The organism is Streptomyces altiplanensis (assembly GCF_053591575.1).
Genome location: NZ_JBSFUB010000039.1, coordinates 1 through 56,361, shown reverse-complemented (window position 1 = coordinate 56,361; position 56,361 = coordinate 1). Strand labels below are relative to the sequence as shown.

Genomic DNA, 56,361 nt, shown 5'->3' with positions numbered 1-56,361 from the left:
AGCGGCCAGGTCATCCCCTGGTACGCCGAGCACACCGAGTACACCGAACACGTCGACCCCGTCACCGGCGTCAGGCTCCCGCAGCCCCGCTCCACCTCCACCGGCGGCCCCCGCAACGCCGACGACGTGGGCCAGCAGATCAAAGGCTTCGCGTCCCCCGGCGCGGCCGCGCCCGGCGAGGCGATCGACTTCCACATCACCGTGGACCCGCCCCAGCAGTTCTCCGTGGACATCTACCGGATCGGCCACTACAGCGGCCACGGCGCGGCCAAGATCACCACCAGCCCCCGTCTGTCCGGCATCGTCCAGCCGGCCCCGCTCGCCGCCGACCGCACCGTCTCCTGCCACCACTGGTGGCTGTCCTGGCGCCTGCAGATCACCGAGTTCTGGAACGTCGGGGCGTACGTCGCCGTGCTCACCACCGCCGACGGCTACCGCTCGCACATCCCCTTCACGGTCCGCGACAGCCACCCCGCCGACCTCCTCCTGCTCCTGCCCGACATCACCTGGCAGGCGTACAACCTCTACCCGGAGGACGGCCGCACCGGCGCCAGCCTCTACCACGCGTGGGACGGCATGGGCCGCCTCCTCGGCGAGGAGGACGCCGCCACGACCGTCTCCTTCGACCGCCCGTACGCCGGAGCGGGCCTGCCCCTCCACGTGGGCCACGCGTACGACTTCATCCGCTGGGCCGAGCGCTACGGCTACGACCTCGCCTACGCCGACGCCCGCGACCTGCACGCGGGCCGCATCGACCCGACCCGCTACCGCGGCCTGGTCTTCCCCGGCCACGACGAGTACTGGTCCGCGCCCATGCGCCGCGCCACCGAGCTCGCGCGCGAGGCGGGCACCTCCCTCGTCTTCCTCTCCGCCAACACCATGTACTGGCAGGTCGAACTCGCACCCTCCCCCTCCGGCACCGCCGACCGCCTCCTCACCTGCCGCAAGCGCCGCGGCCCCGGCAAGGCCGCTCTCTGGCGCGAGGTCGACCGCCCCGAGCAGCAGCTGATGGGCATCCAGTACGCCGGACGGGTCCCCGAGCCCAGCCCCCTGGTCGTACGCAACGCGGACCACTGGCTCTGGGACTCCACCGGTGCCCACGAGAACGACGAGATCGAGGGCCTGGTGGCCGGCGAGGCCGACCGTTACTTCCCGCGCACCGCCCTCCCGGAGCACCAGCGCCGTATCCTGCTCGCCCACTCCCCCTACCGGGACGGCGACGGGGCCCTCCGCCACCAGGAGACATCGCTCTACCGGGCCCCCAGCGGCGCCCTCGTCTTCGCCTCGGGCACGTTCGCCTGGTCCCCGGCCCTGGACCGTCCGGGTCACGTGGACCCGCGCATCCAGCGGGCCACGGCCAACCTCCTGGACCGCATCTGCAAACGTGACTGAGCTCCCGGGCCGCCCCGCCACGACGTCCGCGCTCCGCATACGGGAGAATCGGAAGCGCTCCTGGATCAACCTACGCGGAGGAACCGTGTCCGGATTCGTAGAAAAGCCCGAGCCTCTCCAGCTCCCGGGCCTGACCCACCTCCACACGGGCAAGGTGCGTGACCTCTACCAGAACGAGGCGGGCGACCTCGTCATGGTCGCCAGCGACCGCATCTCCGCGTACGACTGGGTGCTGCCCACGGAGATCCCCGACAAGGGCCGGGTGCTGACCCAGCTCTCGCTCTGGTGGTTCGAGCAGCTCGTGGACATCATCCCGAACCACGTCGTCTCCACCGAGCTCCCGCCCGGAGCCCCCGCCGACTGGGCCGGCCGTACGCTCGTCTGCACGTCCCTGCGGATGGTCCCGGTCGAGTGCGTGGCCCGCGGCTACCTCACCGGCTCGGGCCTCGCCGAGTACCAGCAGTCCCGCACCGTGTGCGGCCTGGCCCTTCCCGAAGGCCTGACCGACGGCTCCGAACTCCCCGCGCCGATCTTCACGCCCGCCACGAAGGCGGCCGTCGGCGATCACGACGAGAACGTCAGCTACGAGGAAGTCGCCCGCCAGGTCGGCGCCGAGACCGCCGCCAAGCTGCGCCAGACGACCCTCGCCGTGTACAGCCGGGCCCGCGACATCGCCCGTGACCGGGGCATCGTCCTCGCCGACACGAAGTTCGAGTTCGGCTTCGACGGCGACCGGCTGGTCATCGCCGACGAGGTGCTGACCCCGGACTCCTCCCGCTTCTGGCCCGCCGCCACCTGGGAGCCCGGCCACGCCCAGCCGTCGTACGACAAGCAGTACGTCCGCGACTGGCTGACCTCGCCCGCCTCCGGCTGGGACCGCACGGCGGAGCTGCCGCCGCCCGCGCTCCCGCAGGAGATCGTCGACGCGACCCGGGCGAAGTACCTGGAGGCGTACGAGCTCCTCACCGGCACCAACTGGTCCTAGGGCAACGCAGAAGGCCCCGGTCGTGACGACCGGGGCCTTCTGACTCACTCTGAGCGGACGACCAGGTTCGAACTGGCGACCTCAACCTTGGCAAGGTTGCGCTCTACCAACTGAGCTACGTCCGCATGCGCCGTGGCGCGATGCCCACTATACCCAACCCCGCTCGCGTGCGATGCGTACAGCCGTATGACGATTTTCCGCACCCAGTTTCGAAGCGGCCGACGACAGGTAGTTGCGCACCGTCCCCGGCGACAGCGCGGCCCGCTCCGCGATCTCCGCGACGGGCGCCCCGTCCGCCGCCAGCTCCAGCACCTCCGCCTCGCGCGCGGTCAGCGGCGAGTCTCCCGCGGAGATCGCGTCGGCCGCCAACTCCGGGTCCACATAACGGTTTCCGTCCCGTACGCTCCGGATCAGCTCGGCCAGCCGCTGCGCGCTGACGGTCTTCGGCACGAACGCCCGCACCCCCGCCGCGAGCGCCCGCTTCAGGTGCCCGGGCCGCCCGTGGCTGGTCACGATCATGCAGCGGCACCCGGGCAGCTCGGTCCGCAGGGATGTGGCCACACTCACACCGTCGATTCCCGGCATCTGCAGATCGAGGACGGCGACGTCCGGCCGGTGCGCCCGGGCCATCGCCAGCGCCTCGGGCCCCGTGGCCGCCTCGGCGACGACGACCAGATCGTCCTCCAGCGCGAGCAGCGCGGCGAGCGCGCCCCGGATCAGATGCTCGTCGTCGGCCAGCAGCACCCGTACGGGAACCGGGGAAGCGGTCATCGCAGCGCCCCCCGAGCCGGCGCCCCCCGAGCCGGCGCCCCCTGCGCCGGCACCTCCTGCGTCCGCGTCCCCTGCCTCCGTGCGTCCTGCCTCCGTGCCTCCTGTGCCAGCGGCACTTCGGCCGTGAGCCGGAACCTGCCGCCCTCCACCGGCCCCGCCCGCAGCGTCCCGCCGACCGCGGTCAGCCGCTCCCTGAGCCCGGCGAGCCCCGACCCCGGGGTGCCCGGAGCGGACCCGCCCTCCGCGCCGTCGTTCTCCACGACCAGCACCGCCCGCCCGCCGCCGGACGTCAGCCGCACCGTGCAGCTGCGCGCGTCCCCGTGCCGCAGCACATTGGTCGTCGCCTCCCGTACGACCCAGCCGAGCGCCGACTGCACGCCCGACGGAAGCCCGTCGCCGAGCGGTTCCCGGTCCATCAGGCAGTCGATGCCCGCCGCACTCAACACGCCCCGTGCCCCTTCCAGTTCGGCGGACAGATCCGCGTCCCGATAGCCGCGTACGAGCTCACGCACCTCGCGCTGCGACTCCTGCGCGATCCGCTGCACCTCGGCCATCTGGTCGGCGGCCTCCGGCCTGCCGCGCCGCGCCAGCCGCACCGCCAGCTCGCTCTTGAGCGCGATGACGGCCAGATTGCGGCCCATGACGTCGTGCATGTCCCGCCCGAAGCGCAGCCGTTCCTCGGCGACCGCCAGCCGGGCGGACACGTCGCGGGACCGGTCCAGTTCCCAGATCATCGCCATGAACCAGGCCGTCGAGCGCGTGGTGACCAGCGCGAAAAACCCCACGAAGAGCACGACGATCGCAGCCGAGACCGCGAGCGGGGGCTCCGCCCCGGTGGCAGCCGTCGCGCCGGCCACCAGCGCCGCGGTCACCACCGATCCCAGCACCAGCCGCCGCAGCGTCGACAGCATGAACGTCGACATGGCCGGGGACAGCAGGGCGTACGGCAGCATTTGCAGCATCGCCGCCCCGTCGCCGATCCCGCCGATCGCCTGGAGCGCCAGGATCAGGCTCACCGAAACCCCGCCCAGGACCAGCGCGACGGCCGCCGACCGCCACGGCGCCGGAGCCCCGTCGACGTAGTGCGCGAGCCCGTGGTGGATGGTGTGCATCGCGACCGCGCACTGGGCCACGGAGAGCGCCACCAGCCCGCGGGCGAGCGCGACGGCGTCGGGATCGCGGGCGAGCTCCTGGGTGAGGGGGGTGAGGATGCTGACCGGGATCAGCCACGGCAGGACGTACAGCACCGCCCGCATGTACAGATCCAGCTTCGCGGCCTGGCTCCGCTTCCGCCAGAAACCCCTCATCCCCGTCCCCCCGCTCTCTTCTCTCCGGTCGCCTAGCGCCGCGGTTCCCAGCGGAACCACCGCTGCACGGCGAACACCGACAGTACGGTCCAGGCCACCGCCGTGGCGACGGCACCCAGCGCCTCGTACGCCCCCAACTGCCCGGTCCAGCCGCCCCGCACCAGTTCCACGGCCGGAGACAGCGGCAGCAGCTCGCAGACCGAGGCGAGCGCGTCCGGCATCAGCTCCAGCGGTACGACGACCCCCGACCCGGCCATCGAGACCAGCAGCATCGGCATGATCGTGATCTGCGCGCCCTCGGCGGACCTGGTGAAGGCCGTCGTCGCCGCCGCCGTCGTACTCGCGACCGCAAGCCCGAGCACCACTCCGGCCACCACCCACAACGGATCGGCGGGCATCTCCATCCCCAGGACCGCCGCCCCCGCGACCACCAGCAGCACGCACTGCGCGAACCCGGCCGCCAGCGTGGCGGCCGCCGTCCCGGCCAGGATCTCCGCGTCGCCCGGCTCCCCGGTCCGCAACCGCTTGAGCACCAGCTCCTCGCGCCGCACCACATAGACCGTGACCAGCGCCGAGTACACCCCGAAGAGCAGCACGAACGCCACGGACATCGGCATCAGCGCCGCGCCCAGTGATATCCCGGCCTCCTTCAGGGCCGCGCCGTCGAGGAACGGCCGCATCGCGTAGGTCATCGCGACCGGCAGCACCAGCGCCGTGATGAGCACCGCCTTGTGCCGTACGAGCAGCGTCAGTTCGGCCCGCGTCAGCGCCGCCATACGTCCCGCGACAGCCGTGCTCATCGCGCCGCCCCCTTGCCCGCCATGTCCGCGTTACCCGCTTCCTTCTCCTTCGCCTCCCGCGCGATGTTCAGGAAGGCCTCCTCCAGCGAGGCCGACCGCACATCGAGCCCGCGCAGCTCCACCCCCGCCGCGCCGGCCCACGTCAACAGCCCCGTGGCGGCCGCCTGGAGCCGGTCCGTGAACAACCGCACCGACCGGCCCGCCACCTCGTGCCCCGTGACGCCCAGCTGCCCCAGCGGCGGCAGGTCCCCCAGGTGGTAGCCGTCCGGCAGTTCGAAGGAGATCTGCGACGGGTACGCCGCCACGACCTCGTCGACCCGCCCCTCGGCGGCGATCCGCCCCTCGTGCATGATCGCCAGCCGGTCGGCGAGCTCCTCGGCCTCCTCCAGGTAGTGCGTGGTCAGCAGTACGGTCGTTCCCCCGTCGCGCAGCTCGCGCACCAGCTCCCACGTCTCGCGCCGCCCCTCGGCGTCGAGACCCGTCGTCGGCTCGTCGAGGAAGAGGACCTCCGGCCGCCCGAGCAGCGCCATCGCCAGGTCGAGCCGCCGCCGTTCACCGCCGGACAACTGCTTGACCCGTACGCTTTCCCGCCTCTCCAGCCCCACCAGCTCCAGCGCCTCGCCCACCGGCCGCGCCCCGCTGGTGCACCCCGCCCACATCCGGGCGGTCTCGCGCACGGTCAGCTCGGACGGGAAACCGCCCTCCTGGAGCATCACGCCGACCCGGGGACGTACCTTCGCGCGTTCGGTGTACGGGTCGTGGCCGAGCACCCGGACGCTGCCGCCGCTGGGCGGGGCCAGGCCCTCCAGGAGCTCCAGGGTCGAGGTCTTGCCCGCGCCGTTCGTGCCGAGCAGCGCGAAGAGCTCGCCGCGCGCCACGGAGAAGGAGAGTGAGCGGACGGCCTCGAAGCCGCCGCTGTAGACGCGCCGCAGCCCTTCCGCGTCGATCACATAGTCATCGGTGGTCATGTCCCCAGACTCCCGCCGGACCACGGCCGGCGGCAGTGCGTGCTGTCACCACTGCACATGACAAATGTCAGTACGGCCGGGGGCGGACACGACAAAGGCCCCGGTTGCAATGACCGGGGCCTTCGTACTCGCTGAGCGGACGACGAGATTCGAACTCGCGACCCTCACCTTGGCAAGGTGATGCTCTACCAACTGAGCCACGTCCGCATGTGGTGCCACCACTGTACCCGACCACAGAAGTGGCCGGTCTAGCGATGCAGAGCGGGTGACAGGAATTGCACACTGCGCCTTCCCCCTGGAAGGGGGATGTTCTACTACTGAACTACACCCGCACGCTGCTCGGGGACCGGCCCTTCGGCCTTGCCCCTCGGCGTGATCCAGACTCTAGCCGACAGGTGGGGGTGCAATGCAAATCGGCTCCTCCACGTGTCGTCAGGAAGCCTCCGTGAAGGCCTCGTAGACCTTCTTCGGGATGCGGCCGCGGGCCGGCACGTCCATCTGGTGCGAGCGCGCCCACGCGCGCACCGCCGCCGGGTCGGGGGCCACGGAGGTGTGGCGGTAGGTCCTGCCCGACTTCGACTGCTTTCGGCCGGCCTGGATGAAGGGCTCCAGCGCCGTGCGCAGTTTCTTTGCATTGGCGGGATTCAGGTCGATCTCGTACGACTTCCCGTCCAGGCCGAAGCTGACCGTTTCCGCTGCTTCCCCTCCGTCGATGTCGTCGAAGAGCGTGACCACTACGCGCTGAGCCACGGATATCGGTCCTTTCCTGCGGCGTCACCACGCTTGACGTGGGGCGACGCCGGCCTTCCGGCTGTTTTGGAGCAATGCTGATTTCTTCGCTATTCCTTTGTACAGCGACAGGCATTGCATGGTGCAGCCCAGTTAATTCCGTCCGCGTGTCCGTACGCAATCGGAGGCGGCCGTTTTTCCCTGATTTTTTCTCGGGGTTGCCGCCCCCGATACCGGTCCGTGATCCACGTCAACCCTTATCTACCCGCGTAGAATTTCTGGGCGGGTACGCTGATGGAACCGCCTTCGCACCACACCACCACCGGGAGTGCCAGTGGCACGCGTCGTAGTCGACGTCATGCTCAAGCCCGAGATCCTCGACCCGCAGGGACAGGCGGTGCAGCGTGCACTGCCCCGTCTCGGCTTCGAGGGAATCGCGGACGTCCGTCAGGGAAAGCGTTTCGAGCTCGAGGTAGAAGGGCCGGTCGATGACGCCGCCCTCGCCCGCATCAACGAGATGGCCGAAACGTTCCTCGCCAACACCGTCATCGAGGACTTCACCGTGAAGGTGGAGGAGTCGAAGTGACCGCTCGTATCGGAGTCGTCACCTTTCCTGGAACGCTCGACGACCAGGACAGCCTCCGCGCCGTCCGGACCGCGGGCGCCGAGCCGGTCTCGCTGTGGCACCGCGACAAGGACCTCAAGCAGGTCGACGCGGTCGTCCTCGCGGGCGGTTTCTCCTACGGCGACTACCTGCGGGCCGGTGCCATCGCCCGCTTCTCGCCCGTGATGGAGACGATCATCGAGCAGGCGAAGGCCGGCCTGCCGGTCCTCGGTATCTGCAACGGCTTCCAGATCCTCACCGAGGCGCACCTGCTGCCCGGAGGGATGCTCCAGAACAACCACCTGCACTTCATCTGCCGCGAGCAGAAGCTGCGCGTGGAGACGAGCGGGACGGCCTGGACGGCGGACTACACCGCCGGGCAGGAGATCCACATCCCGCTCAAGAACATGGACGGCCGTTACGTCGCCGAGGAGCGCGTGCTCGACGAGCTGGAGGCCGAGGGCCGCGTCGCCTTCCGCTACCTGGACGTCAACCCGAACGGTTCACTCCGCGACATCGCCGGCATCACCAACGCCGCCGGCAACGTCGTCGGCCTGATGCCGCACCCGGAGCACGCCGTGGAGCCGCTGGTCGGCACCGGACGTACCGACGGCCTCGGATTCTTCACCTCGATCCTGAAGAAGCTGGTCAACGCATGACTCTCGACACCGTCAAGCACGCCTCGGAGACCCCCGAGGCCGAGCAGCCCTGGAAGGAACTCGGCCTCAAGGAGGACGAGTACGCGCGCATCCGCGAGATCCTGGGCCGCCGCCCGACCGGCGCCGAGCTCGCCATGTACAGCGTCATGTGGTCCGAGCACTGCTCGTACAAGAGCAGCAAGGTCCACCTGAAGCAGTTCGGCGAGAAGGTGCCGGTCAACGACGCGATGCTCGTCGGCATCGGCGAGAACGCGGGCGTCGTCGACGTCGGCCAGGGCTACGCCGTGACCTTCAAGGTCGAGTCGCACAACCACCCCTCGTACATCGAGCCCTACCAGGGCGCGGCCACCGGCGTCGGCGGCATCGTCCGCGACATCCTGGCCATGGGCGCCCGCCCGGTCGCGGTCGTCGACCCGCTGCGCTTCGGTGCGGCCGACCACCCCGACACCCGGCGCGTACTGCCCGGCGTGGTCGCGGGCATCGGCGGCTACGGCAACTGCCTGGGCCTGCCGAACATCGGCGGCGAGGTCGTCTTCGACGCGTGCTACCAGGGCAACCCGCTGGTCAACGCCGGCTGTATCGGCGTCATGAGGCACGAGGACATCCACCTCGCCAAGGCGAGCGGTCCCGGCAACAAGGTCATCCTGTACGGCGCCCGCACGGGCGGCGACGGCATCGGCGGCGTGTCGGTCCTCGCCTCCGAGACCTTCGAGTCGACCGGTCCCGCGAAGCGTCCGGCCGTCCAGGTCGGCGACCCCTTCCAGGAGAAGCTCCTCATCGAGTGCACCCTGGAGATCTTCCGCGAGCAGCTCGTCGCGGGCATCCAGGACCTCGGCGGCGCGGGCCTGTCCTGCGCCACCTCCGAACTGGCCTCGGCCGGTTCCGGCGGCATGCGCGTGGAGCTGGACACCGTCCCGCTGCGCGACTCCTCCCTCTCGCCCGAGGAAATCCTCATGAGCGAGTCGCAGGAGCGCATGTGCGCGATCGTGGAGCCGGACAAGGTCGACCGCTTCCTGGAGATCTGCGAGAAGTGGGACGTCATCGCCACCGTCATCGGTGAGGTGACCGACGGCTCGCAGCTGGAGATCTTCTGGCACGGCGAGCAGATCGTCGACGTACCGCCGCGGACCGTGGCCCACGAGGGCCCCGTCTACAACCGGCCGTACGCCCGCCCCGCGTGGCAGGACGCGCTCCAGGCCGACGACGCCAACAAACTGGCGCGCCCGGCGAACGCCGCCGAGCTGCGCGAGCAGGTGCTGAAGCTCGTCTCGTCGCCGAACCAGGCGTCGAAGTCGTGGATCACCGACCAGTACGACCGCTTCGTGCAGGGCAACACGGTGCTCGCCATGCCCGAGGACGCCGGCATGGTGCGGATCGACGAGAAGACGAACCTGGGCGTCGCGATGGCGACCGACGGCAACGGCCGGTACGCGAAGCTCGACCCGTACACGGGCGCGCAGCTCGCGCTGGCCGAGTCGTACCGCAACGTCGCCGCCTCCGGCGCCAAGCCGCTCGCGATCTCCGACTGCCTGAACTTCGGCTCCCCCGAGGACCCGGACGTCATGTGGCAGTTCGCGGAGGCCACGCGCGGTCTCGCGGACGGCTGCCTCCAGCTCGGCACCCCGGTGACCGGCGGCAACGTCTCGCTCTACAACCAGACCGGCGAGACGGCCATCCACCCGACGCCCGTCGTCGCGGTGCTCGGCGTGATCGACGACGTGACGCGGCGCACGCCCGTCGCCTTCGCGGAAGAGGGCCAGCTCCTCTACCTGCTCGGCGACACGCACGAGGAACTGGGCGGCTCGGCCTGGTCCCAGGTCATCCACGACCACCTCGGCGGCATGCCGCCGAAGGTCGACCTGGACCGGGAGAAGCTGCTCGGCGAGATCCTGATCTCGGCCTCGCGCGACGGCATGATCGACGCGGCGCACGACCTGAGCGACGGCGGCCTGGTCCAGGCGGTCACCGAGTCCTGCCTGCGCGGCGGGAAGGGTGCGCGGCTGGTCGTGCCGGACGGTCTCGACTCCTTCGTGTTCCTGTTCTCCGAGTCGGCCGGCCGGGCGGTCGTGTCCGTGCCGCGCAGCGAGGAGCTCCGCTTCACCGACATGTGCGGGGCGCGCGGTCTGCCCGTGACCCGGATCGGTGTCGTCGACGGAGACGAGATCGAGGTCCAGGGCGAGTTCAGCATTCCGCTGAGCGAGCTCCGTACGGCGCACGAGAAGACCCTTCCGGGCCTCTTCGCCTGAGTTCCGCACGGGTCATCGAGGATGTAAGTACGGCCCCGCCCTCCAAGAGGGCGGGGCCGTCGGCCGGTCCGGCGCCGTGCCCGCGGGCGGCTCACTCCGCCGTGCCCCAGAAGGCGTCGGTCTCGTCGATGTCCTCGACGCACTCGTCGATGTCCGACAGCTTGCCGCCCACGATCGTGAAGAAGAGAGCGCCCTTCATCTCGATGCCGCGGTCCCCGCGCTCGGCGTACCACTTGTGGGCGGCCACGGCGTGTCCGCGCCCGTCCACGTAGACGCCCTCCAGGTCGGCGCGCATGGAGCCGCCCGACAGCTCGAAGAACCTGCGGAACAGGCCCAGGACGTTGTCCCGGCCCTTGTAATGACCGGAGATCTGACTCGACCCGGGCGTGTGGAACGTGCAGTCCGCCATCATCATGGTCGCGAGGGTCTCCATGTCGCCCTTGTTGAACGCCTCGTAGCCCCGGCGCACCAGGGCACTGTCCGGGTGCTCACCCATGGCTGCTTCCCACCTTCCGTAATCCGTACGACCGCCTTCCTCCATCGTCCGCCGGGTGTGCGCCCACTGCCACGCGGCCACGGCCGGCGCGACCGGGTCGGTTAACCTCGCCCCCATGCCCCCTGCCAGGAAGCGCACCCGCAGGTACGACCCCGCCAGGACCCGCGCCGCCGTGCTGGCGCAGTCCGCCCAGGTGCGGGCAGGAATCCGCACCCTCACCCCCGAGCAGCTCGCCGCTCCCACCCGGCTGGGTGACTGGACGGTCCGCGAGCTGGCGGCGCACGTCTGCATGGCGCTCGGCTCCGTCACCCGCTCACTGGAGGAGCCCGAGCCCGCCGGGCAGGAGATGGCACTGCTCGACTGGCCTTTCGCCACCGTGACCGCCGCGGGCCGCATCGACGAGGACACCAGGGCGCTCGCCGCCGGGGCCGGGCCGGGCGAGCTGGGCGAGCTGTACGCGCGTACCGAGGCGGCCGTCGCCGCCGCGCTGCCGGGCGCTTCGGACGACCGGCTGGTGCCCATGCGGTTCGGGGCCATGCGGTTCGGTGACTTCCTGGTCACCCGTACCGTCGAGCTGATCGTCCACACCGACGACCTGAACGACGCGACCGGGCTGGGCATCCCGTACGACCGCCAGGCCCTCGCCGCCTGCACCCGCGTCCTCGCCGACGCCCTCGCCGTGAAGGCGCCCGGCGGTTCGGTCGAGGTCCGCGTCCCGCCGTACGCCGTGGTGCAGTGTGTGGAGGGCCCCCGGCACACCCGCGGGACCCCGCCCAACGTCGTCGAGACCGACCCGCTCACCTGGATCCGCCTCGCCACGGGGCGTACGGACTGGGACACGGCCGTCGGCGAGGCGAAGGTCGGCGCCAGCGGCGAAAGGGCCCGCCTGGCCGGGTTGTTGCCCCTTCTCGGGTAGCGGCGACAAATGATCATGTACTGTTGCCGACGCCAACGCAGGACGTACGCACCGAGGAGGTGAGACCCATTACCGCTGTACCAGGTCGGGTGCTCTCCTCTCGCGACCGCGCGGTCCCCCTGACATAGGTGACCGAGGGAGCGCCCATCGGCGTCCCGAAAGGTTTCCCGTGTCCCTCTCCCCTTCCGTCGTCGTCACCAGGCTTCGCGCCGCCGGCTGTGTGTTCGCCGAGGACGAGGCGGAGCTGCTTCTCTCCACCGCGCGAAATCCCGCGGAGCTCGCTGCCATGGTGGACCGGCGGACCGCCGGCCTCCCCCTGGAACACGTCCTCGGCTGGGCCGAGTTCTGCGGCCGTCGCGTCACCGTCGACCCCGGGGTCTTCGTCCCGCGCCGCCGCACCGAGTTCCTCGTCCGGCAGGCCGCCGCCCTCGCGCCCTCGCGCGCCGTCGTGGTCGACCTGTGCTGCGGCTCGGGCGCGCTGGGCGCGGCGCTGGCCGCGTCCATGGAGCAGGCCGAGCTGTACGCCGCCGATGTCGACCCGGCCGCCGTGCGGTGTGCCCGGCGCAATGTCGGTCCCATGGGCGGGCAGGTGTACGAAGGCGACCTCTACGCGCCGCTGCCGGCGGCCACGCTGCGGGGCCGGGTCGACGTACTGCTGGCCAACGTGCCGTACGTACCGACCGAGGAGATAGAGCTGCTGCCCCCGGAGGCCCGCATCCACGAGGCGCGGGTCGCGCTCGACGGCGGGGCGGACGGGCTCGACGTACTGCGGCGGGTGACGGCGGAGGCGGCGCGGTGGCTGGCGCCGGGCGGCCACCTGCTGTTCGAGACGAGCGAGCGCCAGGCGCCGCAGGCCGTGGAGACCGTCGCCCGCGACGGGCTGGTCCCGCGGGTCGTCACGTGCGACGAGCTGTACGCCACCGTCGTCATCGGAAGGAAGAAGGACGGACAGGACGGGTGACGGGCAAACGGAACCAGAAACGCCACTGGTTCCGTCCCACCGCCATGGATACGTCGCGCACCCGCATCTGCGGCCCCCTCACCGGCGCCGCCACCGTCCTCGCCCTCCTGACCCTGGCCGCCTGCGGTACGGAACCGGGCCCGGGCGCCGGAGGTGACGCCACCGTGAAGCCGGCCCCCCAGGTCACCGGCATCGACTGGACCGTCGACAGCGTGACCGTCGACGGCAAGAAGGTGCCGGCGCCGGAGAAGGCCACGGTCCGGTTCGACGAGAAGGGCCGGGCCGAGGGCAGCACCGGCTGCAACCACTTCGGCGCCGATGCGACGGTCAAGGGCGACACGGTCACGGTGGGGCCCGCCCGGACCACCGAGATCGGCTGCCCGAAGAACGTCGCGAAGTTCGAGCAGCACCTCCAGCGCACCCTCACCGGTGAGCTCAAGGCCGAGGTCACGAACGACAGGCTCACGCTGACCACGGCCGAGGGCGACACCGTCGCCCTGTCCGAGACGAAGCCCGAGCCCGGCGCGCAGCTGCTCGGCACCGAGTGGCGGGTGGAGTCGCTGCGTGACGGCGACACCGCGACCTCGCTGCCCGGGGACGCGGCGGGCAGGGCGAAGCTGGTCTTCGCCGAGGACGGGTCCGTGGGCGGCCATCTCGGCTGCAACAACGTCTCGGGCCGGGCGAAGGTCTCCGGGGACACCATCACCTTCTCCAAGATCGCCACGACCCGGAAGCTGTGCCCCCCGTCGGTGATGGATGCCGAGCGGGCGCTGCTCGGCATCCTCGACGGCAAGGCGGCCTACGAGATCCGTGACCGCGCCCTGTCCCTCACCGCGGCGGACGGCAAGGGACTGGACGCGGTCGCGATCGCCAGGTGACCTGAGCACCGGCGTTCGCCGTACGGGGGCGGAAGCCGCCGACGGGGCCGGTGCGGCACCGCGTCACCCCGGCTCAGGACACCGCCCCGTACGGCAGCAGCCCCGCGTCCGTCCTCTCCCAGGCGGCCCGCAGCGCGGCCAGCCGCCCCGGCTCGGCCGACGCCTTGTCCGCCTGTTCCCGCGCGTCCTCGGTGAGCCGGAACAACTGGTCCCGGCCGCCGGGGCCCCGGTAGTACTTCCACTCGCCCCGCCGCAGCGCCCGTTCACCCCGTACGCGCCAGAACAGGTCCCTTTCCGGCGCCCGATCGCCGCGCAGCAGGTACCCGGCGAGACTCGCGCCGTCCAGCGGGTACGCCGGATCGGGACGCGCGCCGCCCAGCTCCAGCAGCGTCGCCGTCCAGTCCGGCGTGAACACCGGCACGTCGCTGACCTGGCCGCCGTCGATCCTGGCGGGCCAGCGCACGAGGGTCGGCACCCGTATGCCGCCCTCCTTCAGGGAGGACTTGTTGCCCGAGAGGGGCCAGTTGTACGAGAAGCGCTCGCCGCCGTTGTCGCTCGCGAAAACGACCAGGGTGTCCTTCTCCTGCCCCGACCGCTTCAGCGCGCCCAGCACCGCACCGACCGACCGGTCCAGGTCCTCGACCATCTCCTTGTACTTCTCGACCGAACCGCCGTCCTGGTGCCACAGCGCCCCGCGGTCTCCCGCCTTGATCCGCCGGACGATCTCCGCGCTCCGCTCCTCGTCGCCGTCGGCGATCCACGGCCAGTGCGGGGTGGTGAAGTTCAGGTTCAGCAGCCACGGTCTGTCGTGTTCGCGCTCTATGTAACCGCTCGCCCGCTCGGTCAGGATCCGCGTGTAGTACCGCAGGTCCTTGTACGGGGCGTCGCCCTCGTAGAGGTCGTACTCCCCGCCGAGCCCCAGCTTCGAGTAGTACTCCAGCGCGCCCCCGAAGTTGCCGAAGAACTCGTCCCAGCCCGACCGTGTCGGGCTGTAGTCCGGCAGGTACCCGCAGTGCCACTTGCCGATCAGCGCGGTCGCGTACCCGGCGCCCTTCAGCAGCGAGGCGAGCGTGGGGTGCGTCGGCTCCAGGCCCACCGACCTGTCCGCGATCGGCTCGGCGAGCCCGCCCTCGGTACGCCCCGGGAAGCGCCCCGTGTAGAGGCTGAAGCGGGTCGGGGAGCAGGTCGCGGACCCGGAGTACGCGTCGGTGAAGCGCACCCCCTGCCGGGCGAGCCGGTCGAGGTGCGGCGTACGGATGTGGGGGGAGCCGTACGAGGAGAGGTCGGCCCAGCCCAGGTCGTCGCCCAGGACGAACAGGATGTTGGGCCGCCGGGAGCGCCGGCCGGCGGCCGCCCGGAAGGGCCGCTCCTCCGGGATGCCGGCGGTGGCTCCGGCAGGGGCGGCGGAGGCCGGCCCGGTCGCGAGGCCGACGGCGGCGGCGCTCGCGCCGACGACACCGCCGAAGGCGCGCCGGGACAGCTTCTTGTCGTGCGAGGTCACGGGATCTCCAGTGATGAAGAGCACGCCGGCCGGGCCCGTGGCGGCGCGGTTCAGCGCTCTGCCGGGGCCGGACCGGGGCAGGGGAGGCCGCGGGAGGCGGCACGGAGGAAGGAGAGGTGATCTACGGGGCGCGGGAGGGAAACGCGCCTACGCGCAACGACAGATGGCGCTCGCGACACGGACCAGGTCGACGTGGCGGCGCTCCACCAGTGTGACCGAGCGGTCACCGAGTGGCTGCATGGGGCAGGAGCCTGGCGGAGTCATCGCGCACCTGTCAAGCCCCGACCCGTCTCGGCCGACGGCCGGCCGCGTCCCCAATTCGGACCAGTGGTCGATCTCGCCTACACTCGGTGGTGTGCCTCGTGGTGATGGACGACTCAACCACGACCTGCTCCCCGGTGAGAAAGGCCCCCAGGACGCTTGCGGCGTCTTCGGTGTCTGGGCTCCCGGCGAAGAGGTCGCCAAGCTCACCTATTTCGGACTGTATGCCCTGCAGCACCGTGGACAGGAGTCCGCGGGCATCGCAGTGAGCAACGGGTCCCAGATCCTGGTCTTCAAAGACATGGGACTGGTCTCGCAGGTCTTCGACGAAACCTCTCTCGGCTCCCTCCAGGGCCATATCGCGGTGGGCCATGCCCGCTACTCCACGACCGGAGCGTCGGTGTGGGAGAACGCGCAGCCGACCTTCCGTGCCACCGCGCACGGATCGATCGCCCTGGGACACAACGGCAACCTGGTCAACACGGCGCAGCTCGCCGAGATGGTCGCCGCCCTCCCCAAGGAGAACGGCCGCGCGACGCAGGTCGCCGCGACCAATGACACCGACCTGGTCACAGCGCTGCTGGCCGGCCAGACGGACGACGACGGCAAGCCCCTCACGATCGAGGAAGCCGCCGCCAAGGTCCTTCCCGACGTCATGGGCGCCTTCTCCCTCGTCTTCATGGACGAGGGCACGCTCTACGCAGCCCGCGACCCGCAGGGCATCCGCCCGCTGGTCCTCGGCCGGCTGGAGCGCGGCTGGGTGGTGGCCTCCGAGTCCGCCGCCCTCGACATCTGCGGCGCCGCGTACGTCCGTGAGGTCGAGCCGGGCGAGATGCTCGCGATCGACGAGAACGGTCTGCGCACCTCCCGATTCGCGGAAGCGAAGCCCAAGGGATGTGTCTTCGAGTACGTCTACCTGGCGCGCCCGGACACCGACATCGCCGGCCGCAACGTCTATCTCTCGCGTGTCGAGATGGGCCGGAAACTGGCCAAGGAAGCCCCGGTCGAAGCCGACCTGGTGATAGCGACGCCCGAGTCCGGCACCCCCGCCGCGATCGGTTACGCCGAGGCGAGCGGAATTCCGTACGGCTCGGGCCTCGTCAAGAACGCGTACGTCGGCCGGACCTTCATCCAGCCGTCCCAGACGATCCGCCAGCTTGGCATCCGCCTGAAGCTCAACCCGCTCAAGGAAGTCATCCGCGGCAAGCGCCTGGTGGTCGTCGACGACTCGATCGTCCGCGGCAACACCCAGCGCGCCCTGGTCAAGATGCTCCGCGAGGCCGGCGCCGCCGAGATCCACATCCGGATCTCCTCCCCGCCGGTGAAGTGGCCCTGCTTCTTCGGCATCGACTTCGCGACCCGCGCGGAGCTCATCGCCAACGGCATGACGATCGACGAGATCGGCACCTCGCTGGGCGCCGACTCGCTCTCGTACATCTCCATCGACGGGATGATCGAGTCGACCACCATCCCCAAGGCGAACCTGTGCCGCGCCTGCTTCGACGGCGAGTACCCGATGGAGCTCCCGGACCCCGAGCTGCTCGGCAAGCAGCTTCTGGAGACCGAGCTCGCGGCCGGCCCGGCGAGCGCCGCGGCCGAGGCGCTCCGTCGCCCGTAACGCCCCCCTTTCACGACACGAAAGATCTCAAACTCATGTCTGCTGAATCTGCTGGGCGTGCTCCGCACGCGGGTACCGGTGCCAGCTACGCGTCCGCGGGCGTAGACATCGAAGCCGGCGACCGCGCCGTGGAGCTGATGAAGGAGTGGGTGAAGAAGACGCAGCGCCCCGAGGTCCTCGGCGGCCTGGGCGGCTTCGCCGGCCTCTTCGACGCCTCCGCCCTCAAGCGCTACGAGCGCCCGCTGCTCGCCTCCGCCACCGACGGTGTCGGTACGAAGGTCGACCTCGCCCGCAAGATGGGCGTGTACGACACGATCGGCCACGACCTCGTCGGCATGGTCGTCGACGACCTGGTCGTCTGCGGCGCCGAGCCGCTCTTCATGACCGACTACATCTGTGTCGGCAAGGTGCATCCCGAGCGTGTCGCGGCCATCGTGAAGGGCATCGCCGAGGGCTGTGTCCTCGCGGGCTGCGCCCTGGTCGGCGGCGAGACGGCCGAGCACCCCGGCCTGCTGGGCGAGGACGACTTCGACGTCGCCGGCGCCGGTACGGGCGTGGTGGAGTACGACCGGCTGCTGGGCGCGGACCGTATCCGCAAGGGTGACGCGGTGATCGCCATGGCGTCCTCCGGTCTTCACTCGAACGGGTACTCACTCGTCCGGCACGTGGTCTTCGACCGCGCCGGCTGGACGCTGGACCGCGAGGTCGAGGAGTTCGGCCGCACCCTCGGCGAGGAGCTCCTGGAGCCCACCAAGATCTACTCGCTGGACTGCCTGGCCCTCACCCGCACCGCCGAGGTGCACGCTTTCAGCCACATCACGGGCGGCGGTCTTGCGAACAACCTGGCCCGCGTGATCCCGGACGGCCTGCACGCCACGGTCGACCGCTCCACCTGGACCCCCGGCGCGGTGTTCGACCTCGTCGGCAAGGCCGGACAGGTCGAGCGGCTCGAACTGGAGAAGACCCTCAACATGGGTGTCGGCATGATGGCCGTCGTCCCCGAGGAGTCGGTGAACGTGGCGCTGGAGACCCTCGCCGACCGCGGTGTCGACGCCTGGGTGGCCGGAGAGATCACCGAGCGCGGCGATCACGCCACGGGCGCGACGCTCACGGGCGACTACAGCAAGTAATCATCCGGGCAGCACAGAACCCGGTCCGGGGCCGAAGCCCCGGACCGGGTCAAGTGTGTGATGCCTGTTCGAGGTGTACGGACGTCAAGCGCCGCGACGATGTGCCGAAGGACCGGACTCTTCGTCCTCGTCCCCGTCATCGTTGTACTGAGCCGCGTACTGTGCGTACGGGTCGTCTTCCTCGTCGTCGTCCTCGAACGGCTCGCCATTAGGCGGCTGTTGCGAAGTCGTCGAAGCGCCCAGCTCGTTGGCCAGACGCGACAGGTCAGTCCCGCCGCTGCTGTACTTCAGCTGGCGGGCGACCTTAGTCTGCTTGGCCTTTGCCCGGCCGCGCCCCATGGCTCGACCCCCTCGGTGACGGGGCTCGACGGCCCCAGAGTCTTGACACGCGTTCATGGTTCGGAACGGACTCCCCTGGGAGAGACCGGTCCGTAGGGCATCAACGGTACCTGCTTCCGTGGCCATACGGTACGCCGCCCGCATGCAACGCCTCGGCACAGAACCCACGAGAAGCCCCGTCCTCGCTGGTCAACTGCGATTTTAACCTCTTCTGAGGGCCGACCCGCCGACGGGGGTGAGTCATGTCTCGCCGACGGCGGGCCGGCCCCTCGGGAGAGGGCCGCGAGGTCAGCGCCCGCGTGCCTCGGCCATCCTCTGCTCGGCGATCCTGTCGGCCGCCGCGGCCGGCGGAATGCCGTCCGCCTTCGCACGTGCGAATATTGCGAGCGTGGTGTCGAAGATCTTCGCGGCCTTCGCCCTGCACCGGTCGAAGTCGAAACCGCGCAGCTCGTCGGCGACCTGGATCACACCGCCGGCGTTCACCACGTAGTCGGGCGCGTAGAGGATCCCGCGGTCCGCGAGGTCCTTCTCGACGCCGGGATGGTCGAGCTGGTTGTTGGCCGCGCCGCACACCACCTTCGCCGTCAGCGCCGGAACGCTCTCGTCGTTCAGCGCGCCGCCGAGTGCGCACGGGGCGTAGATGTCCAGGCCCTCGACGCGGATCAGCGCCTCGGTGTCCGCGACGACGGTCACCTCGGGGTGACGGTCGGTGACGCGGCGTACCGACTCCTCCCGCACATCCGTGATCACGACCTCGGCGCCGTCCTCCAGGAGGTGCTCGACGAGGTGGTGGCCGACCTTGCCCACGCCCGCGACGCCGACCTTGCGGTCGCGCAGGGTCGGGTCGCCCCACAGGTGCTGGGCCGAGGCCCGCATGCCCTGGAAGACGCCGAAGGCGGTGAGCACGGAGGAGTCGCCGGCGCCGCCGTTCTCGGGGGAGCGGCCGGTCGCCCAGCGGGTCTCACGGGCGACGACGTCCATGTCGGCGACGTACGTGCCGACGTCGCAGGCGGTCACGTAGCGGCCGCCGAGGGAGTCCACGAACCTGCCGTAGGCGAGGAGCAGTTCCTCGCTCTTGAGCGTCTCGGGGTCACCGATGATCACGGCCTTGCCACCGCCGTGGCCGAGCCCGGCCAGGGCGTTCTTGTACGACATGCCGCGCGCGAGGTTCAGCGCGTCGGCGACGGCCTCCTCCTCGGTCGCGTACGGGTAGAAGCGCGTGCCGCCGAGGGCCGGGCCCAGGGCGGTGGAGTGGATGGCGATGACGGCCTTGAGGCCGCTGGCGCGGTCCTGGCACAGCACGACTTGCTCGTGGCCGCCCTGTTCCGATCGGAACAGGGTGTGCAGGACGCCTTCGGATGCGTCGGTCACGGTGGTGACTCCCAAGTACGAGGCGCTACGCCCTCCTGCGGGTGGGGAGGGCCGGTGGGCAAGAGAGTAAGACCTGGCAGGCCCCGGGTGGACCCCCGTGCCGAGGATCACCCCCCGGCGGAGTACGCGTGGGACGATTTCTCCCCGGTTCCCTTCCGGTTCTTCCAGGTTCTTTCCGGTCGAAGTGAGGAGCAGGCGTGGCCCAGGCGTCATCGGTGACCGTCCCGTACGCCGCCTATCTGCGGGTGTACGAACCACTGGCCGCCTTCCCCGAGCCGGAGCGCGGCCACTGGGCGCGGTACGCGGGCCGCGAGCGGCTGCCCACGGCCCAGGACGAACTCAGGCGGTCGCTGGCCGACTTGCTGCCCACCCCGCCGGTGCCCGTGCCGGTCCACGAGAGCAGCGACGCGTTCGTGACCGAAGTGGACGGAGTGGTGTGCATCTGTCCCTGGCGGACGAGGCTGCGCGGCTGGCTGGCGCTGGAGGAACTGCCCGCACTCTTCCCGGAGCCGATGCTGGACGCGGCGCTGCCGCCGCTGGTGCGCCGGCAGGCGGCCGCGGACTTCGAGCGGTGGCTGGAGCGCCACCCGGACGCGCGGCCGTGGATCAGGAGTTCGGCGTGGCACGTGCCGGTGCGCTGGTTCGCGCTCTTCACGGACGAGGAACGGGAGTACCGGAAGGGCGAGGGGGAGACCGCGCCCGTACTGCGCTACCGGACGCCGATGGCCCAGGCGCGGCGGCGGGTGGCGCGGGCGCTGAAGACGCTGCGGGAGCAGCTCGACGCCGAGGCCGGCGGACCGCTCGTCGAGGGCCTGGTGGATGTGGGCCGCTGGCTGGAGGAGTTCCACCCCAGGTCGCTGGTCGAGCTCGACTACGGCGGCCTGGTGCACGTACTCCCGCAGGAACATCTCGCCGAGGACCACTCCGCGGCGGATGTGGCCGAGGGGATCGCGGCGCTGCGGGCCGGGGACGGCGCGGGGGCCGGCGAGGCGTACGGGAGGCTGACGGAGCGGTGGCGGGTGGTGCGCGAGCTCCAGTTCGCGAACTGACCGCGAGGGGGCGCCGATCCGGCGGCCGGGACGTAGGTCCTGATCCGGGCCTTTGCCTCAAGCGTGATGGACAGCACTTAGCGGTCTCTTGCGCCCATCCCCCTTCCTCATGCCAAAATAGGACAAGGAGTCCGGTGAGGGCTCCTTCCGTCCCACTAGGGGCGGAATAGCTCGGTATTGCGCGCTATGGGGGGTCATGACGGCTCCTGATCGCTCTGTGACTGATCGTCACTGTGACGTGACTGTCCGCTATGGCATGGTCCATCGGCTTCGTCGCTGATGAACACCTGGGAGGGCAATTCCATCGGTTTGGCCGACGTGGCTGGACGGATGGTGTAGTTGTAGTGCCGAGGACAAGCCGTTCGTCCTATAACCGACTCGGCCCGCGTCCGCCATTTCGGGCAACGCGGGTCAAGGTGCAGAATTTAGAGGAAAGAACCGTGATGGTTCGGTTCTCCCGAGGAGGCCGCTCATGACCGCTCGCACCCCTGACGCCGAGCCGCTGCTGACCCCGGCTGAGGTTGCCACGATGTTCCGCGTGGACCCGAAGACGGTCACGCGCTGGGCCAAGGCAGGCAAGCTCACGTCCATCCGCACGCTTGGTGGACACCGGCGTTACCGCGAGGCAGAGGTCCGCGCACTGCTTGCGGGCATTCCGCAGCAGCGCAGCGAGGCCTGAACAACTGAATAACCCGCTTTGCCGGGCATTCCTCCGGGTCCCCCAACCCGGACGCCCACCTGAGCACCACACGACAGGCGCCTGCCCCAACAGGCGCCACATCCGGGCTTGATGGATGCGTCGTTGATCGCGCTGGACTCCGCCGGGTCCAGCGCGATCTTTTTTATGCCCGCGGCGGGGTGCCCGACGACCGCTCTGACCTGCGGCGCGCCGGCCTCCGGGGTCCCTCGGGGGAGGGCTGGGGAAGGACGCCGAACGACCCCCTCGGGGGAGTGCAATTGCACATATTAAATTGGCTGGTTGTAGGGAGGGTGTAAGTCCCCCAGTTCCCAAAACTCATGGGGTGACACCCGTCACACGGGGGAACTCTTGTGTATTTCCACCCCGCCAGCGATAGGGCGGGGACGCGCGGCGCCATCCGTCATGACGGCGGGGGGCTCTCGGCTTCGGGGGCTTCGGGGGCTTCGGGGGCTTCGGGGGCTTCGGCGGCCTCCGCGGGCCAGGTGGCCTTCGCCGGCCTCTCCGTCCCCGTCTCCGGCTCCATGGCGAGCCGCAGGAGCCGGTGGCAGATGGGGCAGTGTCTTGTGACGTGGCGGTAGCCCGTCGAGGCCGCCAGATGGGCACGCAGCAGTGCGCGCGTCTCGTGCCTGGCAGTTGATGCGGCCATGCGTCACCTCCCGGTGCGGGCCCCGGGGGCCCTGATGCCTGGTTACCGGTGGCGGATGACGCAGTCAAGACGCAAGAAGGCCCGGATCCTTGTGGATCCGGGCCTTCCCGTACTTCTTCTTGTGCGGTCCTGACGGGATTTGAACCCGCGGCCTCCACCTTGACAGGGTGGCGAGCACTCCAAACTGCTCCACAGGACCTTGCTTCGCTTTGCCGTGTTGTTCGGCGCTGCGAAGACAGACTGTACAGCAGGTCAGGGGGTGCGGGCGAACTCACTCAAGGCGACGGCGGAGTTACGGGGCCGCCGCGTCGATCGCCTTCACGATCCGCTTGTCGGAGACGGGCTGGGCCGTTCCCAGGGCGTGCGCGAAGTAGCTCACCCGCAGCTCCTCGATCATCCAGCGGATGTCCAGGACTTCCCGCGGTACGGGCCTGCCCTGCGGCAGCTGCTCCAGCAGCCAGGCGTACTCGTCCTGCATCTCGTGGACCTTCTCCATGCGCGTGGTGTCGCGCTGGACGGCCGTCGGCATCTGCTGGAGCCTGCGGTCGGCCGCGACGAGATAGCGCATCAGGTCGGGCAGCCGGCGCAGCCCCGTCTTCGTGACGAACCCGGGCGGCACGAGGGCCGCCAGCTGGTCGCGTACGTCGGCGAGGTTGGCCAGCAGCGCCGGGCTGGAGGCGGCCTTCAGGCGGCGCTCGCAGGCCTGCCAGGCGGCCAGGATCTGCTGGACCTGGTTCACCGCGCGCACGGTCGTGTCCACGAGGTCGGCGCGGACCTTGTCGTACAGCTTCCGGAACGATTCCTCGTCCCAGGCCGGACCGCCGTGGTCCGCGATCAGCTTGTCGGCGGCAGCGGTCGCGCAGTCGTCGAAGAGCGCCTGGACCGAGCCGTGCGGATTGCGCGAAAGGGCCAGTTTCTGCTGGTTGCTGAGCTTGTCCGAGGCGAACTTCGCCGGGTTCACCGGGATGTTGAGCAGGATGAGCCGGCGCGTGCCCCGCCACATCTCCTGCTGCTGCTCGGCCTCCGTGTCGAAGAGCCGTACGGCGACGCTCCCGCCCTGGTCGACGAGGGCCGGGTAGGCCCGGACCGGCTGGCCGGCCCTGCGCGTCTCGAAGACGCGGCTGAGCGTGCCGATGGTCCAGTCCGTGAGGCCCGTGCGTTCGACGGACTCGCCCGAGGGGCCCGCAGTCGCCGCGGCGGCCTTGGAGAGGGCCTGACGGGCCTTGGGGCGCAGCTTGAGCCGCAGCGCCTCCAGGTCCTTGTCCTCGGCGAGGTTCCTGCGGCGCTCGTCGACGATCCGGAACGTGATCTTCAGGTGGTCCGGGACGCGCGACAGGTCGAAGTCGTCCGCCTCGACCGGTACGCCGACCATCCGCTTCAGCTCGCGCGCGAGCGTCACCGGCAGCGGCTCCTGCAAGGGCACGGCCCGCTCCAGGAACTTCTGCGCGTAGTTCGGGGCCGGGACGTAGTGGCGCCGGATCGGCTTGGGGAGGGAGCGGATCAGCTCGGTGACCACTTCCTCGCGCAGGCCCGGGATCTGCCAGTCGAAGCCCTCGGACGTGACCTGGTTGAGGACCTGGAGCGGGATGTGGACGGTCACGCCGTCCGCGTCCGCGCCCGGCTCGAACTGGTACGTCACCCGGAACTTGAGCTTCCCCTGGCGCCAGCTGTCCGGATAGTCGTCCTTGGTGACCGCCCCGGCCTTCTCGTTGATGAGCATCTCGCGCTCGAAGTCGAGAAGTTCGGGCTCGTCGCGCTTCTTGTGCTTCCACCACGAGTCGAAGTGCGCGCCCGAGACGACGTGTTCGGGGATGCGCCGGTCGTAGAAGTCGAAGAGCGTCTCGTCGTCCACGAGGATGTCGCGGCGGCGGGCGCGGTGCTCCAGCTCCTCGACCTCGGTCAGGAGCTTGCGGTTGTCCGCGTAGAACTTGTGGTGCGTACGCCAGTCACCCTCGACCAGAGCGTTGCGAATGAAAAGATCGCGGCTGGTCTCCGGGTCGATCCGGCCGTAGTTGACCTTGCGCTGGGCGATGACCGGGACGCCGTACAGCGTGACCCTCTCGTACGCCATGACGGCCGCTTGGTCCTTCTCCCAGTGCGGCTCGCTGTACGTGCGTTTGATGAGGTGCTGGGCGAGCGGCTCGATCCACTCGGGCTCGATCCTCGCGTTGACCCGCGCCCACAGGCGTGACGTTTCGACCAGCTCGGCAGACATGATGAAGCGGGGCTGCTTCTTGAAGAGCGCCGAGCCCGGGAAGATCGCGAACTTGGCGCTGCGGGCACCGAGGTACTCGTTCTTCTCGGTGTCCTTCAGGCCGATGTGGGAGAGCAGACCGGCCAGCAGGGACTGGTGCACGGACAGCTCCGGCGCGTCGTCCTCGTTGACGTGTATGCCCATCTGCTTCGCGACCGAGCGCAGCTGCGTGTAGATGTCCTGCCATTCGCGAATGCGCAGGAAGTTCAGATACTCCGACTTGCACATCCGGCGGAAGCTGGAGGAGCCGCGCTCCTTCTGCTGCTCGCGGACGTACCGCCAGAGATTGAGGAAGGCGAGGAAGTCGGACGTCTCGTCCTTGAAGCGGGCGTGCTGCTGGTCCGCCTGCTGCTGCTTCTCGGACGGGCGCTCGCGCGGGTCCTGGATGGAGAGCGCGGAGGCGATCACCATCACTTCGCGCACGCAGCCGTTCTTGTCCGCCTCCAGGACCATGCGGGCCAGGCGGGGGTCGACCGGGAGCTGGGCGAGCTTGCGGCCCTGCTCGGTGAGCCGCTTCTTCGGGTCCTTCTCGGCCGGATCCAGCGCGCCGAGCTCCTGGAGGAGCTGGACGCCGTCGCGGATGTTGCGGTGGTCCGGCGGGTCGATGAAGGGGAACTTCTCGATGTCGCCGAGGCCGGCCGCGGTCATCTGGAGGATGACGGAGGCCAGGTTCGTCCGCAGGATCTCGGCGTCCGTGAACTCCGGCCGGGTGACGAAGTCGTCCTCGGAGTAGAGCCGGATGCAGATGCCGTCGGACGTACGGCCGCAACGGCCCTTGCGCTGGTTGGCGCTGGCCTGGCTGATCCGCTCGATCGGCAGGCGCTGGACCTTGGTGCGGTGGCTGTAGCGGGAGATGCGGGCGGTGCCCGGGTCGATCACGTACTTGATGCCGGGAACGGTGAGCGAGGTCTCCGCGACGTTGGTGGCGAGGACGATCCGGCGGCCGGTGGGGCGCTGGAAGACGCGGTGCTGCTCGGCGTGCGAGAGGCGTGCGTAGAGGGGGAGGACCTCGGTGTGGCGGAGGTTCCTCTTGTTGAGCGCGTCGGCGGTGTCGCGGATCTCCCGCTCGCCGGACAGGAAGACCAGGATGTCGCCCGGGCCCTCGGCCTGGAGCTCGTCCACGGCGTCGGCGATCGCGGTGATCTGGTCGCGGTCGGAGTCGTCGCCCTCCTCTTCGAGGAGCGGGCGGTACCGGACCTCGACGGGGTACGTACGGCCGCTGACCTCGACGATCGGGGCGTCACCGAAGTGACGGGAGAAGCGCTCGGGGTCGATGGTCGCGGAGGTGATCACGACCTTGAGGTCGGGCCGCCTGGGCAGCAGCTGGGCGAGGTACCCCAGCAGGAAGTCGATGTTGAGGGACCGCTCGTGGGCCTCGTCGATGATGATCGTGTCGTACGCGCGCAGGTCGCGGTCCGTCTGGATCTCGGCGAGCAGGATGCCGTCCGTCATGAGCTTGACGAAGGTGGCGTCCGGGTTGACCTGGTCGGTGAACCGGACCTTCCAGCCGACCGCCTCGCCGAGCGGGGTCTTCAGCTCGTCCGCGATGCGTTCGGCGACGGTGCGGGCGGCGATGCGGCGCGGCTGCGTGTGGCCGATCATGCCCTTCACACCGCGGCCCAGCTCCATACAGATCTTGGGGATCTGGGTGGTCTTGCCCGAGCCGGTCTCGCCCGCGACGATCACGACCTGGTGGTCGCGTATCGCCTCGGCGATGTCGTCCTTGCGCTGGCTGACCGGCAGCGACTCCGGGTACGTGATCTCGGGCACGCGGGCAGCACGCTGCGCCAGGCGGGCGGCGGACTTCTCCGCCTCGGCGGCGATTTCGTCCAGCACGGCCTGTCGGGCCTCGGGCTTGCGGATGCGACGGGCGCCGTCGAGACGGCGGCCGAGCCGGTGGGCGTCGCGGAGCGGCAGCCCGGCGAGCGCGGTCTGGAGGTCGGCGAAGGAAGTAGACATACCTGATTCAGGATCTCACCCGCCGGTTGCGACTGGCGAACCGATTTCGGCCGGGGCGGGCGGGCGGGAGCCTTTACGCTTGGCGGGACGCCCCCCGGACAGGAGATCCCGAGCCAATGCCCCAGGTCAGCCGTCGGTGCCGCGGCGCGGCGACGACGAGCGCGCTGCTGGGGACGTTGCTGGCGCTGGCCGCGTTGCTCCTGTGTACGGACACGAGGGGCGGGGCCCCGGCCGCGACCGCAGCGGTCACGGCCCCGGGCGGGACTCCCGCCTCTGCCTCTGCCTCTGCCCTTGCCCCTGTTTCCGCTCCCGCCTCCGTCTCTGCGCCCGGCTCCGCCGATGAGCGGGAGCCCGGCTGCCGCGAGCGGCACCCGGACGGCGTGGGGAGCGCGCCGGTCACGCCGCCGCGCAAGGGGGCGGCGTACGAGCTGCTGCCCGCCCTGTACGGCGCCGGGCCCGGGGCCGGTTCGTGGGGCGCCGACGGCCCGGCCCCGCGGCCGGCGCCCGGCCACCGGCCGCCGCCGCTGGACCCACCGTCGCCCATAGGTCTCTCGATCCTGCGGGTCTAGCCGAACGGCCCTGCGGGGCCTTCCCCTGCCCGCCCCTCCCCTGAACCGGGGCAGGCCCCGGGCCCCGCGCTCCGGCCCCCTGGCCCCGGACGCGCTTCGGGCGTGTCCTCAAGCTTCGGGCGTGTCCTCAAGCACCGGACGGGCTCGGTGCGGCCGACCGTCCGGCGGGTGAGGGACGGACCCCGGGGCGGGCGCGGGAAACAGCCCCGCCGGGCCCACCGCGCTCCGGTTCACGCCCCCTGCCTCCTCCGCTTCCGCATTCCGCATTCCGCATTCCGTCAGGAGTACCGAACACCCATGGCTCCCTCCCGTAACCGCAACCGCTCCAAGCCCCTCGCCATCGGCGCGGCCGTCGCCGCCGCGGCCGTCCTGCTCGGCGTCGTCTCGTACACCGCCACCAAGCCCGACGGGCGCGATTCCGCCGCGACGGCGGAGGTCTCCTCCGACCCGCAGGCCGACGTCTACGCCGAGCTCGCCAAGCTCGCCCGCCGCGACGCCGGGGACACGCTCGCGCAGGGCAGGGCGGACGCGCCCGTCGTGCTCATCGAGTACGCCGACTTCAAGTGCGGCTACTGCGGAAAGTTCGCCCGCGACACCGAGCCCGCGCTCGTGAAGAAGTACGTCGGCAACGGCACCCTGCGCATCGAGTGGCGCAACTTCCCGATCTTCGGCAAGGAGTCGGACGCGGCGGCCCGCGCCGCGTGGGCGGCCGGGCAGCAGGGCCGCTTCTGGCAGTTCCACGCGGCCGCGTACGCCGACGGGGCCAAGGAGAAGGGCTTCGGGGACGCCAGGCTCAAGGCGCTGGCCGAGGAGGCCGGGGTGGAGGACATCGCCCGCTTCACCCGGGACGCCGGCAGCGAAGCGGCCGTGAAGGCCGTGAAGAAGGACCAGGAGGAGGCGTACCAGCTGGGCGCCACCTCCACGCCGTCGTTCCTCGTCAACGGCCGGCCGATCGCCGGCGCCCAGCCCGCCGAGACCTTCACCGAGGCGATCGAGGCGGCGGCGGAGACGGTGAAGACACAGAAGGCGCAGAAAACAGGGAAGACGAAGACGGGGACGACGGGGAAGACGGACGAGGCGGCGAAGTGAACGCCGACATCGGATACCTGGCCGCCTTCCTCGGCGGCCTGCTCGCCCTGCTCAGCCCGTGCAGCGCGCTGCTGCTCCCCGCCTTCTTCGCGTACTCGATCGACTCGGCGTCACGGCTGATGGCCAGAACCGGCATCTTCTACGCCGGACTCGCCACCACCCTGGTGCCGCTGGGCGCGGCCGGCTCGTACGCCGGGCGGCTCTTCTACGGGCACCGCGACCAGCTCGTCCTCGCCGGCGGCTGGCTGATCATCGCCCTCGGCCTCGCGCAGATCCTCGGCATGGGCTTCGCCCCACGCCGTATCGCCTCCCTCTCCGGGCGGATCCGGCCCACGACGGCCGTCTCGGTGTACGCGCTGGGAGCCGTCTACGGGCTCGCCGGCTTCTGCGCGGGGCCCATCCTCGGCAGCGTCCTCACGGTCGCGGCCGTCAGCGGCAGCCCGGTGTACGGCGGACTGCTGCTGGCCGTCTACGCGCTGGGCATGGCCGTGCCGCTGTTCCTGCTCGCCCTGGGCTGGGAGCGCTTCGAACTGGGCCGGCGGCGCTGGCTGCGCGGGCGGGCGCTGCGGGCGGGGCGCTTCGAACTGCACACCACGTCACTGCTGTCCGGGCTCTTCTTCGTCGCGCTGGGCACGCTCTTCCTCGTGTTCGACGGGACGACGGCCCTGCCCGGACTGCTGGACGTGGACGACTCGTTCGCCGTCGAGCAGTGGGTGGGCGGTCTCGGCGAGGCGGTGCCCGACGCGGTGCTGCTGGCCGCAGTGGTGGCGGTGGTGGCAGTGGTGCTCGCCCTGCGCGCCCGGCGCCGCAAGGCCCCGGCGGAGGAGGGATAAGACGAAAGGCCCCGTCCGGTGGACGGGGCCTTCGAAGTGGTGGCTGGGGCCGGGATCGAACCGGCGACCTATCGCTTTTCAGGCGATCGCTCGTACCAACTGAGCTACCCAGCCACTCGGATCTTTCGATCCGCAGCGGTCCTGACGGGATTTGAACCCGCGGCCTCCACCTTGACAGGGTGGCGAGCACTCCAAACTGCTCCACAGGACCAAGCGTGGTGCGAGACCAAGTCTCGCACACGGTTGTGCGTGCCCCCAACGGGATTCGAACCCGTGCTACCGCCTTGAAAGGGCGGCGTCCTGGGCCACTAGACGATGAGGGCTAGAGCCCGCCTGGGCGCTTTGCAGCGCGTCGGGGACGTGAGAAGCATATGGGATGGCGGGACCGATCGCCAAAACGGTTTACGGGGAGGGCGAGGGGGAGGCCGGGGAGGGGGTCCGCGCGGGGGACGGGGACGGGGTGGCTCCCGGGCTGTTCTCCTGGGGGAGACGGCGGCTGACCTCGGCCGTCGTCAGGCCCAGGCCGCCCAGCGTGATCTCGTCCCAGGCCTGCAGCCGCTTGGTCGTACGGTCCAGGTAGAGCACCGACGCCCGTACCTTCTCCGGCTTCTCGTTCTGGAGTGCGCGCAGGCCGCCGCCGCCCGTCGAGCCCTCGATCTTCAGGCGGGTGCCCTGGTCGAGGACCTCGTTCTTGCGGTTGTGGATGTGTCCGGCCAGGACGAGCGGGACCGTGCCGTCCGTCTCGCGGGCCGCCACCGGGTTGTGCGCCACCGCGATGTCGACGGGCGTGCCGGCGCGCTTCTGGTCGCGCAGGGCCGAGGCGAGGCGGATGCCCGCCATGCGCTCGGCCGGGTCGCCCTGTGCCTCGACCGAGCGGTCCGGGGTGAACTGCGGGTCGCCCGTGCCCGCGATCCGCAGCCCCGCCACCGTCACCGCCCTGCCCTCGTCGAGGACGTGCACGCCCTTGAGCCGTTCGAGGTAGCGCTGGGTGGCGGCCGAGTCGTGGTTGCCGCGGACCCACACGTACGGGGCGCCGAGGTCGGAGATCGGGTCGAGGAAGCCGTTCTCGGCGGCGGTGCCGTGGTCCATGGTGTCGCCGGAGTCGATGATCACGTCGATGTCGTACTGCTCGACGAGCGAGCCGATGATGTGCCACGACGCCGGATTGAGATGGATGTCCGAGACGTGCAGCACGCGCATCGTGGCCGGGTCCGGCTGGTAGGTCGGGAGGGTCGACGTGGCGTCGTACAGCTTCGTCACATTGGTGACGAGCCGCGCCAGTTCCTTCTGGTAGACGTCGAACTCGCTGACGATGCTGCGCGCGTTGCCGACCACGGAGGGCGCGGAGGAGAGCAGCCCGGAGAACTTCGGCTCCAGGACCGACTTCGGGTTCCAGGTGGCGTACGCGCTGATGCCCGACGCCGTCAGCAGGGCGAGCGCGAGACCGCCGGCCGCCAGGGCGCGGCGCGGGCGCCGGTAGACGGCCAGGCCGAGGGCGGTGGCGCCCGACACGACGGCGACGCAGGAGCGCACGGCCAGTTCGGTGGCGCCGTCGGCGACGTCCTCGGAGATCTCCTCCTGGAGGCCGGAGAGGCGTTCGGGGTGTTCGACGAGGGCCTGGGAGCGGACCGGGTCGAGCTGGTCGATGTCCACGTCGAGACGGACGGGGGCGGTGTGGGTGTCGAGTTCGAGGGCGCCGAGAGGGGAGACGTTGATCTTCGTGCCGCCGGCGGCGGACGCGCGCAGCGTCATGGTCGCGTCCACCGGGCCGACCGGCGTACGGACACTGCCGACGATCAGCAGGCCGAGCCAGGCGCCGCAGAGAACCACCGCGGTGAGGCCGAACATCCGCGCATAGGGGTGCGGGGCGTGTACGAGGGTGCTGGTGGGGGCGGTGTGGTGGGAGCGGTAGTGGCGTTGCAGCCGGGTGAGCACGGCACGAAAAGGAGCGCGGGCCATTGCTGCCGTATGCCCATGCGGGAGGCGGCCCATGCCCACTGGCGCCCACCCCCGCCCGTCGGGCGGAATCTACGTGACAATGGCCAGGTGCTGGAGATGACGCGTGAGGAGTTCGAGGAACTGGTCGCCGAGGCGCTGGACAGGATCCCGCCGGAGCTGACGCGGCTGATGGACAATGTCGCGGTGTTCGTGGAGGACGAGCCGTCGGCGGACCACCCGGACCACGAACCGGATCTGCTCGGACTGTACGAGGGGACCCCGCTGACCGACCGCGGCGAGTGGTACGCCGGGGTGCTGCCGGACCGGATCACGATCTTCCGGGGGCCGACGCTGCGGATGTGCGAATCCCGGGAGGACGTCGTCGCGGAGACGGAGATCACCGTCGTCCACGAGGTGGCGCACCACTTCGGGATCGACGACGAGAGGCTGCACGCGCTGGGGTACGGGTGAACCGCGCGACCGGTCCCGACGGCGCGATCGACCCGGACGTCGACCTGCGTGTGCCCGCGCACCGCGCCGAGACCGCCGGGAGCGGCGGGTGGCGGGTGCTCGCGGCGGTCTCGGCGGGCGGCGTGCTGGGGGCGCTGGCCCGGTACGGGGCGGGGGCGGTGTGGCCCGGGAGCGTGTGGACGACCTTCGGCGTCAATGTGGTGGGAAGCGCGCTGATCGGGGTGCTGATGGTGCTGGTGAGCGAGCAGGGGCGGGGGCACGCGCTGGTCCGGCCGTTCCTGGGGGCCGGTGTGCTGGGCGGCTTCACGACCTTCTCGACGTACGCCCTGGATGTGGCCCGGCTGCTGGACCGGGGCGACGCGCTCACCGCGCTGGGGTACGCCGCCGGGACGTTCGCGGGGGCGCTCGGCGCGGTGTGGGCGGCGGTTGCGGTGACGCGGGCGGCCGTGGGGCGGGTGGCGGACGCGTGACCTGGCTGCTGGTGGCGGCCGGGGCCGCGGTCGGGGCGCCGCTGCGGTACCTGACGGACCGCGCGGTCCAGGGGCGGCACGATTCGGTGTTCCCGTGGGGGACGCTCGTGGTCAACGCGGGGGCGAGCCTGGTGCTGGGGGCGCTGGCGGGAGCGCTGGTGTCCTCGGGGACGTACGCGCTGCTCGGGACCGGGCTGTGCGGGGCCCTTTCGACGTACTCGACCTTCAGCTACGAGACGCTGCGGCTGGCGGAGCGCGGCTGGACGTTCCTGGCGGCGGCGAACGCGGGGGCGTCGCTGCTGGTGGGTCTCGGCGCGGTCTTTCTGGGATTCGATCTTGCGCGGGGGCTGCTGGGGTGACGGCCCGCGGGGCGTCTGTCGCTCGTGGGTGGTGCGCGGGCGGCGGGTGCTTGTCCCGCGCGGTTCCTGCCTGTCCCCTGCCTTTCCCCGGGCCTCCCTTGCGCGTCCCTTGCGTGTCCCTTGTGGGGCAAAGGGAGTTGGGCAGTGAAATCCCGCTTGCCGTGCCCCGGAGGTGCCGCCCGTGCGCCAGTTGCCCCATCCTGTCCGATTGGCCCCGGCCCGATTGGCCGCTGTCGTGCTCGTGGCCGCGGCGTCGGCGGGCTGCATGAGCGTGACCGACGAGGGGAGCGAGCCGGCGCCCACCCGCCCGGCGGCCCGGCAGGGCGCGGCGGCGGAACCCGACGGGGCGAAGGCGAGGATCGGGACGGGGATCGGGACGGGGATCGGCCACACCGGCGGGCAGGCGGCGTCCAGCCGCGACGGCGGCAAGGGGGCCAAGGGCGGCAAGAACGCCAGGGTGGACGACGACGGCAAGGCCGGGGACGACGCGTCGGCGGGCCCCCGCTCGTCGCCGGGCGTCTCCGCCGCGCCGTCGAAGAGCGGCCAGGCCCCGCCCCCGAAGGGCGGCCCCCGGCCGAAGCCGCGCCCCGGCGTGCCGGCGCCGACGGAGAGCACGGCGGCACCGACGCGCCCGCCCGAGCCCACCGAGCCGCCGCCGACCACGGAGCCGCCCCCCGTGACGCCGTCCGAGCCGGAGCCGGGCACGCCGCCGCCCTCGGCGTCGCCGGCGGCCGGCACGCAGACCGCGGCGATGGGGGAGCGGCGTGAAAGGGAGCGCAAGCCGGTGGCATCACCGCAGGTCGGGCCGGTGTAGGGACCCCGGTTTGCCAGAAGGGGGGGAGGGTGCGTATGGTTATAGATCGTTTGATCCCATTGCCCGGCGCCGTTGAGTTCTCGTAAAGAACGAGGACCTGGAGCGCCCCGTGGCGCGTACTCTCCCTTACCGTGACTGACCGCACTGAGGCGGTCGATTTGCGATTGATTTGCGATTTCACGGAGTTTGGGCGCGTGCCGAGACTCCGAGAGGTTTCGCATTTCGCATGTCCATTTCCAGCACTGACCGCACCGCCATGCCCGAGAACGAGACGGCCGTAGAGGCCGCCGACGTCATCGAGGCCACCGAGATCACCGCAGAGATCGACGAGATTGTCGAGATCGACGACGCGATCGAGGCCGACGCCGAGGCCGCCGAGCCCGCCGAGCCCGCCGAGGCCGACGCCGAGCCCGCCGAGCCCGCCGTGACCTTCGCCACCCTGGGCCTGCCCGACGGCGTCGTCCGCAAGCTCGCGCAGAACGGCGTCACCGCCCCCTTCCCGATCCAGGCCGCGACCATTCCGGACGCCCTGGCCGGCAAGGACATCCTGGGCCGCGGTCGCACCGGCTCCGGCAAGACGCTCTCCTTCGGTCTGCCGACCCTGGCCACGCTGGCCGGCGGTCACACCGAGAAGAAGAAGCCCCGCGCGATCATCCTGACCCCGACGCGTGAGCTCGCGATGCAGGTCGCGGACGCGCTGCAGCCGTACGGCGACGTACTCGGCCTGAAGATGAAGGTCGTCTGCGGCGGTACGTCCATGAGCAACCAGATCTACGCCCTGGAGCGCGGTGTCGACGTCCTCGTCGCCACCCCGGGCCGCCTGCGCGACATCATCAACCGCGGCGCCTGCTCGCTCGAGAACGTCCAGATCGCCGTCCTCGACGAGGCCGACCAGATGTCCGACCTGGGCTTCCTGCCCGAGGTCACCGAGCTGCTCGACCAGATCCCCGGCGGCGGCCAGCGGATGCTCTTCTCCGCCACCATGGAGAACGAGATCAGCACGCTGGTCAAGCGCTACCTGACGAACCCCGTCACGCACGAGGTCGACAGCGCGCAGGGCAACGTCTCGACCATGACCCACCACGTCCTCGTCGTGAAGCCGAAGGACAAGGCGCCGGTCACGGCCGCGATCGCCGCCCGCAAGGGCCGCACGATCATCTTCGTCCGCACCCAGCTGGGCGCGGACCGCATCGCCGAGCAGCTCCAGGACTCGGGCGTCAAGGCCGACGCGCTGCACGGCGGCATGACGCAGGGCGCCCGTACGCGCGTCCTCGAGGACTTCAAGAAGGGCTACGTCAACGCCCTGGTCGCCACCGACGTCGCCGCTCGCGGCATCCACGTCGACGGCATCGACCTGGTGCTCAACGTGGACCCGGCCGGTGACCACAAGGACTACCTGCACCGCTCGGGCCGTACCGCCCGCGCCGGCAAGTCCGGTGTCGTCGTCTCCCTGTCGCTGCCGCACCAGCGCCGCCAGATCTTCCGCCTGATGGAGGACGCGGGCGTCGACGCCTCGCGCCACATCGTCGGCGGAGCGGGCGCGTTCGAGCCGGAGGTCGCCGAGATCACCGGCGCCCGTTCGCTGACCGAGGTCCAGGCCGACTCCGCGAGCAACGCCGCCAAGCAGGCGGAGCGCGAGGCCAAGGAGCTCACCCGTGAGCTGGAGCGCGTCCAGCGCCGTGCGACCGAGCTCCGCGAGGAGGCCGACCGTCTGGTCGCCCGCGCGGCGCGTGAGCGCGGCGAGGACCCGGAGGAGGCTCTCGCCGAGGCGGCCAAGGCCGCCGAGGCCGAGCTCGCGGCCGCCGAGGCTGCCGCCGCTGTGCCGGCCCAGCCGGTGGAGCGTCGTGACGAGCGCGGCAACTTCCAGCGCCGTGACGACCGCGGCGGCGACCGCGGTGACCGCGGTGGTTTCCGTCGTGACGACCGCGGTGGCGACCGTGGTGGCTTCCGCCGCGACGACCGTGGTGGCGAGCGTGGCGGCTTCCAGCGCCGTGACGACCGTCCGGCCGGTGGCGACCGTGGCGGCCGTCCGTTCGAGCGCCGTGACGACCGCGGCGGTGACCGTGGCGGCTTCCGCCGTGACGACCGTGGTGGCGAGCGTGGCGGCTTCCAGCGCCGTGACGACCGTCCGGCTGGTGGCGACCGTGGCGGCCGTCCGTTCGAGCGCCGTGACGACAACCGTGGCGGCGGCTTCCGTCGCGACGACCGTCGTGACGACAACCGCGGTGGTGGCGACCGTGGCGGCTTCCAGCGCCGTGACGACCGTCCGGCCACCGGTGGCGGCTTCCGCTCCGGCGGCCACGACCGTCCGTTCAACCGCGACCGCCGTGACGACCGTCCGGCCGGCGGCGGCTTCCGCTCCGGCGGCCACGACCGCCCGCAGGGCCGTCGTGACGACCACCGCGGCAGCGGCAGCACCGGCACCGGCACCGGCTCGTTCGGCCGCCGTGACGACAAGCCGCGCTGGAAGCGCAGCTGACAGCTGACGGCTGATCAACTCGGCGGCATAGGCCGCTGATCTGCGAAGGCGGGCCCGTTCTCCACGAACGGGCCCGCCTTTCTTTTTTCTTTTCCCCACATACGTCACTGCTGTTACGCTCCGCCCACTCGCATGGGGAGCACTGCCGGGGGGCGTGGCTCGATTCGATTCGCCGACGGCGCGCGCACAGCCGCCGTCGCCTTCCCATGCCTTCTTCAGGCTCCCGGGGAGGGACCTCAGTGACACGTCATGCCCTTGTACGCGGCACGATCGCCGCAGCCGTGGGAGTCGGCCTCGTCGCGCCCATGAACGCTGCGGTGGCGGTGGAGACGCCGGCCTCACAGGAAGTCGTCGTTCCCACGACCTTCCGGAACGAGGCCCGGACGGCCACGCTCATGTCGTCCGCTCAGGGCTGGGACGCGGACGGAGTCGGCACACGTGGAGTGTTCCACCGCGAAAGCGGTCTCTCCGAGTGGCAGTGGACGCGCTTCGAGGACGGCAAGACCTCCGCGGTGCCGGCCGCCGGCTCCGGCCGTTCCACGGGAACCGACGCGCTGGCCCATGTCGACGGCCGGGAGGTGGAACTCCGGGACGCGTCGGACGGTACGGTCCGCAGGCTCACCGTGCCGAGTGGGCTGACCCATCTGCGTACCTACGGCAGCACGGTCGTCGCCGTCAGGAGCGTCATCGGTGCGGACGGCACGACCACCAAGTGGCTGCACTTCCTGTCGCCCGACGGCGACGGGAGACATGTACTTCTACGCGGGCGCGGCCGGCGGGAAGTTCAGCGCCAAGGTGCGGATCGGCGCGAACTGGAAGACGTACGGGCGGATCACCGGTGTCGGCGACATCACCGGCGACGGCAAGGCGGATCTGCTCGGGCACGACAGGTCGGGCGGGCTGTGGCGCTACGACGGCACGGGGAACGGCACGTTCAAGGGGCGGGTCCAGGTCTTCAAGGACTGGGGCCGGTCGTACGACGCCGTCGTCGGCGTCGGTGACCTGAACGGTGACGGCAAGGCGGACATCGTCGAACGCGACTCCGCCGGGAAGCTGTTCCGCAACGACGGCGACGGCCGCGGTTCCTTCGGCAACCGCACGCAGATCGCCACCGGCTGGCAGAACTACAAGGGTCTGTTCTAGGGTCCGGGCAGACTCCGACGGGCCCGGCGACCGATACCCGATCGGCTGCCGGGCTTGCTGCGGCTATGCTCGGGGGTGACGCGCCGAGGGCCGTTAGCTCAATTGGCAGAGCAGCGGACTTTTAATCCGTTGGTTGTGGGTTCGAGTCCCACACGGCCTACCGCCCCAGGCGGCCGGGAATCCCGGCCGGTCTGCACGTCAGCGCCCCGCCGGGCCCGTCCCGGCCGGGGCGCTTTCGTGTCTTCGGCCCCGGGCGCGTCCGGGTGCGCGCCGGCTCGTGCCTGGGAAGACTGGGGGCATGACGGACAAGGCACTCCTCGAAGGCGGCCCGGAGGATCTGCGCGAGCGGATCGTCCCGATCACTCCTCCCGGGCAGGAACTGAAGATTCCGCACCGCGGCGGGTACGAACACTTCAAAGTCACGACGAGGCACCAGGACAGTGACGAAGGACGGCTGACCGTCTACGAGTGGTGGGAGCGGACGGAGGTCGCCGAGTAGCGCCGGCGGACAACGCCCATCGCCCGGGCAGGGGTTGGGCGCGGTCGTCACAGTGACGCCGTGACAGTCCGGGTGATCGTCCTCAACGGTGGTTCCAGCTCGGGCAAGTCGGGCATCGCGCGCTGCTTGCAGGCCGTACTGCCCGGGACCTGGCCGCCCTTCGGGGCCGGCACGCTGGTCGAGGCCGTGCCCGCGTCGCTGCGGCAGGCGGAGACCGGCGGGATCGGGTTCGGGGCGGACGGGCAGGTGTCCGTGGGAGACGAGTTCCGGGCGCTGGACGTGGCGTGGAGCCGTGGGGTCGCCGAGATGGCGCGCGCGGGTGATCGCCGCACGGGTGATCGCCGCGCAGGCGTAAATGGTCGGAGCCGGTCCCCGAATGGCGTAGAGTTGGGTTCAACGACGCGGGGTGGAGCAGCTCGGTAGCTCGCTGGGCTCATAACCCAGAGGTCGCAGGTTCAAATCCTGTCCCCGCTACTGAAGAAGAAGACGAAGGTCCGGATCTCGGAAGAGATCCGGACCTTCGTCGTTCGCGGCTCGCACGAGGCGCCGCCGTCCCCCGGTCGGCTGCCCCCGGACGGCCGTGCGGCGCGGCTACGGCCAGCCTGGGCCGGGCACGGTACCGTCCGCACGCGGATGCGGAGCGAGCGGGAGACCACAGGTGGGGAAGCAAGGCGGAGCGGGCGTCGACGCCGTGGGGGCGGCCCGGCACTTCCTCCGGGCCCTGCCGGCGCTGCTGATCGTCGGCGGGCTCGTCTTCGACGTCGTCACGCCGCCGCACTTCACCGCGGCACCGCTCTTCGCCGCCGCCCCGCTGATCGCCGCGCCGTTCTTCTCCCTGCACAACACGCTCCTGGCCGGTGGCGCCGCGGTCGCCGCCGTCGTGGGGCTGCACCTGTACAACGGCACCTCGACCGAGATCGAGTCCGTGACCGAACTGGTCACCGTCGTCACCGTCGCCGTCCTCGCGCTGGTCATCAACCGCGTCGTACGCCGCAGCGGGGAGCAGCTCGCCTCCGCCCGCACCATCGCCGAGGCGGCCCAGCGCGCCGTGATCCCCACGCCCCCCGCCCGGATCGCCGGCCTGCACGTCGCGGCGCGGTACGAGGCCGCGCAGGCGGACGCGTTCATCGGCGGGGACCTCTTCGCCGTGCAGGACACACCGGCCGGAGTACGGCTGGTGGTCGGCGACGTACGCGGGAAGGGCCTCGAGGCGGTGGAGGCGGTGGCCGTCGTCATCGGGGCGTTCCGGGAGGCCGCCGAGCAGGAGAGGTCGCTCGAAGGCGTCGTGCAGCGGCTGGAGCGGGCGCTCATGCGGGAGGGCGCGCGGCGGGACGGGCTCGACGCCTTCGAGGGGTTCACGACCGCCGTACTCGCCGAGATCCCGCGCGGCCGGGGTGTCGTGCGGCTGGTCAACCGCGGCCATCCGGAGCCGCTCATGCTGTACGCCGACGGGGCTCTCACGGAGATCGTGCCGGACGAGGCCGCGCTGCCGCTGGGGATGGGCGAGCTGGGGACCTGGCCCGACCGGGCCCAGGAGCGCGCGTTCCCGCCGGGCGCCACGCTGCTGCTCTTCACCGACGGCCTCTCCGAGGCCAGGAACGCCGCCGGCGTCTTCTACGATCCGCCCGCGCGGCTGCGCGGGCGGATCTTCCCGGGCCCCGAGGAACTGCTGGACGCGATCACCGACGACGTACGGCTGCACACGCACGGGGCCGCCACGGACGACATGGCCCTGCTGGCGGTCGCACGGCCCGCCGAGGGGCAGCCGGACCGCCGCCGGACCGTGAGCCTGGTCAGGCGGGTGGCGTCACACCCGTCATACCCGTCGCGCCCGGCGCGTCCGGCGCACTCGTCGCACTCGTCGCACCGAACCAGTGGAGACTCTGACCGTGCGGAGCAGTGAAGGCGACCGCGCGCTCGTCGAGGGCGAGGGTGAGCAGGTGCTCGTCGTCGGGGGCGGGGGCGTCGAGCCAGGGCAGCACGGTGTGGTGCTCGTTGGAGATCCAGTGGCCCGGCAGCTCGCGGACGAGCGCGGCGAACTCCTCGCGGCGGGCGAGCGGCAGGTAGGTCAGTACGGCGGTGTGGAAGACGACCAGGGTGGCGTCCGCCGGGGCTTCGGCGGCCAGCGCCGGGAGTTCGTCGACGAGGTCGCCGCGGACGATGCGGGGGCGGGGCGCCGTACGTACGGCCTCGATGGCGGCGAGCTGCTGACGCGGGCGCTCCGCGCGGCCAGGCCAGATCAGTGACTGGAGCCAGCGGACGTCGTCCTCGTCGGTGGTGTCGAGGGGGTTGAGGTCGATGCCGGCGCGCCAGGCGATGCCGGGCAGCGCGGTGGGCAGGGGCGCGGGGCCCTCCGTGCGGCAGTCGAAGGTGACGGGGGAGGAGCCCAGGACGGCGCCGCCGTCGTAGCGGTAGGCGTAGCGGTCGGGGTGGAGGCACAGGCCGGCGGAGGCGCCGACCTCGATGAGGGCGAGGGGCTGCGGGAGCGCGGCGAGGAGGGGCAGCAGGGTGGCGCAGCGGGCGGGCTCGTTGGTCTGGGTGAAGCGGGTCAGCACGACGGCGCGTACGGCGTCCCAGTGGGCCAGGGTCCAGGCGCGGAAGGGCGCCCACCGCTCGTAGGGACCGCCGAGGAAGCGGACGGCCGCGAGGAGGAGATTGGGCTGCTGCTTGTTGCCGGGCGGCAGGGCGGCGATGAGGGCGCAGAGGTCCTCGTCCTCGCTGATGCGGGCGGTGAGTTCGGCGTAGACGGGGGAGACGCCGTGCGCCTGCTGTGCGGAGAACTCGCGGTAGCGGCCGGCCACGGACCGCGTGCTGTTGACAACCATGGTGACGAAACTAGGCCCACGACGCTGTGTAGTCGTAAGACACCACTGCGCATAACAATTGACGAACCGTCATGAAGACGAGGTTTCAGAGTGCCGATCGGGGGCAGGTCAACTCGCCCTACTGTGACCACTTGTGTGGTGATTGGTTCAGGCCAATATCGTTAACGATCAACTGGAACAGCTTGGAAAGCGGACCTGGTGTCTATTAACGTTCGATAACGCAGCGCGGTCGTCCCAGTCGTCGCAAGAGGCGACACCGTGCGCACGCGCCGAATTCCGCAAGGGAACCGGGGAACCACGTTCCTTGGGGTGAATCGGACTCCTTCGTACCTACGAGGAGCCCGTAGGAGACCTTCCTGCTCCGAACCCGTCAGCTAACCCGGTAGGCGAGAAGGAAGGAAAGGAGCACGCCTCCGTGGCGTCCAACAGGCCTGCCCCCGAAGCCACCCTGCCCTCTTACGGGTACGAGGTACCGAACGTACCGAACGCCGCCGCCATTCCCGGTGGCGCGGAGGGAACCTGGGAAGAGTGGAATCCCACCGAGGAGTCCATCCGTCCCGTGCGCGGCCGTCATCGCGTCGCCAAGCAGCGCGGTGGAATCGGCCGTAGTTCCACCGTTCTCGGCGTCGGCGTCATCGCCGCGGTCGGTGCGGGGGGCATAGCCACCGCGCAGGACAAGCCGGCCGTCTCGATCTCCCTTCCCGACGCGATCGCGGACTCGCTGCCCGACGCCAAGTCCCTTCCCGGCATAGGCGCCTTGATGTCCGACGACTCGGACTCCGGCTCGGGCTCCGGCGGCCAGGCGGGTACAGGCACGGCGGGCCAGGCGATCCTGGCCGCCGCCCCGCTCACCACCGCGGGCGTCTCCACCGCCGACGCGCAGCAGGGCACCACCGACGCGGGCGAGGCACTGCGCGCCCGCATCCTCCAGCAGGCCGAGCAGCAGCAGGACGCCGCCGACACCGAGGCCAAGGTGGCCGCCGAGGCGAAGGCCGCCGAGCAGGCCGCGGCCGAGGCTGCCGAGCAGCAGAGCGCGGCGGAGGCCAAGGCCGAGGAGGAGAAGCGGAAGGCCGAGGAGGAGAAGCGGAAGGCGGAGGAAGAGGCCGCGCGCAAGGCCGAGCAGGAGCGGCTCGCCAAGCTGGCCGCCAGCTACTCGATGCCGCTCTCGTCGTACACGCTCACCTCCACCTACGGCCAGTCCGGCTCGATGTGGTCCTCCGGCCACCACACCGGCCTGGACTTCGCCGCCCCGAAGGGCACGCCGCTCAAGGCCGTGCACGGCGGCACCATCAAGTCGGCGGGCTGGTCGGGCGCGTACGGCTACCGCATCGTCCTGGAGCTCCCGGACGGCACGGAGATCTGGTACTGCCACCTCTCCTCGATGACCGTCACCTCCGGAGAGGTCGGAACGGGCGACGTCATCGGCCGCGTGGGCGCCACCGGCAATGTGACGGGAGACCACCTGCACCTCGAAGTGCACACGCCCGGCGGCGCCGGTATCGACCCGGCCGCGTGGCTGCGGGACAAGGGCCTCACGGTCTGACGGTGTTTCCCGCGGTTCCCCCCGATCCCCGGCAGTCCTGGCACACACCCCCCGTCGCCAGGGCTGCCGGCTCTGTTACCGCTGCTGCTGCCGGTACGGGTTGTGGACGGCGTGGTCCCGGTGAGGGGCGGAGCGCTGGGGCGGCGGTCCGTACCACGGCGCCGGCGACGGCCGCGGGTACGGCTGGGGCTGCCACGGGGGCGGTGGCGGGGCCCACACCCGGCCTGTCGCCCGCGCCGCGTACTCCAGGGCCGGCCCGGCCACGTCCCTGCGCTGCCACAGGTGGTGCAGCAGCTCCTGCTCGCGTGCGGTGAAGTCCGGGCCCACCGCGCCGCGGTGGGCCCGGTGGCGCAGGAAGGCCAGGGACGTCGCGAAGACCTCGTACTCGGCGACGGCACGGGCGGCGGCCCGGGACGCGGCCCGCCCGCCGGATGCCGCCCGGCTTCCGTACGGACTGCTTCCGTACGCGCGCGCCGCCGCGCCCCGTGCCAGCGAACGGGCCCGCATCGAGGCGAGCGCGGACGGCTCGGCCGGCCGCAGCCAGCCGGCGGCGGCGTAGGCGGGCAGTTCGGCGGCGATCGTGCGCAGCTCGCGCTGGCGCGTCCAGATCACCAGCCAGGTCAGCAGCGCGAAGGCGGGGACCATGAAGGCGGCGTACACCGCGTAGAAGCCGTACGTCCCGAAGGCCGCGGAGCCGTTCCACAGGGCGTGCACGCCCATGGCGAGCACCAGACCGAGCAGCGGCAGCGCGATCCGCCGCCACCGGCCCGGGCGCCGCTGCGGCGCGAGCGCGGCGAGCCCGAAGCCGATGCCCGTCAGCACCGTGAACAGCGGGTGCGCGAACGGCGACATCACGATGCGTACGAAGAAGGTCGCCGCGGTCACCGAGGCGAGGCCGGAGGCGCCCGCCGCCTGGTCCTCACCGAAGGCGTTGCCGAGATAGAGGATGTTCTCGGTGAAGGCGAAGCCGGTCGCCGTGAAGCCGGCGACGACCACTCCGTCGACGATCCCGGTGAAGTCCCGTCTGCGGAAAAGGAAGATCAGCAGTATCGCCGCCGCCTTCGCGCTCTCCTCGACGACCGGGGCTATCACCGTCGCGCCGAGGGATTCGGCCCCCGCCGGATCGGCGGTGGCCGTGGCTATCCAGCGGGTCGCGAAACTGTTCGCGATGATCGCGACGAGGGCCGCGGCGAACGCGCCCCAGGCGAAGGCGAAGACGAGGTTCCGCCAGGGTTCGGGCTCCACCCGGTCCAGCCAGCGGAACGCGGCGGCCAGCAGCGGCACCGGCAGTACCGCCAGCCCCAGGCCGACCAGGAAGCCCTGGGTGCCGGTCTGGTCGCGGACGATCGCCAGGATCACCAGGGCGCAGAGCGCGAGCAGCGTGATCACCGCGCCCGCGCGCACCGCCCTGGCACGCCACCAGGCGCGGCGCGGCTTGTAGCGCCAGTGCGCAGGCGGCGGTACGGCGGTGAACTGCGGCTGCTGCTCACAGTCCGGGACCGCCGGGTGGTGCCGGGGGTGCGGAGGCGACTCGTACACCCGACGACCCTAACGAGAGGTACTGACAGCCGGCGATGCCCAGGGACTCTGCCCGTGGGTTCTGGCCGCGGGTTCTACTTGCGGCGGAACAACAGGTCGTGCACGACATGGCCCTTGTCGAGCCCCTGCCCCTCGAAGCGGGTGAGCGGCCGGAATCCGGGCCTGGGCGCGTAACCGCCGTCCGGCACGGTGTTCTCGAAGCCGGGGTGCGCGGTGAGCACTTCCAGCATCTGCTCGGCGTACGGCTCCCAGTCGGTCGCGCAGTGCAGGAGCGCGCCGGGCGCGAGGCTGGGCGCGGCGAGGGAGAGGAACTCGGGCTGGATGAGGCGCCGCTTGTGGTGGCGCTTCTTCGGCCACGGGTCGGGGAAGTAGACGCGCAGCCCGGCGAGGGAGGCGGGCGGCAGCATCTCGCGGAGCAGGATGATCGCGTCGCCGTTGGCCACCCGGACGTTGGTGAGGCCGGCGCGCTCGGCGAGACCGAGCAGGTTGCCCTGCCCGGGGGTGTGCACGTCGACGGCGAGGATGCCGGTGCCGGGGTCTTCGGCGGCCATCTGCGCGGTGGCCTCACCCATCCCGAACCCGATCTCCAGCACGACCGGCATTCCACGGCCGCCGAAGAGCTCGTCGAGGTCGAGGACGCGCTGCCCGTCGATGTCCAGGCCCCACTGGGGCCAGAGCCGCTCCAGCGCTTCGGCCTGCCCCGTGGTCACCCGGCTGCGCCGCGGCTGGAAGCTGCGGATCCGCCGCTCGTGGTGCGATCCGGCGGGGTCGGGCGCGGGACCGCCGGGGAAGCGGGGCTCGCCCTTCGCTCGGTGGAAGGGGGAGACGTGGTGGGCGGCGCCGGGACGGACGCTGGAGGACTCAGACACAATGCCCCGATTCTACGGCGCGACGAACAGGAGGAGAAAAGCCCGGCAGCCCCGGAGGGCGGCGGCCTACCTCGCCCCCAGCGCCTCCAGCGCTCCCAGCGCCCGCCGTGCCACCCGCCTGCCGATCGGGAGCGAGGCGGTCGCCGCCGGGGACGGGGCGTTCAGGACATGGATCGTGCGCGGCGCCTCCCGGATCAGGAAGTCGTCGACCAGCGTCCCGTCCCGCAGCACCGCCTGCGCCCGCACCCCCGCCGGCGCCGCCCGCAGATCCGCCTCCGTGACCTCCGGCAGCAGCCGCCGCACCGCCTCCGTGAAGGCGCGCTTCGACACCGAGCGGTGCAGCTCACCCGCGCCGTACCGCCAGTGGCGCCGCGCTGTCCGCCAGGAGCCCGGCCAGCCGAGCGTCCCGGCCAGTTCGCGCGGCCGTACCACCGACCAGGCGTACCCCTCCCGCGCCAGCGCCGGCACCGCGTTCGGGCCGACGTGCACGCCGCCGTCGATGCCCCGCGTCAGATGCACCCCCAGGAAGGGGAACGCCGGATCAGGCACCGGGTAGACCAGGCCGCGCACCAGCTCCGGCCGGGCCAGCTCGTAGTACTCCCCCCGGAACGGGACGATCCGCACCCCCGGGTCGTCACCCGCCAGCCGCGCCACCCGGTCGCAGTGCAGCCCCGCGCAGTTCACCAGGACCCGCGCCCGCACCACCGTCCCGTCCGCCGTCCGCACGGCGACACCCCAGGGGCGCCGGTCGACGACGGTCACCTCCGCGCCGTACCGGATCTCCGCGCCCGACGTGCTCAGGCTCTCCGCGAGCTGCGCCGCGACCGCCCCGAAGTCGCACACACCGGTCGTGGCCACCTGGATCGCGGCCAGGCCCCGTATCTTCGGCTCGTACTCCGCTATCTGGGCGGGGCCGAGCTCCCGCACCGGAATGCCGTTCTCCCGGCCGCGCTGCACCAGGGCGTGCAGCCGCGGCAGTTCCGCCCGCTCCGTCGCGACGATCAGCTTGCCCGTCACCTCGTGCGCGATGCCGTACTCCGCGCAGAACTTGATCATCTCGGCCGCGCCCCGCACCGCGTACCGGGCCTTGAGCGAGCCCGGCCGGTAGTAGATGCCGCTGTGAATGACGCCGCTGTTGCGCCCGGTCTGGTGCAGGGCCGGGCCCCGCTCCTTCTCCAGCACCGTCACGCGCGTGCCCGGCGCGGCGCGCGTGACGGCGTACGCCGCCGAGAGACCGACGATTCCCGCGCCGATCACCAGCACGTCGCAGTCGTAACGGCCATAGCGGTCGTACGGCATCGCTTCACCTCCCACCACGGCCGTGTCCGGGTCCGTGTCCTCCCGGAGAGCGCCCCGGAGTCCCGATGATGCACTGACCCACTGACAGCGCCTTCAAACCACCGCCGGAGCCGCCCCTGAGCCCTGTCCCCCTGCCCCTGAGCCTGCCCCTGCTTCCGCGCCCGTCCCTACGCCGGTGCCACCAGCAGTGGCCGTGCCCGCTCCCGCAGCTCCGCGACCCGCGGCTCGTCGCCGTACGGCTCCAGCCGGTGCAGCAGGTCCCGTACGTACTCGGTCGTCCGCGCCGACGAGATCCGCCCCGCGACCTCCACCGCCCGCGTACCCGCCGCGCACGCCGCGTCCAGGTTCCCCGACTCCAGTTCGGCGACGGCCGACACCACCAGGCGCAGGCCGTGCGAGCGCACGAACTCCTCCGTCGGCCGCGACAGCGCCTGCTCCGTGAACCGCCGCACCTGCCGGGGCGCCTTCAGGTCGCGGTAGCACTCCGCCGCGTCGGCCGCGAACCTGTCGTACGAGTAGAAGCCCAGCCAGGACGGGTCCGGATCGCCCTCCCGCGCCCGCTCCAGCCACCCCTCGGCCGCCCTCAGCGCGGCCCCCGCCGCCTGCGCGTCACCCGCCTTCGCGTGCGCCCGCGCCTCCACGAGCCGGAAGAAGCTCATGGTGCGGGCGGTCGCCAGGCCCCGGTTCCGCTCCAGGGCGGCCTGTGCGAGGTCCACGCCCTCGTCGGCGAAGCCCCGGTAGGTCGCCTGGAGCGACATCGACGCCAGGACGTACCCGCCCAGCGGCACGTCGGCCGCCGCGCGGGCGAGCCTCAGCGCCTGGATGTAGTACCGCTGGGCGGCCTCCTGCTGCCCGGTGTCGAAGGCCATCCACCCGGCCAGCCTGGTCAGTTCGGACGTGGCGCCGAAGAGCGAACGGCCGACGTCGTCGCTGTACGAGCCGAGGAGCAGCGGCGCCGCGTCCACCCGTAAGCACTCCGGGACCATCGACGAACGCCAGTCCCCGCCCCCGTACTTGGAGTCCCAGCGCCGCGCGTCCTCCGCCGCCTCCCGCAGCTTGGCCACATCCGCGTGCCCCACCCGCAGCGGCGTCGCGTCGGACGCCGGCTCGCTGGGCGACGTCGCCGTGGAGTCCCGCGCGACCGACGAGTCGGCGGGTGTTATCAGCCACCGGGACGCGGGTGTGGCGTACGCGCTCACCGCGAACGAACCGGCCAGCGACTGCCAGATGCCGCCGCCGCCCGCCCGCCTGCCCGCCAGGTCCAGCCGGTACAGCTCGGTCGCCGACCGCACCGCGGCCGACACGTCGCGCGGAAAGGCCAGGCCGACCTCCGGCGCCGGGTCGGCGTCCGCCAGGCCGATCTCGTGCAGCGGCACGGGGCGGCCGAGCTTGGCGCCGATGGCGGCGGCGATCAGATGGGGCGCGGCGCCCTGCGGCACCATGCCCTTGGACACCCACCTGGCCACCGACGTCTTGTCGTAACGAAGTGTCAGGCCGCGTTGCGACCCGAGATCGTTGACCCGCCTCGCCAGGCCGGCGTTGCTGATTCCCGCGAGGGCGAGAACCGTGCCGAGCTTTTCGTTCGGCCCGCGTTGTTCCCTGGACATGCGCCACCCCTCGCCACAGACGGCCGTCCGCCGGGACATTCCCGGCCTTACTGCCCGCACGAGCGCGCGGCCAGCCCAGCCGGAATATGCGGCCCGCGCAGGACATCAGTAAACCCAGCGTAGTTCTCCGCATCCCGACCGTTAAGGGGCGGTGTTCCGTATGGCGAGATTCGTGTAGTTACACGAACGCCCGTGCCCCGCCCCGTGCTCCGTGCGTGTGGCCGTGCGCCCGCCCGTGCGCTCTCGTCGGGCTCGTGCCGGAGCCGCTTCCATGGGAGTCGCGTGGGTCGGCCCGCTGCACTGGATCCAGCGGGCTGGGGGACACCGCCGCCTTCATCCCCGCGGGTGGCGGACCGGTCCGGGAGGCGAACAGCGCCTCCCGGACCGTGCGTTCACCCGTGGCTGCGCCGCGCCCGCAGAATGGCCGAATGGCGCCTGTCGCCCAAACCGGCCGAAGTCCTGCGCGCAGCGGGCGCATTGTCTTGCCCGCACGCCTTCCACAGCCCCTCTCGTACGCCGTTGTCGTGGCAGCATGGTCCCGAAGCTACTTCTCGCAGTTGTTTCTCGAGGCTGCTTCGGTACGTGCGTTTGGTTGTCCACAGCCTGTGGAGGCGGCGATGCGATGGTTGGTGGGGTGGAGCAGTGTCGCCGCCAGCTTCGGGACGGTGGGCGCGGTCGGCACGGCCGGCGCCACCCCTTCCTCCGGCTCTCCGGGCTCCTCCGCCTTCTCCGACCACGAATCCCTCACCGTGCACCCGGTCGGCGCCCAGCTCCTGTGGGGTGACCCCGACCCCCTGTGGGCCGTCGGGGACTGGCGCCCCGACGAGGTCCGCACCCTCAGCGTCGACGCCTTCACCCGGATCGCCGTCCTCGGCTGCTGCGGCGCGTCCGACGAAGAACTGCGCGTCGGCCTCTTCGCGGCGCGCGGCGGCGCACTGCGGCACCTGACCGCGTGGTCCGGCAGTTACACCGCCGTCGTCCAGGTCGGCCGGCGCGTCACCGTGGCCGGTGACCTGGCAGGTGCCCGGCCCGTCTTCTACACGCCCTGGGCCAATGGCACCGCGTACGCCACCGCCGCGCTCCCACTCGCCGACCTCATCGAGGCACAGCTCGACATCGGCCACCTCGCGGCGCTGCTCGCCTGCCCCGACGTCCCCGAGGCGCTGCGCGACGGCACGCCGTACGCAGGCGTACGGCGCATCCCGCCGGGGCACGCCCTCGTCCTGCGCGAGGGCTCGCGCGAGATCACCGGCTACGAACCGGTGGCCTCCCTCGCCGTCGCCGCGCCCCAGCTCGACCCGGAGCGCGCGGTCGACGGCGTACGCGACGCCCTGGTCGAAGCGGTACGGGCCAGGCTCACCGCACCGCGCCACGCCCCCGAGACCCTGCCGCCCGACCCGGGTCCCGTCCCCGGCATGGGCCCCGCCGAGCGCCGGGCCGCCCGCGGCGCGCCCGTCCCCGGCATCGGCGCCGACCTCTCCGGCGGCAGCGCCTCCGCCACCCTCGCCCTGCTGGCCGCGGGCCTGCCGGGGCTGCCCGGCACGGTCCTGGGCCACGGCACGGGCGCGGGGGAGCGGCTGCTCGCCGTCACCTTCAACGACCTGACCGCCGAAGACCGGGGGAACAAGGCGGAGTTGGAGCGGGCCGGTGCCATCGCCGCCAACCCCCGCCTGCACCACGTGGTCGTCGCCGCCGGTGAAGAGGCCCTTCCGTACGCCGATCTGGGCAGCGGCCCGCTCACCGACGAACCGGGTCCGTCCCTGGTCACCGCCGAGCGCCACCGCCGCCGTCTCGCCGCCGGCAGCGCCGACCACTTCACGGGGCACGGTGCCCGCCAGGTCCTCGACGCCCACCCGGCCCGCCTCGCCGACCTGCTCATGGACCGCAGACGGCGCGACATGCTGCGCCCCGTCACCGCGCTGGCCAAGGTCGAAGGACCCTCCGCCCACTCGCTCTTCGTCCCGCTGACCGTCTACCGCGCCGCCCGCCGCCTCGCCCGTACGCCGTACCGCGCGGGCATCGAGGAGACGGCGGGCCGCCTCATGGAGCGCCGCTTCGACGAACCGGGCGCCAGGGGCGGGGGAAACGGCGGCGCGGGCAGCGCGCTGGACGCCTCACTGGCCGCCCTCGCCTGGAGCAGGCCGGGGCCGGCCGCACGCTGGCTGACGGGTGAGGCGCTGGCTGAAGTATCGGTTCGCCTCCAGGGGGCGGCGACCAGACCCACGTCCGTGCAGCGCCCCGGTGAGGCCCGCGCGCGGGCCGCCCTGGCCCGCGCCGCCGCCGACCACCGGGTCTTCGAGCAGGCCGCGGAGGTCCGCAGCCAGCGTCTGCACGCGCCCTTCCTCGACAACCAGGTCGTACGGGCGTCCCGCAACCTCCCCGAAGCCCTGCGCGTCCAGCCGGGCGCGCGCGCCGCGATCCTGCGCACGGTCCTGTCCGGTGCGGGGATCAAGGACCTGCCGCCCGGCTGGGGCGCCACGTCCCACGCCTCTTCGGCGGCGGCCGCCCGCGCCGGCCTGCGCGCCGCCGTCGGCGACCTGATCGCGCTCTTCGACGCGCCACTGCTGGCCGACGCGGGTCTGATCGAGGCCCGTGTCGTACGCAAGGCCCTGCGCGCGGCGGCCGAGGGCGAACCCGTACCGCTCGACGGGATCGCCGACCTGGTCTCCACGGAGCTGTGGCTGCGCCGCCTGGTGTCGCGCCGGGGCACGTGCTGGACGGGCACGGCGGCCCCCCGTCAGCGCGCGGTGGCCGGCGGAGTCCCCCCGCGCCGCGCACTCTGACCGGGCAACCGCCCGCCCCGGCCGCGCCGCCCGCCGGACGTGCTGAAAAGCCGCCGCGGCCCGGGAAATCCACCCGGACCGCGGCGGGAAGCCCCGCCCGAAGGACCGGAGCCGTCCGCCCCCCGGCGAACAGGCGGACCGACGGGCGAACGCCCACGAAGCGACGAAGCCACGAGACATGGCCCCACGGGCCTGCGGACCCGCGGACCCACGCCCACGCACCTACACGGGCCTGGACCGCAGGCCTTCCAGCAGGATGTCCAGCAGCCGGGCGGAAGCCGCCGCCTGCTGCGCCGCGTCCGGCAGCGAAGGCGCAGCCGTGGCGATCACCAGCAGCACGTCGGCCACCGTCACATCGCCGCGCAGCTCACCGGCCGCACGCGCCCGGTCCACGAGCCGCCCCACGACCTCCAGCAGCGCCGCGGCACCCGCGTCGTCACTCCCGAGGCCGTCCGTCCCGGCACCGCCGTCGTCCGTGGGCCGCGGCTCGACCAGTCGCAGGTCCGGCGCCGCCGGCCCCACGGCCTGCCGCTGCTGCGGCACCCGCGCCTCGTCCCGCGCCGACGGCGACTCACCGCCGTCGCCGCCCTCCACGCCCACCCGCAGCACCTGCGGCGGCAGCAGCCGGCCCGCGCCGGACGCCACCGAAGTGCGCAGGAAGCGGGACAGCGCCGACCACGGCTCGTCCTCCTGGCCCAGGGCCGTACGCGCCTGATCGGTCAGCCGGGAGGTCTCCTCCTCGGCTATTCGGCGCACCAGCACGTCCTTGCTCGGGAAACGGCGGTACACCGTCCCGACCCCGACCCTGGCCCGTCGCGCGACGTCCTCCATCGGCGCCCCGTAGCCCAGCTCGCCGAACACCTCGCGAGCGGCCCGCAGTACATGCTCAAGATTGCGCTGTGCGTCCACACGCAGCGGCGCGGAACGAGATCCTCCAGACCCCGCGCGCCCGTTGCCGTCGGATGTGACGGCAGCCTGCCATTGAGAGTTTTGAATGTGCATCAGCGTTCCCCCGGTAATGATGTCTCCCCCCGGAGACTCCCCGCCCTGACAGTCGGCCGGGACCGCATACCCGGCCGCCCCGACGAGATACGAACATAGTTGAGCGCGCGTAGATTCAGAAGGGGGTAGTTCCGCCCGGAGCGCCCGCCCGATCGGAGTATGGGACGAAACCTTCCTGATCCGGTCGCCGCCCGTGCCCCGTTCACGCCCCCTGACCTGCGCACCTTCCGCATCGCAGCGGAATTCCCGCACCTCACGGAGCACAAGACCTGCGGTCACACAATTTGCCGGGCCTGTGGACAAACTCCTGAGCCCGTTGCGTCATGGGACAGTGACAGAACCTGCGCGCATTCTCGTTGTCGGCGGCGGCTACGTCGGGATGTACACCGCGCTGCACCTCCAGCGGAAGCTGAGGAGCGGCGAGGCCGAGGTCGTCGTGGTGACCCCCGACCCCTACATGACCTACCAGCCGTTCCTGCCCGAAGCGGCGGCCGGCTCCATCTCCCCGCGCCACGTCGTGGTCCCGCTCCGCCGCGTCCTGGACAAGTGCAAGATCGTCATCGGCGAGGCGAAGTCGGTCGACCACGCCAAGCGCACCGCGACCGTCACCACCCTCGCCACCGAGGAGGAGGGCAGCGGCGCCATCGAGATCACGTACGACGAACTCGTCCTCGCGCCCGGCTCCGTCTCCCGCACCCTCCCGGTCCCCGGCCTCGCCGACTACGGCATCGGCTTCAAGACCGTCGAAGAGGCCATCGGCCTGCGCAACCACGTCATCGAGCAGATGGACATCGCGTCCACCACCCGCGACCCGGCCGTCCGCGACGCCGCCCTCACCTTCGTCTTCGTCGGCGGCGGTTACGCGGGCGTGGAAGCGCTGGGCGAGCTGGAGGACATGGCCCGCTACGCCACCCGCTACTACCACAACGTCAAGCCCGCGGACATGAAGTGGATCCTCGTCGAGGCATCCGGGCGGATCCTCCCCGAGGTCGGCGAGGAGATGGGCAAGTACGCGATCCGCGAACTGCGCGGCCGCAACATCGACGTACGCCTGGAGACCCGCCTCGACTCCTGCGCGGACCGCGTCGCCGTCCTCAGCGACGGCTCCCGTTTCCCCACCCGCACCGTCGTGTGGACCGCCGGCGTCAAGCCGCACCCCGTCCTCGCCGCGAGCGACCTGCCGCTGAACGAACGCGGCCGCCTCACCGCCACCCCCAGGCTCACGGTCGAAGGAACCGAACACGCCTGGACGGCCGGAGACGCCGCCGCCGTCCCCGACCTCACCGCGCCCGAGAAGGGCAAGGAGTGCGCTCCCAACGCCCAGCACGCCGTACGCCAGGCCAAGGTCCTCGCCGAGAACGTCCTGGCCTCGCTGCGCGGCGAACCGCTGAAGAACTACGAGCACAAATACGTCGGTTCCGTCGCCTCGCTCGGTCTCCACAGGGGGGTCGCGCACGTCTACGGCCGCAAGCTCAAGGGCTACCCGGCCTGGCTGATGCACCGCACCTACCACCTCAGCAGGGTGCCGACCTTCAACCGCAAGGCCAGGGTCCTCGCCGAATGGACGCTCGCCGGACTCTTCAAGCGCGAGATCGTTTCGCTCGGCTCGCTGGAACACCCGCGAGCCGAATTCGAGCTGGCGGCGGGCGGCAAGCCACCCAAGACCAAGTGACGGTTGTCAGTGCGGTCGGTCACACTGGACGTGTGACCATAGGTGGGCCCACATCTGCACAGAGTGACCCGCCGTGACGGCACAGCAGTTCCCGGCAGCCCCGGCGCCCCCGGCGTCAGCAACGCACCACCACGCACCGCGACACCATGAGGCTTGAAAGTCAGTGAACTTCACGCGCTGGAGCGCCCGTTTCCCCGGAACGCAGCGCCGCGCCGCAGCGCGGACCGACCGCGGCTCCGTCCCGGCGGCCCGCGGTGAGTACGGCCGGCAGTCCGAGCAGGCACCCGACGGATCCGACGCGCTCGACGGGTCCGACGCGCCCGGCGACGCCCCGCCGCACCCTCTGACGGACCTCTCCGTCCGCGAGGTCCTCGGCCGGCTCCCCGCCCTCGTCGCCCTGGTGTACGGCCCCGAGCACCGCGTCGCGTACGTCAACGACGCCTACGCCGCGGTCTTCGGCCCCCGCGAGACCGGCGTCCCCGCCGCCGTCGCCCTCCCCGAACTGGACGAGCTCGGCCTGTTCCCGCTCATGGACCAGGTCCTGCGCAGCGGAACGCCCCGTACGGTCAAGTCCCGCAAGGTGTCCAAGGGCGGCTCGTACACCATCACCTGCACGCCGATCGAGGTCCCGGGCGGCGGCGCGGACGGGCACGGAGCCAAAGAGGGCGGCGTTCTCGTCTTCGCCGCCGACGTCACCGACCACGCGGAGGCCGCCGAGCGCCTGCGTGCCAGCGAACGCCGCCTGCGCGAGACGGCCGTGACCCTCCAGCGCTCGCTCCTCCCCCAGGAGCTGGAACAGCCCGACGACCTGCGCATCGCCGCCACGTACCAGCCGGGCGGTACGGACGCGGCGGTCGGCGGCGACTGGTACGACGTGATCACCCTCGGCGCGGGCCGTACGGCCCTGGTCATCGGCGACGTGATGGGCCGCGGGGTGCGCGCCGCCGCCGTCATGGGCCAGCTCCGCACGGCGGTCCGCGCATACGCCCGCCTCGACCTCCCGCCCCACGAGGTCCTGCAGCTCCTGGACGGCCTGGCCGCCGAGATCGACGCCAACCAGATCGCGACGTGCGCGTACGCCGTCCACGACCCCAACGAGGGCCGCCTCGTCTACGCGTCGGCGGGCCACCTCCCCATCCTCGTCCGCGACGAGGACGGCACGGTCCGCCGCGCCGAGGACCACACGGGCCCCCCGCTCGGCACCGGCGGCTGGATGCACACCTCGGGCACGATCGCCCTCCCGCCGGGTTCCACGGCCGTCCTCTATACGGACGGCCTCGTCGAGCGCCGCCGCGAGGACATCGACGAGGGCGTCGCCGCCCTGGAACGCGCCCTGTCCGGCGCCACCGGCACGCCCCAGGTCGTCTGCGACCGCCTGATCCGCGCACTGGGCGTCACCGCCGACCACGACGACGACGTGGCGGTACTGGTCCTCCAGCACCCCACCCGCACGGGCTCGGACGCGGAGCTCTTCCACAACGCCGCACTGGACCTGCTCGGCGGCATAGAGGCGGCCCCCCGCGCCCGCGCCTTCGCCACCGGAGTCCTCGCCTCCTGGCGCTTCCCGGTGGAGCTGTGCGACCTGGGCGTACTGGCCGCGAGCGAGCTCGTCGCGAACTCCCTCCAGCACGGCACGCCCCCCATGCGCCTGCGCCTGCGCCGCACGGACCGCCGCCTGATCATCGAGGTGACGGACGGCGACGACCACCTGCCGCGCCGCCGCCGCGCCGAACCGGCGGACGAAGCGGGCCGCGGCATCTCGATCGTCGCGACGATCGCCTCGTCCTGGGGCAGCCGCCGCACGCAGGGCGGCGGCAAAGCGGTCTGGTGCGAATTCGCCCTCCCGCCCCTTCCCTGACCTGCCGGAACTCCACCCGAGGCACGAAAGGTGCGGGGCGGGGAAAGAAACTCCCCGCCCCGCACCTTTTCACCTCACCACTCGGCTCACTGCTCGGCCGCGGCGAGATCCTTCACCGGCACGCCCGAAGCCACGACCCGCGACCTGGCCGGCAGCGGCCGGTCCTGCACCGCCGTCAGCTGTCTGCCGAGCCGCAGCGCCAGCACGCTGATGCCCAGCGAGAAGACGATGAAGGTGAGGATGTACGGCGCGTGCAGCGACGCGCCCATCGGCCCGCCCACCGCGGGCCCGACGGCCAGAGCAAGCTGCTTGACCAGTGCGAAGGCCGAGTTGTACTGCCCGACCATCGACTCCGGCGCCAGGTCCGCGACCAACGGCGCGAGGGTCGGCGACAGCATCGCCTCGCCGAGCCCGAAGAGGGCGTACGTCGAGATGAACGCGGCCGTGGCCATCGTCTGGCTGCCGTGCCCGAGACCGGCGTACCCCGCCACGATCCACGCGACGGCCCAGATCAGCCCGACCAGCGCGATGACGCGCGACCGCCGCCGCCGCTCGACGAGCCGCAGCACCACGAACTGAGCGATCACGATGACCGCGGTGTTGGCCGCGAGGGCGATCCCCAGCGTCGACGGCTGAATCCCGGCCGCCTCGGTCCCGTACGCGGCGAGCCCGGACTCGAACTGCCCGTAGCAGGCGAAGAACAGTACGAACCCGAGTCCGCACAGCTGCACCATCGCCCGGTGCCCGAGCAGCGCCCGCAGTCCGCCCTTGGAGCCGGAGCCGTCCTGCGGCACGGTGCCGGGAATGACGGCCGAGCGCGGCAGCCGGACGCTCGCACCGATCCCCGCCAGCACCAGGAACATCACGGCCTCGATGCTGAAGAGCAGCAGGAAACTGTCGGGCCGGCTCTCGTCGACGAGCTGGCCGCCGATGAGACCGCCGATGCCGAGACCCAGGTTCGCGAGGAAGAACTGCATGGCGAACGCCCGCGTACGGGTGGTGGGCGTCGAGCACCACACGATCATCGTGGCGAGCGCCGGCTGCACGACCGCCGTGCCCGCGCCGAGCAGCGCGGCGGACAGCAGGACCATCGGTGTGGTGCTCGCGAGCCCCATGCACAGAGCGCCGACGGCGGCACTGACCGCACCGCCGACCAGCACGGGCAGCGGCCCGCGCCGGTCGATGACACGCCCGGTGAAGGGCAGGACGACGAGTGCGGCCACAGCAAAGACGGCGAGCACCACACCTGCTGTACTCGCGCCCAGATCCCGCACTTGCGCGACGTACACATACAGATACGGAACGGTGAACCCGATACCGAACGCACTCAGCGCGTTCCCCATCTGGATCCGGCGCATCGCGGCGCCCATTGCCCTGGTCACACTCACCTGCCTCAAGGTTCGAAAGAGAAGAGCTGAAGCCTGAAGACTTCAACTATAAAGTTAGAGCCTGAACAGTACACCCCGAAGGACTTAACCGCCAACGACTCCGTGCCATACTGCGCGGCATGCCTGAGACCCAAGAGCCGTCCGGCCCCCAGGAGCCGAGCCTCGACGAACAGATCGCCGCCTACCAGCGCGAGTACGGCGACCTGGACCCGCAGGTGGAGAAGGTCGTCTCGGCCCTCGGCCGCCTCAACCGCCGCATGAACGTCGCGTACGGCCGCCAGATCGCCGCACTCGGCATCAGCAACACGGAGTGGGAAGTCCTCAAGACCCTCGTGGTCTCCGGCGCTCCCTACCGCCTGGGCCCCGGCGAACTCGCGAAGCGCCTCGGCCTCACCCCGGCCGCCATGACCCACCGCATCGACCGGATGGCGGCGGACGGCCTGGTGACCCGGGACCGCGACGAGAACAACCGCGTGCGCGTGATCGTGGAACTCACCGACGAGGGCCGCGCCAAGTGGCTGGAAGCGATGCGGATGGCATCGAGCTTCGAGGAGGACCTGCTCCAGGACCTCTCCTCCGACGAACGCGGCTCGCTCGGCGAGATGCTGATCCGGCTGCTGCGCCGGGTCGAGGACGCCCAGCCGGACGCCGGCGGACGCCTCACGGACCTCGACTGACGGCCCATCGGCGGGGGTTGACACGGCCTCCGCCGGTCCGTAAGGTACTGCGAGTTGTCGGGGAGCCGGAACGGTTCTGCGACAGCCACTCGCCG

48 protein-coding genes, 9 tRNA genes, 1 pseudogene and 1 riboswitch (1 of these 59 only partly in view) are annotated in these 56,361 nt (G+C 71.6%); of the genes and pseudogenes, 31 read left to right on the top strand and 27 right to left on the bottom strand.

Translation table 11 applies throughout. The annotated features are described in order from the left end of the window. Together ACWD0Y_RS18880 and ACWD0Y_RS18875 are read left to right on the top strand one after the other, a co-directional pair. Window positions 1-1,392, top strand: the 3' portion of a protein-coding gene (locus ACWD0Y_RS18880) for a N,N-dimethylformamidase beta subunit family domain-containing protein (RefSeq protein ID WP_450261466.1). Its footprint begins 117 nt before the window's first position; 1,392 of the gene's 1,509 nt are visible here — the last part of the coding sequence; the start codon falls outside the window, past its left edge; it ends in the stop codon at window positions 1,390-1,392. Between the two features lie 85 nt (window positions 1,393-1,477). Next, a complete protein-coding gene (locus ACWD0Y_RS18875) occupies window positions 1,478-2,377 on the top strand; it encodes a phosphoribosylaminoimidazolesuccinocarboxamide synthase (protein WP_450261465.1) in 900 nt (299 codons plus the stop codon). 52 nt (window positions 2,378-2,429) lie between these two features. Here ACWD0Y_RS18875 and ACWD0Y_RS18870 read toward each other — a convergent pair. The 8 genes from ACWD0Y_RS18870 to ACWD0Y_RS18835 all read right to left on the bottom strand — a co-directional run bounded on the left by ACWD0Y_RS18870 (window position 2,430) and on the right by ACWD0Y_RS18835 (window position 6,973). After that, window positions 2,430-2,502 (bottom strand) — tRNA-Gly (locus ACWD0Y_RS18870). 22 nt (window positions 2,503-2,524) lie between these two features. Next, a complete protein-coding gene (locus ACWD0Y_RS18865; protein WP_450261464.1) occupies window positions 2,525-3,148 on the bottom strand; it encodes a response regulator transcription factor in 624 nt (207 codons plus the stop codon). Beyond that, on the bottom strand, window positions 3,145-4,455 hold the full coding sequence (locus tag ACWD0Y_RS18860) for a sensor histidine kinase (protein ID WP_450261463.1): 1,311 nt from the start codon (window positions 4,453-4,455) through the stop codon (window positions 3,145-3,147). Before ACWD0Y_RS18860 ends, ACWD0Y_RS18865 begins: the two co-directional genes overlap by 4 nt. 32 nt (window positions 4,456-4,487) lie before the next feature. Then, entirely contained in the window at window positions 4,488-5,255 is a 768-nt protein-coding gene (locus tag ACWD0Y_RS18855) for an ABC transporter permease (protein ID WP_450261462.1), read from the bottom strand. Beyond that, window positions 5,252-6,223 carry an ABC transporter ATP-binding protein gene (locus ACWD0Y_RS18850; protein WP_450261461.1) on the bottom strand — a complete coding sequence of 324 codons (972 nt, stop codon included), beginning with the start codon at window positions 6,221-6,223 and terminating at the stop codon, window positions 5,252-5,254. The genes ACWD0Y_RS18855 and ACWD0Y_RS18850 overlap by 4 nt, the downstream gene beginning before the upstream one ends. 134 nt (window positions 6,224-6,357) lie before the next feature. Further along, window positions 6,358-6,430: transfer RNA gene (locus ACWD0Y_RS18845), tRNA-Gly, on the bottom strand. A 53-nt stretch (window positions 6,431-6,483) separates the two neighbouring features. Next, a tRNA-Gly gene (locus ACWD0Y_RS18840) sits at window positions 6,484-6,555 on the bottom strand. Window positions 6,556-6,655: 100 nt separating this feature from the next. Further along, window positions 6,656-6,973, bottom strand: coding sequence for a histone-like nucleoid-structuring protein Lsr2 (locus ACWD0Y_RS18835; protein WP_093800169.1), 318 nt, complete (start codon window positions 6,971-6,973; stop codon window positions 6,656-6,658). A gap of 313 nt (window positions 6,974-7,286) precedes the next feature. On the opposite strand from ACWD0Y_RS18835, the gene purS reads away from it, so the two are divergent. Genes purS through purL form a run of 3 tightly spaced genes read left to right on the top strand, consistent with a single transcriptional unit; the run spans window position 7,287 to window position 10,461 of the window. Then, complete coding sequence (gene purS / locus ACWD0Y_RS18830; RefSeq protein ID WP_093800170.1) at window positions 7,287-7,538, top strand: phosphoribosylformylglycinamidine synthase subunit PurS; 252 nt, start codon at window positions 7,287-7,289, stop codon at window positions 7,536-7,538. Next, window positions 7,535-8,215: a phosphoribosylformylglycinamidine synthase subunit PurQ gene (gene purQ, locus ACWD0Y_RS18825; RefSeq protein ID WP_450261460.1), complete on the top strand. Its 681-nt coding sequence runs from the start codon at window positions 7,535-7,537 to the stop codon at window positions 8,213-8,215. The genes purS and purQ overlap by 4 nt, the downstream gene beginning before the upstream one ends. Continuing rightward, window positions 8,212-10,461, top strand: a complete 2,250-nt coding sequence (gene purL, locus ACWD0Y_RS18820) for a phosphoribosylformylglycinamidine synthase subunit PurL (RefSeq protein WP_450261459.1) — start codon at window positions 8,212-8,214, stop codon at window positions 10,459-10,461. Before purQ ends, purL begins: the two co-directional genes overlap by 4 nt. A gap of 91 nt (window positions 10,462-10,552) precedes the next feature. On the opposite strand, the gene ACWD0Y_RS18815 is transcribed toward purL, so the two are convergent. Beyond that, window positions 10,553-10,957, bottom strand: coding sequence for a nuclear transport factor 2 family protein (locus tag ACWD0Y_RS18815; RefSeq protein WP_450261458.1), 405 nt, complete (start codon window positions 10,955-10,957; stop codon window positions 10,553-10,555). A 115-nt stretch (window positions 10,958-11,072) separates the two neighbouring features. On the opposite strand from ACWD0Y_RS18815, the gene ACWD0Y_RS18810 reads away from it, so the two are divergent. The 3 genes from ACWD0Y_RS18810 to ACWD0Y_RS18800 all read left to right on the top strand — a co-directional run bounded on the left by ACWD0Y_RS18810 (window position 11,073) and on the right by ACWD0Y_RS18800 (window position 13,712). Continuing rightward, entirely contained in the window at window positions 11,073-11,873 is an 801-nt protein-coding gene (locus ACWD0Y_RS18810) for a sterol carrier family protein (RefSeq protein ID WP_450261457.1), read from the top strand. A 169-nt stretch (window positions 11,874-12,042) separates the two neighbouring features. Then, window positions 12,043-12,834, top strand: a complete 792-nt coding sequence (locus ACWD0Y_RS18805; protein ID WP_450261456.1) for a putative protein N(5)-glutamine methyltransferase — start codon at window positions 12,043-12,045, stop codon at window positions 12,832-12,834. Beyond that, window positions 12,831-13,712: an META domain-containing protein gene (locus ACWD0Y_RS18800; protein ID WP_450261455.1), complete on the top strand. Its 882-nt coding sequence runs from the start codon at window positions 12,831-12,833 to the stop codon at window positions 13,710-13,712. Before ACWD0Y_RS18805 ends, ACWD0Y_RS18800 begins: the two co-directional genes overlap by 4 nt. 73 nt (window positions 13,713-13,785) lie before the next feature. On the opposite strand, the gene ACWD0Y_RS18795 is transcribed toward ACWD0Y_RS18800, so the two are convergent. Both ACWD0Y_RS18795 and ACWD0Y_RS18790 read right to left on the bottom strand, forming a co-directional pair. Further along, window positions 13,786-15,213, bottom strand: coding sequence for a sulfatase-like hydrolase/transferase (locus tag ACWD0Y_RS18795; protein WP_450261454.1), 1,428 nt, complete (start codon window positions 15,211-15,213; stop codon window positions 13,786-13,788). 147 nt (window positions 15,214-15,360) lie between these two features. Next, window positions 15,361-15,453, bottom strand: coding sequence for a putative leader peptide (locus ACWD0Y_RS18790; RefSeq protein WP_369688981.1), 93 nt, complete (start codon window positions 15,451-15,453; stop codon window positions 15,361-15,363). A 115-nt stretch (window positions 15,454-15,568) separates the two neighbouring features. Here ACWD0Y_RS18790 and purF point away from each other — a divergent pair, with 115 nt between their 5' ends. Beyond that, window positions 15,569-17,092 carry an amidophosphoribosyltransferase gene (gene purF / locus ACWD0Y_RS18785; RefSeq protein ID WP_093800176.1) on the top strand — a complete coding sequence of 508 codons (1,524 nt, stop codon included), beginning with the start codon at window positions 15,569-15,571 and terminating at the stop codon, window positions 17,090-17,092. A 35-nt stretch (window positions 17,093-17,127) separates the two neighbouring features. Further along, window positions 17,128-18,222 (top strand): phosphoribosylformylglycinamidine cyclo-ligase, encoded by a 1,095-nt coding sequence (gene purM, locus ACWD0Y_RS18780; RefSeq protein WP_450261453.1) that lies wholly within the window; start codon window positions 17,128-17,130, stop codon window positions 18,220-18,222. 84 nt (window positions 18,223-18,306) lie between these two features. Here purM and ACWD0Y_RS18775 read toward each other — a convergent pair whose 3' ends face one another. Together ACWD0Y_RS18775 and ACWD0Y_RS18770 are read right to left on the bottom strand one after the other, a co-directional pair. Continuing rightward, a complete protein-coding gene (locus ACWD0Y_RS18775) occupies window positions 18,307-18,561 on the bottom strand; it encodes a DUF3073 domain-containing protein (protein ID WP_028815102.1) in 255 nt (84 codons plus the stop codon). A 288-nt stretch (window positions 18,562-18,849) separates the two neighbouring features. After that, on the bottom strand, window positions 18,850-19,932 hold the full coding sequence (locus tag ACWD0Y_RS18770) for a Leu/Phe/Val dehydrogenase (protein WP_450261452.1): 1,083 nt from the start codon (window positions 19,930-19,932) through the stop codon (window positions 18,850-18,852). A 197-nt stretch (window positions 19,933-20,129) separates the two neighbouring features. Between ACWD0Y_RS18770 and ACWD0Y_RS18765 the strand changes: the two genes are divergently transcribed. Continuing rightward, window positions 20,130-20,981, top strand: coding sequence for a hypothetical protein (locus tag ACWD0Y_RS18765; RefSeq protein WP_450261451.1), 852 nt, complete (start codon window positions 20,130-20,132; stop codon window positions 20,979-20,981). Window positions 20,982-21,453: 472 nt separating this feature from the next. After that, window positions 21,454-21,660: a developmental transcriptional regulator BldC gene (gene bldC, locus ACWD0Y_RS18760; RefSeq protein ID WP_003949541.1), complete on the top strand. Its 207-nt coding sequence runs from the start codon at window positions 21,454-21,456 to the stop codon at window positions 21,658-21,660. Window positions 21,661-22,081: 421 nt separating this feature from the next. On the opposite strand, the gene ACWD0Y_RS18755 is transcribed toward bldC, so the two are convergent. The 3 genes from ACWD0Y_RS18755 to hrpA all read right to left on the bottom strand — a co-directional run bounded on the left by ACWD0Y_RS18755 (window position 22,082) and on the right by hrpA (window position 26,540). Further along, the gene (locus tag ACWD0Y_RS18755) at window positions 22,082-22,327 is read right to left on the bottom strand and encodes a DUF6274 family protein (RefSeq protein WP_450261450.1); all 246 of its coding nucleotides are present in this window, start codon (window positions 22,325-22,327) and stop codon (window positions 22,082-22,084) included. 124 nt (window positions 22,328-22,451) lie between these two features. Then, window positions 22,452-22,526: transfer RNA gene (locus tag ACWD0Y_RS18750), tRNA-Asp, on the bottom strand. A 93-nt stretch (window positions 22,527-22,619) separates the two neighbouring features. Further along, window positions 22,620-26,540, bottom strand: coding sequence for an ATP-dependent RNA helicase HrpA (gene hrpA / locus ACWD0Y_RS18745; protein ID WP_450261449.1), 3,921 nt, complete (start codon window positions 26,538-26,540; stop codon window positions 22,620-22,622). A gap of 380 nt (window positions 26,541-26,920) precedes the next feature. Between hrpA and ACWD0Y_RS18740 the strand changes: the two genes are divergently transcribed. From ACWD0Y_RS18740 to ACWD0Y_RS18730, 3 genes are all read left to right on the top strand, one after another. Next, window positions 26,921-27,109: a hypothetical protein gene (locus ACWD0Y_RS18740; RefSeq protein WP_450261448.1), complete on the top strand. Its 189-nt coding sequence runs from the start codon at window positions 26,921-26,923 to the stop codon at window positions 27,107-27,109. 297 nt (window positions 27,110-27,406) lie between these two features. Beyond that, a complete protein-coding gene (locus ACWD0Y_RS18735) occupies window positions 27,407-28,198 on the top strand; it encodes a DsbA family protein (protein ID WP_450261447.1) in 792 nt (263 codons plus the stop codon). Then, the gene (locus ACWD0Y_RS18730; RefSeq protein WP_450261446.1) at window positions 28,195-29,031 is read left to right on the top strand and encodes a cytochrome c biogenesis CcdA family protein; all 837 of its coding nucleotides are present in this window, start codon (window positions 28,195-28,197) and stop codon (window positions 29,029-29,031) included. The genes ACWD0Y_RS18735 and ACWD0Y_RS18730 overlap by 4 nt, the downstream gene beginning before the upstream one ends. A gap of 37 nt (window positions 29,032-29,068) precedes the next feature. Here the strand turns inward: ACWD0Y_RS18730 and ACWD0Y_RS18725 are convergent. The 4 genes from ACWD0Y_RS18725 to ACWD0Y_RS18710 form a co-directional block, all read right to left on the bottom strand. Further along, a tRNA-Phe gene (locus tag ACWD0Y_RS18725) sits at window positions 29,069-29,145 on the bottom strand. A 22-nt stretch (window positions 29,146-29,167) separates the two neighbouring features. Then, window positions 29,168-29,242, bottom strand: a tRNA-Asp gene (locus tag ACWD0Y_RS18720). Window positions 29,243-29,281: 39 nt separating this feature from the next. Beyond that, window positions 29,282-29,354 (bottom strand) — tRNA-Glu (locus tag ACWD0Y_RS18715). 79 nt (window positions 29,355-29,433) lie between these two features. Continuing rightward, entirely contained in the window at window positions 29,434-30,990 is a 1,557-nt protein-coding gene (locus tag ACWD0Y_RS18710) for a metallophosphoesterase family protein (RefSeq protein WP_450261445.1), read from the bottom strand. A gap of 87 nt (window positions 30,991-31,077) precedes the next feature. Here ACWD0Y_RS18710 and ACWD0Y_RS18705 point away from each other — a divergent pair, with 87 nt between their 5' ends. The 11 genes and pseudogenes from ACWD0Y_RS18705 to ACWD0Y_RS18655 all read left to right on the top strand — a co-directional run bounded on the left by ACWD0Y_RS18705 (window position 31,078) and on the right by ACWD0Y_RS18655 (window position 39,107). Next, window positions 31,078-31,440, top strand: coding sequence for a metallopeptidase family protein (locus ACWD0Y_RS18705; RefSeq protein WP_218058192.1), 363 nt, complete (start codon window positions 31,078-31,080; stop codon window positions 31,438-31,440). Next, complete coding sequence (locus ACWD0Y_RS18700) at window positions 31,437-31,910, top strand: fluoride efflux transporter FluC (protein ID WP_450261444.1); 474 nt, start codon at window positions 31,437-31,439, stop codon at window positions 31,908-31,910. The genes ACWD0Y_RS18705 and ACWD0Y_RS18700 overlap by 4 nt, the downstream gene beginning before the upstream one ends. Beyond that, window positions 31,907-32,269 (top strand): fluoride efflux transporter FluC, encoded by a 363-nt coding sequence (locus ACWD0Y_RS18695; protein WP_450261443.1) that lies wholly within the window; start codon window positions 31,907-31,909, stop codon window positions 32,267-32,269. The genes ACWD0Y_RS18700 and ACWD0Y_RS18695 overlap by 4 nt, the downstream gene beginning before the upstream one ends. A 265-nt stretch (window positions 32,270-32,534) precedes the next feature. After that, the gene (locus ACWD0Y_RS18690; RefSeq protein ID WP_450261442.1) at window positions 32,535-33,083 is read left to right on the top strand and encodes a hypothetical protein; all 549 of its coding nucleotides are present in this window, start codon (window positions 32,535-32,537) and stop codon (window positions 33,081-33,083) included. A 226-nt stretch (window positions 33,084-33,309) separates the two neighbouring features. Then, window positions 33,310-35,562, top strand: coding sequence for a DEAD/DEAH box helicase (locus ACWD0Y_RS18685; RefSeq protein WP_450261441.1), 2,253 nt, complete (start codon window positions 33,310-33,312; stop codon window positions 35,560-35,562). A gap of 750 nt (window positions 35,563-36,312) precedes the next feature. Next, a complete protein-coding gene (locus tag ACWD0Y_RS18680) occupies window positions 36,313-36,705 on the top strand; it encodes an FG-GAP repeat domain-containing protein (RefSeq protein ID WP_450261440.1) in 393 nt (130 codons plus the stop codon). 87 nt (window positions 36,706-36,792) lie between these two features. After that, window positions 36,793-36,865 (top strand) — tRNA-Lys (locus ACWD0Y_RS18675). A gap of 138 nt (window positions 36,866-37,003) precedes the next feature. Beyond that, the gene (locus ACWD0Y_RS18670) at window positions 37,004-37,204 is read left to right on the top strand and encodes a DUF5988 family protein (protein ID WP_450261439.1); all 201 of its coding nucleotides are present in this window, start codon (window positions 37,004-37,006) and stop codon (window positions 37,202-37,204) included. A gap of 60 nt (window positions 37,205-37,264) precedes the next feature. After that, window positions 37,265-37,531 (top strand): annotated as a pseudogene (locus ACWD0Y_RS18665) (phosphotransferase-like protein); the annotation flags it as partial. Between the two features lie 73 nt (window positions 37,532-37,604). Further along, window positions 37,605-37,678: transfer RNA gene (locus tag ACWD0Y_RS18660), tRNA-Met, on the top strand. A gap of 184 nt (window positions 37,679-37,862) precedes the next feature. Continuing rightward, a complete protein-coding gene (locus ACWD0Y_RS18655) occupies window positions 37,863-39,107 on the top strand; it encodes a PP2C family protein-serine/threonine phosphatase (RefSeq protein ID WP_450261438.1) in 1,245 nt (414 codons plus the stop codon). On the opposite strand, the gene ACWD0Y_RS18650 is transcribed toward ACWD0Y_RS18655, so the two are convergent. Then, window positions 38,998-40,029 carry a DUF2332 domain-containing protein gene (locus ACWD0Y_RS18650; RefSeq protein WP_450261437.1) on the bottom strand — a complete coding sequence of 344 codons (1,032 nt, stop codon included), beginning with the start codon at window positions 40,027-40,029 and terminating at the stop codon, window positions 38,998-39,000. The genes ACWD0Y_RS18655 and ACWD0Y_RS18650 overlap by 110 nt on opposite strands. Before the next feature lie 257 nt (window positions 40,030-40,286). Then, a riboswitch (cyclic di-AMP (ydaO/yuaA leader) is annotated at window positions 40,287-40,433 on the top strand. Between the two features lie 11 nt (window positions 40,434-40,444). Between ACWD0Y_RS18650 and ACWD0Y_RS18645 the strand changes: the two genes are divergently transcribed. Further along, a complete protein-coding gene (locus ACWD0Y_RS18645; RefSeq protein WP_450261436.1) occupies window positions 40,445-41,572 on the top strand; it encodes a M23 family metallopeptidase in 1,128 nt (375 codons plus the stop codon). Between the two features lie 75 nt (window positions 41,573-41,647). On the opposite strand, the gene ACWD0Y_RS18640 is transcribed toward ACWD0Y_RS18645, so the two are convergent. From ACWD0Y_RS18640 to ACWD0Y_RS18625, 4 genes are all read right to left on the bottom strand, one after another. Continuing rightward, window positions 41,648-43,111, bottom strand: coding sequence for a PrsW family intramembrane metalloprotease (locus ACWD0Y_RS18640; protein WP_450261435.1), 1,464 nt, complete (start codon window positions 43,109-43,111; stop codon window positions 41,648-41,650). Window positions 43,112-43,185: 74 nt separating this feature from the next. Further along, window positions 43,186-43,980, bottom strand: a complete 795-nt coding sequence (gene trmB, locus ACWD0Y_RS18635) for a tRNA (guanosine(46)-N7)-methyltransferase TrmB (protein ID WP_450261434.1) — start codon at window positions 43,978-43,980, stop codon at window positions 43,186-43,188. A gap of 66 nt (window positions 43,981-44,046) precedes the next feature. After that, window positions 44,047-45,279, bottom strand: coding sequence for an L-2-hydroxyglutarate oxidase (gene lhgO / locus ACWD0Y_RS18630; RefSeq protein ID WP_450261433.1), 1,233 nt, complete (start codon window positions 45,277-45,279; stop codon window positions 44,047-44,049). A 167-nt stretch (window positions 45,280-45,446) separates the two neighbouring features. Then, window positions 45,447-46,886 carry an MFS transporter gene (locus ACWD0Y_RS18625; RefSeq protein ID WP_450261432.1) on the bottom strand — a complete coding sequence of 480 codons (1,440 nt, stop codon included), beginning with the start codon at window positions 46,884-46,886 and terminating at the stop codon, window positions 45,447-45,449. Window positions 46,887-47,503: 617 nt separating this feature from the next. On the opposite strand from ACWD0Y_RS18625, the gene ACWD0Y_RS18620 reads away from it, so the two are divergent. After that, entirely contained in the window at window positions 47,504-49,669 is a 2,166-nt protein-coding gene (locus ACWD0Y_RS18620; RefSeq protein WP_450261431.1) for an asparagine synthase-related protein, read from the top strand. Window positions 49,670-49,891: 222 nt separating this feature from the next. On the opposite strand, the gene ACWD0Y_RS18615 is transcribed toward ACWD0Y_RS18620, so the two are convergent. After that, on the bottom strand, window positions 49,892-50,671 hold the full coding sequence (locus ACWD0Y_RS18615) for a TetR/AcrR family transcriptional regulator (protein WP_450261430.1): 780 nt from the start codon (window positions 50,669-50,671) through the stop codon (window positions 49,892-49,894). Window positions 50,672-51,002: 331 nt separating this feature from the next. Between ACWD0Y_RS18615 and ACWD0Y_RS18610 the strand changes: the two genes are divergently transcribed. After that, on the top strand, window positions 51,003-52,343 hold the full coding sequence (locus ACWD0Y_RS18610) for an NAD(P)/FAD-dependent oxidoreductase (RefSeq protein ID WP_450261429.1): 1,341 nt from the start codon (window positions 51,003-51,005) through the stop codon (window positions 52,341-52,343). Window positions 52,344-52,506: 163 nt separating this feature from the next. Beyond that, on the top strand, window positions 52,507-54,201 hold the full coding sequence (locus ACWD0Y_RS18605) for an ATP-binding SpoIIE family protein phosphatase (protein WP_450261428.1): 1,695 nt from the start codon (window positions 52,507-52,509) through the stop codon (window positions 54,199-54,201). A gap of 86 nt (window positions 54,202-54,287) precedes the next feature. Here the strand turns inward: ACWD0Y_RS18605 and ACWD0Y_RS18600 are convergent, their stop codons facing one another. Continuing rightward, window positions 54,288-55,571 carry an MFS transporter gene (locus ACWD0Y_RS18600; RefSeq protein ID WP_450261469.1) on the bottom strand — a complete coding sequence of 428 codons (1,284 nt, stop codon included), beginning with the start codon at window positions 55,569-55,571 and terminating at the stop codon, window positions 54,288-54,290. A 137-nt stretch (window positions 55,572-55,708) separates the two neighbouring features. On the opposite strand from ACWD0Y_RS18600, the gene ACWD0Y_RS18595 reads away from it, so the two are divergent. Next, entirely contained in the window at window positions 55,709-56,266 is a 558-nt protein-coding gene (locus tag ACWD0Y_RS18595) for a MarR family winged helix-turn-helix transcriptional regulator (protein WP_450261427.1), read from the top strand. Window positions 56,267-56,361: the final 95 nt, after the last annotated feature.

What these genes read in the sequence shown, in the direction of transcription:
- ACWD0Y_RS18865 (WP_450261464.1), bottom strand. Translation starts at nt 3,148, where the DNA reads ATGACCGCTTCCCCGGTTCCCGTACGGGTGCTGCTGGCCGACGACGAG.
- ACWD0Y_RS18860 (WP_450261463.1), bottom strand. Translation starts at nt 4,455, where the DNA reads ATGAGGGGTTTCTGGCGGAAGCGGAGCCAGGCCGCGAAGCTGGATCTG.
- ACWD0Y_RS18855 (WP_450261462.1), bottom strand. Translation starts at nt 5,255, where the DNA reads ATGAGCACGGCTGTCGCGGGACGTATGGCGGCGCTGACGCGGGCCGAA.
- ACWD0Y_RS18850 (WP_450261461.1), bottom strand. Translation starts at nt 6,223, where the DNA reads ATGACCACCGATGACTATGTGATCGACGCGGAAGGGCTGCGGCGCGTC.
- purL (WP_450261459.1), top strand. Translation starts at nt 8,212, where the DNA reads ATGACTCTCGACACCGTCAAGCACGCCTCGGAGACCCCCGAGGCCGAG.
- ACWD0Y_RS18815 (WP_450261458.1), bottom strand. Translation starts at nt 10,957, where the DNA reads ATGGGTGAGCACCCGGACAGTGCCCTGGTGCGCCGGGGCTACGAGGCG.
- ACWD0Y_RS18810 (WP_450261457.1), top strand. Translation starts at nt 11,073, where the DNA reads ATGCCCCCTGCCAGGAAGCGCACCCGCAGGTACGACCCCGCCAGGACC.
- ACWD0Y_RS18790 (WP_369688981.1), bottom strand. Translation starts at nt 15,453, where the DNA reads ATGCAGCCACTCGGTGACCGCTCGGTCACACTGGTGGAGCGCCGCCAC.
- purM (WP_450261453.1), top strand. Translation starts at nt 17,128, where the DNA reads ATGTCTGCTGAATCTGCTGGGCGTGCTCCGCACGCGGGTACCGGTGCC.
- ACWD0Y_RS18775 (WP_028815102.1), bottom strand. Translation starts at nt 18,561, where the DNA reads ATGGGGCGCGGCCGGGCAAAGGCCAAGCAGACTAAGGTCGCCCGCCAG.
- bldC (WP_003949541.1), top strand. Translation starts at nt 21,454, where the DNA reads ATGACCGCTCGCACCCCTGACGCCGAGCCGCTGCTGACCCCGGCTGAG.
- ACWD0Y_RS18755 (WP_450261450.1), bottom strand. Translation starts at nt 22,327, where the DNA reads ATGGCCGCATCAACTGCCAGGCACGAGACGCGCGCACTGCTGCGTGCC.
- hrpA (WP_450261449.1), bottom strand. Translation starts at nt 26,540, where the DNA reads ATGTCTACTTCCTTCGCCGACCTCCAGACCGCGCTCGCCGGGCTGCCG.
- ACWD0Y_RS18735 (WP_450261447.1), top strand. Translation starts at nt 27,407, where the DNA reads ATGGCTCCCTCCCGTAACCGCAACCGCTCCAAGCCCCTCGCCATCGGC.
- ACWD0Y_RS18710 (WP_450261445.1), bottom strand. Translation starts at nt 30,990, where the DNA reads ATGGCCCGCGCTCCTTTTCGTGCCGTGCTCACCCGGCTGCAACGCCAC.
- ACWD0Y_RS18690 (WP_450261442.1), top strand. Translation starts at nt 32,535, where the DNA reads ATGAGCGTGACCGACGAGGGGAGCGAGCCGGCGCCCACCCGCCCGGCG.
- ACWD0Y_RS18685 (WP_450261441.1), top strand. Translation starts at nt 33,310, where the DNA reads ATGTCCATTTCCAGCACTGACCGCACCGCCATGCCCGAGAACGAGACG.
- ACWD0Y_RS18680 (WP_450261440.1), top strand. Translation starts at nt 36,313, where the DNA reads ATGTACTTCTACGCGGGCGCGGCCGGCGGGAAGTTCAGCGCCAAGGTG.
- ACWD0Y_RS18670 (WP_450261439.1), top strand. Translation starts at nt 37,004, where the DNA reads ATGACGGACAAGGCACTCCTCGAAGGCGGCCCGGAGGATCTGCGCGAG.
- ACWD0Y_RS18650 (WP_450261437.1), bottom strand. Translation starts at nt 40,029, where the DNA reads ATGGTTGTCAACAGCACGCGGTCCGTGGCCGGCCGCTACCGCGAGTTC.
- lhgO (WP_450261433.1), bottom strand. Translation starts at nt 45,279, where the DNA reads ATGCCGTACGACCGCTATGGCCGTTACGACTGCGACGTGCTGGTGATC.
- ACWD0Y_RS18625 (WP_450261432.1), bottom strand. Translation starts at nt 46,886, where the DNA reads ATGTCCAGGGAACAACGCGGGCCGAACGAAAAGCTCGGCACGGTTCTC.
- ACWD0Y_RS18620 (WP_450261431.1), top strand. Translation starts at nt 47,504, where the DNA reads ATGCGATGGTTGGTGGGGTGGAGCAGTGTCGCCGCCAGCTTCGGGACG.
- ACWD0Y_RS18615 (WP_450261430.1), bottom strand. Translation starts at nt 50,671, where the DNA reads ATGCACATTCAAAACTCTCAATGGCAGGCTGCCGTCACATCCGACGGC.
- ACWD0Y_RS18600 (WP_450261469.1), bottom strand. Translation starts at nt 55,571, where the DNA reads ATGGGCGCCGCGATGCGCCGGATCCAGATGGGGAACGCGCTGAGTGCG.
- ACWD0Y_RS18595 (WP_450261427.1), top strand. Translation starts at nt 55,709, where the DNA reads ATGCCTGAGACCCAAGAGCCGTCCGGCCCCCAGGAGCCGAGCCTCGAC.